The sequence below is a fragment of the Streptomyces corynorhini genome, assembly GCF_003346515.1.
In the GTDB taxonomy this organism is placed as follows: Bacteria; Actinomycetota; Actinomycetes; order Streptomycetales; family Streptomycetaceae; genus Streptomyces; species Streptomyces corynorhini.
This window is the reverse complement of sequence record NZ_QQNA01000070.1, coordinates 1-46,930: the sequence shown is the minus strand read 5'-3', so window position 1 is coordinate 46,930 and position 46,930 is coordinate 1. Positions and strand designations below refer to the sequence as shown.

At 70.6% G+C, this 46,930-nt stretch carries 39 protein-coding genes, 1 pseudogene and 1 riboswitch; of the genes and pseudogenes, 27 read left to right on the top strand and 13 right to left on the bottom strand.

Annotated features, from left to right (window positions below):
• Window positions 1-92 precede the first annotated feature (92 nt).
• Window positions 93-3,524: a S8 family serine peptidase gene (locus tag DVH02_RS10790; RefSeq protein ID WP_114623556.1), complete on the top strand. Its 3,432-nt coding sequence runs from the start codon at window positions 93-95 to the stop codon at window positions 3,522-3,524.
• Between the two features lie 109 nt (window positions 3,525-3,633).
• On the opposite strand, the gene nadA is transcribed toward DVH02_RS10790, so the two are convergent.
• The gene (nadA, locus tag DVH02_RS10785) at window positions 3,634-4,818 is read right to left on the bottom strand and encodes a quinolinate synthase NadA (RefSeq protein ID WP_114623555.1); all 1,185 of its coding nucleotides are present in this window, start codon (window positions 4,816-4,818) and stop codon (window positions 3,634-3,636) included.
• 266 nt (window positions 4,819-5,084) lie between these two features.
• On the opposite strand from nadA, the gene DVH02_RS10775 reads away from it, so the two are divergent.
• Window positions 5,085-5,441, top strand: coding sequence for a HesB/IscA family protein (locus DVH02_RS10775; RefSeq protein ID WP_023542295.1), 357 nt, complete (start codon window positions 5,085-5,087; stop codon window positions 5,439-5,441).
• A 154-nt stretch (window positions 5,442-5,595) separates the two neighbouring features.
• Here DVH02_RS10775 and DVH02_RS10770 read toward each other — a convergent pair whose 3' ends face one another.
• Complete coding sequence (locus DVH02_RS10770; RefSeq protein WP_114623553.1) at window positions 5,596-7,275, bottom strand: hypothetical protein; 1,680 nt, start codon at window positions 7,273-7,275, stop codon at window positions 5,596-5,598.
• Between the two features lie 320 nt (window positions 7,276-7,595).
• On the opposite strand from DVH02_RS10770, the gene DVH02_RS10765 reads away from it, so the two are divergent.
• The gene (locus DVH02_RS10765; protein WP_114623552.1) at window positions 7,596-8,582 is read left to right on the top strand and encodes a carbohydrate kinase family protein; all 987 of its coding nucleotides are present in this window, start codon (window positions 7,596-7,598) and stop codon (window positions 8,580-8,582) included.
• A 27-nt stretch (window positions 8,583-8,609) separates the two neighbouring features.
• Here the strand turns inward: DVH02_RS10765 and DVH02_RS10760 are convergent, their stop codons facing one another.
• Window positions 8,610-10,046, bottom strand: coding sequence for a cysteine desulfurase/sulfurtransferase TusA family protein (locus DVH02_RS10760; protein ID WP_114623551.1), 1,437 nt, complete (start codon window positions 10,044-10,046; stop codon window positions 8,610-8,612).
• Between the two features lie 266 nt (window positions 10,047-10,312).
• Between DVH02_RS10760 and ctaC the strand changes: the two genes are divergently transcribed.
• The 4 genes from ctaC (at window position 10,313) to DVH02_RS10740 (ending at window position 14,776) form a co-directional block, all read left to right on the top strand.
• A complete protein-coding gene (gene ctaC, locus DVH02_RS10755) occupies window positions 10,313-11,275 on the top strand; it encodes an aa3-type cytochrome oxidase subunit II (RefSeq protein WP_114623550.1) in 963 nt (320 codons plus the stop codon).
• The gene (gene ctaD, locus DVH02_RS10750; protein ID WP_114623549.1) at window positions 11,272-13,017 is read left to right on the top strand and encodes an aa3-type cytochrome oxidase subunit I; all 1,746 of its coding nucleotides are present in this window, start codon (window positions 11,272-11,274) and stop codon (window positions 13,015-13,017) included. Before ctaC ends, ctaD begins: the two co-directional genes overlap by 4 nt.
• Window positions 13,014-13,412, top strand: coding sequence for a cytochrome c oxidase subunit 4 (locus tag DVH02_RS10745; RefSeq protein ID WP_114623548.1), 399 nt, complete (start codon window positions 13,014-13,016; stop codon window positions 13,410-13,412). Before ctaD ends, DVH02_RS10745 begins: the two co-directional genes overlap by 4 nt.
• 116 nt (window positions 13,413-13,528) lie before the next feature.
• Window positions 13,529-14,776: a L,D-transpeptidase gene (locus DVH02_RS10740; RefSeq protein WP_114623547.1), complete on the top strand. Its 1,248-nt coding sequence runs from the start codon at window positions 13,529-13,531 to the stop codon at window positions 14,774-14,776.
• Window positions 14,777-14,852: 76 nt separating this feature from the next.
• On the opposite strand, the gene DVH02_RS10735 is transcribed toward DVH02_RS10740, so the two are convergent.
• Window positions 14,853-15,254, bottom strand: a complete 402-nt coding sequence (locus tag DVH02_RS10735; protein ID WP_114623546.1) for a hypothetical protein — start codon at window positions 15,252-15,254, stop codon at window positions 14,853-14,855.
• Window positions 15,255-15,450: 196 nt separating this feature from the next.
• On the opposite strand from DVH02_RS10735, the gene ctaE reads away from it, so the two are divergent.
• The 6 genes from ctaE (at window position 15,451) to DVH02_RS10705 (ending at window position 22,739) form a co-directional block, all read left to right on the top strand.
• Window positions 15,451-16,071 carry an aa3-type cytochrome oxidase subunit III gene (ctaE, locus tag DVH02_RS10730; protein WP_114623545.1) on the top strand — a complete coding sequence of 207 codons (621 nt, stop codon included), beginning with the start codon at window positions 15,451-15,453 and terminating at the stop codon, window positions 16,069-16,071.
• A 71-nt stretch (window positions 16,072-16,142) separates the two neighbouring features.
• Complete coding sequence (gene qcrC / locus DVH02_RS10725; RefSeq protein WP_114623544.1) at window positions 16,143-16,952, top strand: cytochrome bc1 complex diheme cytochrome c subunit; 810 nt, start codon at window positions 16,143-16,145, stop codon at window positions 16,950-16,952.
• Entirely contained in the window at window positions 16,949-18,004 is a 1,056-nt protein-coding gene (gene qcrA, locus DVH02_RS10720) for a cytochrome bc1 complex Rieske iron-sulfur subunit (protein ID WP_114623543.1), read from the top strand. Before qcrC ends, qcrA begins: the two co-directional genes overlap by 4 nt.
• On the top strand, window positions 18,001-19,635 hold the full coding sequence (gene qcrB / locus DVH02_RS10715) for a cytochrome bc1 complex cytochrome b subunit (RefSeq protein WP_114623542.1): 1,635 nt from the start codon (window positions 18,001-18,003) through the stop codon (window positions 19,633-19,635). The genes qcrA and qcrB overlap by 4 nt, the downstream gene beginning before the upstream one ends.
• A gap of 207 nt (window positions 19,636-19,842) precedes the next feature.
• Window positions 19,843-20,907: an anthranilate phosphoribosyltransferase gene (gene trpD, locus DVH02_RS10710; RefSeq protein WP_114623541.1), complete on the top strand. Its 1,065-nt coding sequence runs from the start codon at window positions 19,843-19,845 to the stop codon at window positions 20,905-20,907.
• A 104-nt stretch (window positions 20,908-21,011) separates the two neighbouring features.
• A riboswitch (SAM riboswitch) is annotated at window positions 21,012-21,129 on the top strand.
• Between the two features lie 203 nt (window positions 21,130-21,332).
• Window positions 21,333-22,739, top strand: a complete 1,407-nt coding sequence (locus DVH02_RS10705; RefSeq protein ID WP_114623540.1) for an aminotransferase class V-fold PLP-dependent enzyme — start codon at window positions 21,333-21,335, stop codon at window positions 22,737-22,739.
• Window positions 22,740-22,769: 30 nt separating this feature from the next.
• On the opposite strand, the gene DVH02_RS10700 is transcribed toward DVH02_RS10705, so the two are convergent.
• Both DVH02_RS10700 and DVH02_RS10695 read right to left on the bottom strand, forming a co-directional pair.
• Window positions 22,770-23,051: an Lrp/AsnC family transcriptional regulator gene (locus DVH02_RS10700; RefSeq protein WP_114623539.1), complete on the bottom strand. Its 282-nt coding sequence runs from the start codon at window positions 23,049-23,051 to the stop codon at window positions 22,770-22,772.
• Entirely contained in the window at window positions 23,048-23,770 is a 723-nt protein-coding gene (locus DVH02_RS10695; protein ID WP_114623538.1) for a rhomboid family intramembrane serine protease, read from the bottom strand. Before DVH02_RS10695 ends, DVH02_RS10700 begins: the two co-directional genes overlap by 4 nt.
• 160 nt (window positions 23,771-23,930) lie before the next feature.
• Between DVH02_RS10695 and DVH02_RS10690 the strand changes: the two genes are divergently transcribed.
• From DVH02_RS10690 to DVH02_RS10670, 5 genes are all read left to right on the top strand, one after another.
• Entirely contained in the window at window positions 23,931-24,182 is a 252-nt protein-coding gene (locus DVH02_RS10690) for a hypothetical protein (protein WP_114623537.1), read from the top strand.
• Window positions 24,183-24,218: 36 nt separating this feature from the next.
• On the top strand, window positions 24,219-25,580 hold the full coding sequence (locus tag DVH02_RS10685) for an NYN domain-containing protein (RefSeq protein WP_114623536.1): 1,362 nt from the start codon (window positions 24,219-24,221) through the stop codon (window positions 25,578-25,580).
• A 339-nt stretch (window positions 25,581-25,919) separates the two neighbouring features.
• Entirely contained in the window at window positions 25,920-26,987 is a 1,068-nt protein-coding gene (locus DVH02_RS10680) for a C40 family peptidase (protein WP_114623535.1), read from the top strand.
• Between the two features lie 233 nt (window positions 26,988-27,220).
• Window positions 27,221-28,270 (top strand): C40 family peptidase, encoded by a 1,050-nt coding sequence (locus tag DVH02_RS10675; RefSeq protein ID WP_114623534.1) that lies wholly within the window; start codon window positions 27,221-27,223, stop codon window positions 28,268-28,270.
• Window positions 28,271-28,318: 48 nt separating this feature from the next.
• Window positions 28,319-29,569, top strand: coding sequence for a hypothetical protein (locus DVH02_RS10670; RefSeq protein WP_114623533.1), 1,251 nt, complete (start codon window positions 28,319-28,321; stop codon window positions 29,567-29,569).
• Here DVH02_RS10670 and DVH02_RS10665 read toward each other — a convergent pair.
• Entirely contained in the window at window positions 29,526-30,833 is a 1,308-nt protein-coding gene (locus DVH02_RS10665) for a glycosyltransferase 87 family protein (RefSeq protein WP_407697609.1), read from the bottom strand. The two genes, DVH02_RS10670 and DVH02_RS10665, sit on opposite strands and share 44 nt — an antisense overlap.
• A gap of 67 nt (window positions 30,834-30,900) precedes the next feature.
• Between DVH02_RS10665 and DVH02_RS10660 the strand changes: the two genes are divergently transcribed.
• The gene (locus DVH02_RS10660; RefSeq protein ID WP_114623558.1) at window positions 30,901-32,055 is read left to right on the top strand and encodes a glycosyltransferase family 4 protein; all 1,155 of its coding nucleotides are present in this window, start codon (window positions 30,901-30,903) and stop codon (window positions 32,053-32,055) included.
• 270 nt (window positions 32,056-32,325) lie between these two features.
• On the opposite strand, the gene DVH02_RS10655 is transcribed toward DVH02_RS10660, so the two are convergent.
• The 3 genes from DVH02_RS10655 to DVH02_RS10640 are packed head-to-tail and all read right to left on the bottom strand — an operon-like array spanning window position 32,326 to window position 36,124.
• On the bottom strand, window positions 32,326-33,435 hold the full coding sequence (locus DVH02_RS10655) for a glycosyltransferase family 4 protein (protein WP_114623557.1): 1,110 nt from the start codon (window positions 33,433-33,435) through the stop codon (window positions 32,326-32,328).
• Window positions 33,332-34,816, bottom strand: a complete 1,485-nt coding sequence (locus DVH02_RS34750) for a hypothetical protein (protein ID WP_147286033.1) — start codon at window positions 34,814-34,816, stop codon at window positions 33,332-33,334. The genes DVH02_RS10655 and DVH02_RS34750 overlap by 104 nt, the downstream gene beginning before the upstream one ends.
• Window positions 34,817-34,867: 51 nt before the next feature.
• A complete protein-coding gene (locus tag DVH02_RS10640; protein WP_114623530.1) occupies window positions 34,868-36,124 on the bottom strand; it encodes a nucleotide sugar dehydrogenase in 1,257 nt (418 codons plus the stop codon).
• 31 nt (window positions 36,125-36,155) lie between these two features.
• Here DVH02_RS10640 and DVH02_RS10635 point away from each other — a divergent pair, with 31 nt between their 5' ends.
• Window positions 36,156-36,929 carry a glycosyltransferase family 2 protein gene (locus tag DVH02_RS10635; protein WP_114623529.1) on the top strand — a complete coding sequence of 258 codons (774 nt, stop codon included), beginning with the start codon at window positions 36,156-36,158 and terminating at the stop codon, window positions 36,927-36,929.
• Between the two features lie 54 nt (window positions 36,930-36,983).
• On the opposite strand, the gene DVH02_RS10630 is transcribed toward DVH02_RS10635, so the two are convergent.
• Window positions 36,984-37,886 carry a TauD/TfdA family dioxygenase gene (locus DVH02_RS10630; RefSeq protein WP_114623528.1) on the bottom strand — a complete coding sequence of 301 codons (903 nt, stop codon included), beginning with the start codon at window positions 37,884-37,886 and terminating at the stop codon, window positions 36,984-36,986.
• Window positions 37,887-38,065: 179 nt separating this feature from the next.
• Here DVH02_RS10630 and DVH02_RS10625 point away from each other — a divergent pair, with 179 nt between their 5' ends.
• The gene (locus DVH02_RS10625) at window positions 38,066-38,839 is read left to right on the top strand and encodes a helix-turn-helix domain-containing protein (protein ID WP_114623527.1); all 774 of its coding nucleotides are present in this window, start codon (window positions 38,066-38,068) and stop codon (window positions 38,837-38,839) included.
• A 143-nt stretch (window positions 38,840-38,982) separates the two neighbouring features.
• Here DVH02_RS10625 and DVH02_RS10620 read toward each other — a convergent pair whose 3' ends face one another.
• A complete protein-coding gene (locus DVH02_RS10620) occupies window positions 38,983-40,779 on the bottom strand; it encodes an AMP-dependent synthetase/ligase (RefSeq protein ID WP_114623526.1) in 1,797 nt (598 codons plus the stop codon).
• A 546-nt stretch (window positions 40,780-41,325) separates the two neighbouring features.
• Between DVH02_RS10620 and DVH02_RS10615 the strand changes: the two genes are divergently transcribed.
• The 6 genes from DVH02_RS10615 to DVH02_RS10590 all read left to right on the top strand — a co-directional run bounded on the left by DVH02_RS10615 (window position 41,326) and on the right by DVH02_RS10590 (window position 46,536).
• On the top strand, window positions 41,326-42,093 hold the full coding sequence (locus DVH02_RS10615; RefSeq protein ID WP_114623525.1) for a metallophosphoesterase family protein: 768 nt from the start codon (window positions 41,326-41,328) through the stop codon (window positions 42,091-42,093).
• A 134-nt stretch (window positions 42,094-42,227) separates the two neighbouring features.
• The gene (locus DVH02_RS10610; RefSeq protein ID WP_114623524.1) at window positions 42,228-42,698 is read left to right on the top strand and encodes an SRPBCC family protein; all 471 of its coding nucleotides are present in this window, start codon (window positions 42,228-42,230) and stop codon (window positions 42,696-42,698) included.
• 5 nt (window positions 42,699-42,703) lie between these two features.
• Entirely contained in the window at window positions 42,704-43,864 is a 1,161-nt protein-coding gene (locus tag DVH02_RS10605; protein WP_114623523.1) for an ArsA family ATPase, read from the top strand.
• 89 nt (window positions 43,865-43,953) lie between these two features.
• Window positions 43,954-44,460: a DUF5304 domain-containing protein gene (locus DVH02_RS10600; RefSeq protein ID WP_114623522.1), complete on the top strand. Its 507-nt coding sequence runs from the start codon at window positions 43,954-43,956 to the stop codon at window positions 44,458-44,460.
• A gap of 66 nt (window positions 44,461-44,526) precedes the next feature.
• Window positions 44,527-45,468, top strand: coding sequence for an ROK family glucokinase (locus DVH02_RS10595; protein WP_114623521.1), 942 nt, complete (start codon window positions 44,527-44,529; stop codon window positions 45,466-45,468).
• Window positions 45,469-45,783: 315 nt separating this feature from the next.
• Window positions 45,784-46,536: an endonuclease/exonuclease/phosphatase family protein gene (locus DVH02_RS10590; protein WP_114623520.1), complete on the top strand. Its 753-nt coding sequence runs from the start codon at window positions 45,784-45,786 to the stop codon at window positions 46,534-46,536.
• A 43-nt stretch (window positions 46,537-46,579) separates the two neighbouring features.
• Here DVH02_RS10590 and DVH02_RS10585 read toward each other — a convergent pair.
• Window positions 46,580-46,930 (bottom strand): annotated as a pseudogene (locus DVH02_RS10585) (hypothetical protein); the annotation flags it as partial.

Here is a 46,930-nt window from a genome sequence, read left to right as displayed (position 1 = left end):
ATCAAAGCTGCACCAGCCTTCGCCCCACCCCCAACAAGAAGGCTGGTGCAGCTTTGATGCTGACGCGCAGACCCAGTGGTTACCACGCGAGTGTGATCGCCGTAGCCGTGGCGCTCGCCTCCGGTGCGGTGACCGGCGCGGTGACCGGAGCCGTCGCCGCGCCGCTCGACGGCGCTCGCGGCTCAGAGCAGGGGGCGGGCCAACTGCCCGGCCCGCGCAAGGCCACGGTCACCCTGATCACCGGCGACCGCGTAGACGTGGACGCGAAGGGCCAGGTGACCTCCGTACGGCCCGGCGAGGGCCGCGAGCACATTCCCCTCTCGGTCCAGCGGATGCAGGACCGGACGTACGTGATCCCCACCGACGCCGTGCGGCTCGTCGGGAACGGCACCGTCGACCGGCGGCTGTTCGACGTCACCGGCCTGGTCGGCGACGGGTTCGACGACGACCGGCGCGAGAAGCTGCCGCTGATCGTCGCGCATCCCAAAGGCTCCGCGAAGGCCCGGCTGAAGGCCGAGGCGAAGACGGATGTCGCGGAGGCCGGTGCGACGGTGGAGCGCAACCTCCCCGCGCTGAACGGCGAAGCCGTCTCCGTTCCGAAGAGCGAAGCCTCGGACGTGTGGGACGCGCTGACCACCGGGGCGGAGAAGGCCGGGAAGGCCGGGAAGACCGGGAAGACCGGGAAGACCGGGAAGACCGGGAAGACCGGGAAGACCGGGAAGACCGGTAAGGCCGGGGACGCCGAGAAGTCCGAGATCCGCGCCGCCGCCGCCGGCGTCAGCCGCGTATGGCTGGACGGCCGCCGACAGGTGAACCTGGACAAGAGCGTGCCGCAGATCGGCGCGCCCACCGCCTGGGAGGCCGGTTACGACGGCGACGGCGTGAAGGTCGCCGTCATCGACACCGGCGTGGACCAGACCCACCCGGACCTGGCGGACGCCGAGATCGCGGAGAAGGACTTCACCGACGACGGCGACTCGGTGGACTACATGGGGCACGGCACCCACGTGGCCTCCACCGTCGCGGGCAGCGGCGCCAAGTCCGGCGGCGCCTACAAGGGTGTGGCACCCAAGTCGGCGATCCTCGACGCCAAGGTGTTCGACCACGACGGGTACGCCTCCGACTCGGGCATCGTCGACGCCATGCAGTGGGCCTCCGACCAGGGCGCCAAGGTCGCGAACATGAGCCTGGGCGGCTATGACGACGTGGAGATCGATCCGCTGGAGGAGGCGGTCGACACCCTCTCCGCGAACAGCGGCATCCTGTTCGTCATCTCCGCGGGCAACGACGGCCCCGCTGCCAGGACCATCGGTTCTCCCGGCAGCGCGGCTTCCGCCCTCACGGTCGGCGCGGTGGACCGCGACGACGAGATCGCCGACTTCTCCAGTGTCGGCCCGACCGCCGACGGCTCGCTGAAGCCGGACATCACCGCTCCCGGCGTGGGAATCGTCGCGGCCAAGGCGGCCAAGGGGCAGATCGGCACTCCGGCGGGGGACGGTTACGTCGCCATGGACGGTACGTCGATGGCGGCGCCGCACGTCGCGGGCGCGGCGGCCATCGTCGCGCAGCGGCACCCGGACTGGACCGGTGAGCGGATCAAGCGGGCGCTCACCGCCTCGGCCGTCGGCAACCCCGGGCTCACGGCCTACCAGCAGGGCACCGGCCGGGTCGATGTGGCCAAGGCCATCGAGCAGACGGTCGTCACCGAGCAGACCTCGGTCAACTTCGGGCTCCAGCGCTGGACACCGACCGGATCCGACCCGGTGACGAAGGAGATCGCCTACCGCAACGACGGGACCGATGCGGTCACCCTCGACCTGAAGACGGAGGCGCTCGGACCGGACGGCAAGGCCGTGCCGGACGGACTGTTCACGGTCGACTCCGCGCACATCACCGTGGAGCCCGGTGCCACGAAGCGGATCGCACTGACCGCCGACACCCGCCACAGCACGCTGTACGGAGGCTTCTCCGGCTCCGTGGTGGCGACGGACGCCTCGGGCGGTCAGACCGTACGGACCGCCTTCGGGATCATCCGCGAGGCGGAGTCCTACGACGTCACGGTGGACCTGATCGACGCGAACGGTGATCCGGCCGAGGCGGCGCCCTCCTTCATCAGCCTCGGCTCCCGGGCCGTTTACCGGCAGTGGACCGGCAACGGCCGCCTCGTCGTCCGCGTCCCCAAGGGTGAGTACCTGGTGGACTCTCCGGTCTTCACCCCGGGCGAGCACCTGACCCGGATCGCGATGCTGACCCAGCAGCGGCTCGCCGTCACCGACGACATGCGGATCGTCTTCGACGCGCGGGACGCCAAGCCGTTCGACATCACCGCGCCGGAGGCCACCAAGGAGGACGGCGGGACGGTCGCCTGGTACAACGAGAGGGAGGACGGCGGCGGCGAGTTCAGCCGTTTCATGACGGACTCGCTGGCAATGCTCTCGGCCGCCTCGGTCGGCGACACGACCAACAAGGGGTTCCAGGCACAGGTCAGTGCCGTGCGGAGAGCGGGCGCGGATCAGTACACGCTGCTCTACACCCGTGAAGGCCGGATGTTCGACGGTCTCACGCATCAGGCCGAGAAGAGCGAACTCGCCGTGATCACGGCGGACATGGGAGTCTCGGCGGAGAACAAGGTGGGCGCGATCCACCCGATGTGGTCCAACCACGTCATGGGCATCGGATCCCTCACCGTCGGCCTGTTCCCCCTTCCCCTCAGCTCGAAGCAGTACGTCACCACCCCGCCCGGCTACCGATGGGCCTTCGGCGCGGGACAGGTTCCCGCCGACGAGGAGTACACGGGGGAGAGCGAGGTGCTCTTCGATGCCACGGCGTCGAAGACGTACGAGGCGGGGAAGGCGTACGGGCTCACGCTCAACGTGGGTGTCTTCAGCCCGACCATGCGGAACGGGTTCGCGGCGCGCGCGGCGGATATCGCGCTGATCTGCGCTCCGGTCTACTCCGACCACGAGGGCCGTCCCGGTTACACCCGAGGCGCCGAGAACAGCACCGTGATGACGGCGGACGGCAAGACGGTGTACGAGGGGGACAACCCCGAGTGCACCTTCGTCACGGGTCTGCCCGACGCGTCCGCCGCGTACACGCTGCGCACCGAGTCGTCGCGCGGCACCGACATCGCCGGGGTCAGCACCCGGGTCCAGGCCGCCTGGACGTTCACGTCCGGCTCGCCCGGGAACGAGCAGGTGGATCTGCCGCTCTCCACCCTGACCTTCGCGCCGAAGCTGAACCTGGCCAGCACGGCCGAGGTGGGCGCGAAGCTGACGGTGCCGCTGTCCGTCGACGGTTACGCGGCGGGCGACGGCGTGGGCGTCAAGTCCCTTGAGGTCAAGGCGTCCTACGACGGCGGCAAGACCTGGGTGCAGGCTCCCGTCACCACCGAGGGCGGCGGGCGCGCGGTCACGCTGGACCACCCCGCGTCCGCCACGTCGGTCTCGCTCAAGGGCGCGCTGACGGACACCGAGGGCAACGGTTACGAGGTGACCATCACCGACGCGTACCTGCTGAAGTAGCAGTCCCGAACCGAGTACGCCCCCGGAGCCACAGACCAGGCTCCGGGGGCGTATCACGTACCCACGTACGTACATCACATACCCACGTACCCACGTACGTACGCGTCCGCTACGGCAGCGCCAGCATCCGCTCCAGCGCCAGCTGCGCGAAGTCCGCCGTCTCCTTGTCGACCTGGATGACGTTGACCTCGTTGCCCTCGGCCAGCGACTCCAGCGTCCACACCAGGTGCGGCAGGTCGATGCGGTTCATCGTGGAGCAGAAGCAGACCGTCTTGTCGAGGAAGACGATCTCCTTGCCCTCCGGGGCGAAACGATTCGCCAGTCGCTGTACGAGGTTCAGCTCCGTGCCGATCGCCCACTTCGAGCCGGCCGGGGCCGCCTCCAGGGCCTTGATGATGTACTCCGTCGAGCCGACGTGGTCCGCCGCCGCCACGACCTCGTGCTTGCACTCGGGGTGGACCAGCACGTTGACGCCCGGTATCCGCTCCCGTACGTCACGTACGGAGTCGAGCGAGAAGCGCCCGTGCACCGAGCAGTGGCCGCGCCACAGGATCATCTTCGCCTCGCGCAGCTGCCGCGTGGTCAGCCCGCCGTTCGGCTTGTGCGGGTTGTAGAGGACACAGTCGTCCAGCGACATCCCCAGATCCCGTACCGCCGTGTTCCGTCCCAGGTGCTGGTCCGGGAGGAAGAGCACCTGCTCGCCCTGTTCGAAGGCCCACCTCAGCGCCCGCTCGGCGTTCGAGGAGGTGCAGACCGTGCCGCCGTGCTTGCCGGTGAACGCCTTGATGTCCGCCGAGGAGTTCATGTACGAGACGGGCACCACCCGGTGGGTGATCCCGGCCTCGGCCAGCACGTCCCAGCACTCCGCGACCTGTTCGGCCGTCGCCATGTCGGCCATGGAGCAGCCCGCGGCCAGGTCCGGCAGTACGACCTTCTGGTCGTCGGTGGTGAGGATGTCGGCGGACTCGGCCATGAAGTGCACACCGCAGAAGACGATGTACTCGGCGGCGGGGCGGGCCGCCGCGTCCTTGGCCAGCTTGAAGGAGTCACCCGTGACATCCGCGAACTGGATGACCTCGTCGCGCTGGTAGTGGTGGCCGAGCACGAAGACCTTCTCGCCCAGCTTCTCCTTCGCCGCGCGGGCGCGCTCCACCAGATCCGGGTCCGAGGGGGCGGGCAGGTCGCCGGGGCACTCCACGCCGCGCTCGCTGCGCGGGTCTGCCCCGCGGCCGAGGAGCAGCAGGGCGAGGGGGGTCGGCTGGACATCGAGGTCCACGGACTGGGTGGTGGTCACGGCACGCACCTTTTCTTCTCTACGGACGAACGGACGAGCCTTTTCGTCTAAATGACGCTATCTATCATAGCCGGTTCACGTCACTTTGACGATGGCGATAGCGTCGATGTGACGCATTCCGGTGGGGCGGCCGGTGTGCGAGCATGAACAGGGAAAGACCGTCGGGAATGCACGCGCCGGCCGCTCCGGAATGAATCCGCGGCCGAGCCGGTTGCACTGTCGGCAAGCTGTCCGCAAGCAGTCCGTACAACCCGGGAGAGAAGCAGATGTCCGTATCGGACGAGACCACCACCGTGAGCGACGGCATCCTCCTGTCCGACGCCGCCGCGGGCAAGGTCAAGGCCCTGCTGGACCAGGAAGGACGTGACGACCTCGCGCTGCGCGTCGCCGTTCAGCCCGGCGGCTGCTCCGGCCTGCGCTACCAGCTGTTCTTCGACGAGCGCTCGCTCGACGGCGATGTCGTCAAGGACTTCGGCGGCGTCAAGGTCGTCACCGACCGGATGAGCGCCCCGTACCTGGGCGGCGCCTCCATCGACTTCGTGGACACGATCGAGAAGCAGGGCTTCACGATCGACAACCCGAACGCGTCGGGCTCCTGCGCCTGCGGCGACTCCTTCAGCTAGACCCTGTCCTGGCGATCGGAATGTTCGCCACCGCGCTTCGCCGCGGCAGGACAGACCCCTACGGAAGGCGGCGGCCCCGAGAGGGACCGCCGCCTTCCGTATGCCCGTATGCCCGCATGTCTGTTCGGTCGCGCTCCGCTCAGCCGCGCTCCGCTCAGCCGCGCCGCGCGATCTTCTCGCCCGTCGTCGCGTCCACCACCAGCCGCTTGCCCAGCGGCTGCGCCAGCTCCGCCGTCACGGACTGCTCCTTCGCGATCGCCACGCACATCCGGTCGGGATCCGGGTGGGAGACGACCAGCTTCACCTTTACCGCCGTCCCGCTCTCGTCGACCTGCGGCGTATACGTCGAGCAGACCCCGCCCATGAAGTGGAGCGTCAACTTCCGGCCGTCCGTCGTGTACGACACGATCGCGCTCGACCGGGACGTCCCCGGCGCGGTCTTCTCGCCACCGGTCTCGCCGCCTCCGGCCTTGCCGCTCCCTGACCCGCCGGTCCCGGGCTCCTCGCCCCGCGAGTCGCCGGGGCCCACCGGAGAGGGCCCGCCCGGCAGCTCCCGGTGCGGCGGCTCGGCCTTCGTCAGGAACTCCGGAGCCACCGCCGGATGCGTCACCGTGTACGGCGCGGCGCCGCCGCCCGGCGCCACCTCGAACAGCCAGGACGGTACGAGCGCGCCCTTGCCCTCCACCGACCGCACCGCGAGCCCGAAGACCGCCTTGTCGATCTCCACCGGCTCGGCCGCCGCCACCCCGGCGCCGCCCTTCGCCTCGCACGGAGCGGCCGGCCGCTCGCTCTCCAGCGGTACGGCCGTCGCGCAGCCGCCGATCCGCCCGGGACCCGTACCGGCCGCGCCCCCGGCGGCCTTGTTCAGCTCCTTGAGGGCGGCGTCCGCGCCGATCACCGGATAGGCGTCGCTGCGCTCCGGCGCCGTCAACTGGCCGCTGCCGCCGATGACCTGGCCGTCCGTACCCACCTGGATCCCGGTCGACCAGCCGTACGTGGGCAGCCCGCCGACCACCGGGTCCGCGTTCACCACCCGGGTCGAGCCCATCAGCTGCCCGGCGTCCAGATCCGCGTCGGACTGCCCCAGCGCCTTCAGCACCGGCGCCGCCGCCTTCTTCGCCGCCGCCTCGCTGACCGCCGCGCCCGCTCCCGCACTCGTATCCGTGCCTGTGCCCGTGCCCGCGCCCGTACCCCTACCCGTGCCCGTGCCAGAGGCCGAACTGCCGCCCGACGGGCACGCCTTGCCCTTCAGGCAGTTGTCGCCGCCCGCACGTCCGAACTGGGCGTAGGTCCAGGTCCCCGGCGCCTGCCGGGCAACGCTCAGCAGCGGGCCGGAACCGTCCTTGTCCGTGCCGACCTTCCAGGCCGTCCCGTCCGACCTCGGCGCCCCCGTCAGCCCGAGCGCCTTCGCCAGCCGGGTCACGTCCGCGGCCGTGACCGCGCCGCTCGTACGGTAGACCCGCGCCGTACCGGGGCCCTGCGGCAGCTTCCCCTTGGCGCGGTACGTCACCCCGCCCGGGTCGGGCTCGCCGGGCGCGATGCCGGCCGGCGCGGATTCCCCGGCCGCCGCCCCGCCCGCGGTCGGGCCCGCGGCGCCGACCTGCCCCGGGGCCGGGGCTTCGAGCGCGTCCAGGGCCAGCGGCGGCGGGCCGCCGTCGGCGGTGGGCCCGGCGCCGCCGCCGAAGGCGCTCGTCGCGAAGTACGCGCCGCCGCCTCCGGCGATCAGTACCGCCGCCGCCACCGTGGCGACGGCGAACCGGGGACGGCGGCGGCGCGCGACACCGGCGCCGCCGGATTCGGCTGTGCCCTCCTGGGGCCGCTCCGTACTGGTCACCGCTGCTCCTTCGACTGCGTATCGGGGGTATCGGGGGTATCGGCGTATCCGTATATCGGGTGTGCCCGTGCGTCAATCGGGTGTGCCCGTGCGTCAGGCGGGTCCGCGCGTTCCCGGACCGCACTCTCCGGCAAGCGGAGCGTAACGGACGCGACACGTTCCGTGGCTCCGTCGTATTCCGCGTCCCCTGTAAAGGGGAACGCCCGTTGGACGGAAGCGGCGCGGTCGCGGTTCCCCCCGATCGGTTACCGGCCCCGCGCGGCGTACCGACCCGGTAGCGTGAACTGTCAACCGTTGCCCGCATCAGGAGCGTTCACGCCGTGCGAATCGCAGTCACCGGCTCCATCGCCACCGATCATCTGATGACCTTTCCCGGCCGCTTCGCCGACCAACTGGTCGCCGATCAGCTGCACACGGTCTCCCTCTCCTTCCTGGTCGACAATCTGGAAGTGCGCAGGGGCGGTGTCGGAGCGAACATCTGCTTCGGCATGGGCCAGCTGGGCGCCCGCCCCCTCCTGGTCGGTGCCGCGGGTCAGGACTTCGACGAGTACCGCGCCTGGCTGGACCGGCACGGCGTCGACACCACCTCCGTCCGGATCTCCGAGGTCCTGCACACGGCCCGCTTCGTGTGCACCACCGACGCCGACCACAACCAGATCGGCTCCTTCTACGCGGGCGCGATGAGCGAGGCCCGCCTGATCGAACTCAAGAAGGTCGCCGACCGCGTCGGCGGTCTCGACCTGGTGCTGATCGGCGCGGACGACCCCGAGGGCATGCTGCGCCACACCGAGGAGTGCCGCAGCCGCGAGATCCCCTTCGCGGCCGACTTCTCGCAGCAGATCGCCCGCATGGAGCGCGACGAGATCCGCACCCTGCTCGACGGCGCGACCTACCTCTTCTCCAACGAGTACGAGAAGGGCCTCATCGAGGCCAAGACCGGCTGGGACGACGCGGAGATCCTCTCCCGCGTCGGCCACCGCGTCACCACCCTCGGCAAGAACGGCGTACGGATCGACCGCGTCGGCGACGAGCCGATCATCGTCGGCTGCCCGGACGAGACCGTCAAGGCCGACCCGACCGGCGTCGGCGACGCCTTCCGCGCCGGGTTCCTCTCCGGCCTCTCCTGGGGCGTCGGCCTGCGCCGCGCCGCCCAGGTCGGCTGCATGCTCGCCACCCTGGTCATCGAGACGGTCGGCACCCAGGAGTACACCCTGCGCAGGACCCACTTCATGGAGCGCTTCACCAAGGCGTACGGCCACGACGCCGCGGCCGAGGTCCAGGCCCACCTGCCCGAGACGGTCGCCTGACCCGGCGCGCGGGCCGCTGAGCGACGCTCACGACACCCGGCGGACCACATACGCGACACCGTGGTCCGCCGGGCGCTCGCCCACGTACTCCTGGCCGCGCATCTCGCACCACGCCGGGATGTCCAGCCGCGCCGCCTCGTCGTCCGAGAGCACCGCGACCGTGCCGCCCACCGGCACCTCGCCGAAGACCTTCGCCAGCTCGATCACCGGGATCGGGCAGCGCCGTCCCAGCGCGTCCACCACCCGCTCACCGCCGCCGCCGTCGTCCTCCCGGCCCGCCGCGGGCACGGGCACCGGTACGGGGGAGGGCGCGGTCGCGGGCGCGGACGCCACCGGCGCGCCGAACCGCTCCCGTACCCCGGACACCACCCCCGGCAGCACCTCCAGGAAGCGGTCCACCTCCGCCTCCGGCGTACCGAGGGGCAGCGAGATCCGGACGTTGCCCTCCGAGAGCACCCCCATCGCCCGCAGCACATGACTGGGGGTCAGCGTGGAGCTGGTGCACGACGAGCCGGAGGAGACCGAGAAGTCCGCCCGGTCCAGCTCGTGCAGCAGCGCCTCCCCGTCCACGTAGAGACAGGAGAACGTGACGAGGTGGGGGAGCCGGCGCACCGGATGCCCCACCACCTCCACCTCGGGCACCAGCTCCGGCACCCGCGCCCTGATCCGCTCCACCAGCGCCCGCAGCCGCGCCGCCTCGGCCGCCGCCTCGGCGCGCACCGCCCGCAGCGACGCCGCCGCCGCGACGATCGCCGGAATGTTCTGGAAGCCGGGGGCGCGGCCCGACTCCCGCTCGTCGGCCGGGCCGGGGGCGGCGAACCGTACCCCCTTGCGCACCGCCAGCAGGCCGACGCCCGCCGGGCCGCCCCACTTGTGCGCGCTCGCGGTCAGCAGCGACCAGGCACCCTCCACCGGGCCCCAGCCCAGCGACTGCGCGGCGTCCACCAGCAGCGGGACGCCGCGTCCCCGGCAGATCTCGGCGACGGCGGACACCGGCTGCTCCGTCCCCACCTCGTGGTTGGCCGACTGGAGACAGGCCAGGGCGGTGTCCGCGCGCAGCGCCGCCGCGTAGCCGTCCGGGTCCACCGCCCCGTACCGGTCGACGGGCACCTCGCTCACCGTTCCACCGGCCCCGCTCGCGTGCGCGGACGCCGCGTGGAGCACCGACGAGTGCTCCACCGAGGAGACCACCGCGTGGAGCCCGACACGCCGACGCCCATGGAGCGCCCCCGACATTCCGGAGTGCACCGCGTGGGTCCCCGAAGGAGTGAAAACCAGCTCGTCGGGACGGCAGCCGACGGCCTCGGCCGCCGTCTGCCTGGCCGCGTCGAGCAGCAGCCCGGCCCGCCTGCCCTCGCGGTAGAGCCGGGACGGGTCGGCCCACCCCTCGTCCAGGGACGCCTGGAGGGCCTGGCGGGCGACGGGATGCAGCGGGGCCGAGGAGGCGGCGTCGAAATAGGGCACGCCGCCACGCTAGACGAGTAAGCCCGAAGTAGCGTCAGGAACGTCCCGGGCCACCGGGTCGCGCACCCGGGCACCCCCGCTCGCGCGCGCTCCACCCCTTCGGGGAGTCGGGCGGCGCGTTGGGCACCCTCCCCGCACGACCTCAAATCACGTCCAGTAGGGTTTGGTCCGCATAAACATCCAAACCCCTGCCCGCGTCGGGCCGGCGACCGACCAGGAGACGGCCGCAGCCGGTTGCGCGGGCGAGACTCTCGGGAAGGCGCTACGTGAGTCCCAACGGCTCCGACCGCTCGTCGCGGCGCCCGATGCGGCGGAAGCTGCCGCAGGTGCTGACTGCGGGCCTGATCCTCGCGACCTCCACCGGTTGCACCTACAAGGACTTCCCCCGCCTCGGAATGCCCACCCCGGTGACGGAGGAGGCTCCTCGGATCCTCTCCCTGTGGCAGGGCTCGTGGGCGGCAGCGCTCATCACGGGCGTACTGGTATGGGGTCTGATCCTGTGGAGTGTCATCTTCCACCGGCGCAGCCGCACCAAGGTGGAGGTACCTCCGCAGACCCGGTACAACATGCCCATCGAGGCGTTGTACACCGTGGTCCCGCTCATCATCGTCTCGGTGCTCTTCTACTTCACCGCCCGTGACGAGACGAAGCTCCTCACCCTCTCGGCCAAGCCGACCCACACGATCAACGTGGTCGGCTACCAGTGGAGCTGGGGCTTCAACTACATCGAGAACGTGGACGGGAAGACCACCACCGGCAACAAGGTTCCGAAGGAACTCGACGCCATCCCGGACCGGTTCGTGAAGGCCTTCCCCGCGCACGCCGAGGGCGTCTACGACTACGGCATCCCCGGCACCCGGAACCCGCAGAACAACAACCCGGGTCCGACGCTGTGGCTCCCCAAGGGGGAGAAGGTCCGCTTCATCCTGACCTCGCGTGATGTCATCCACTCCTTCTGGGTGGTGCCGTTCCTGATGAAGCAGGACGTCATCCCGGGGCACACCAACGCCTTCGAGGTGACCCCCAACCAGGAGGGCACCTTCATGGGCAAGTGCGCCGAGCTGTGCGGCGCCGACCACTCGCGGATGCTCTTCAACGTCAAGGTGGTCTCTCCGGAGCGCTACCAGCAGCACCTCGAAGAGCTGGCCAAGAAGGGCCAGAACGGCTACATCCCGTCGGGCATCGCGCAGACGGATCCGGCCAAGAACGCGGAGACGAACAAACTGTGAGCATCCTCAACGAACCCCAGGGTGCCGCCGCAGCAGCTGACGACTCTTACGAGAACGAGCTGCCGGTACGGCGCAAACAGCCGGGCAACATCGTCGTGAAGTGGCTGACCACCACGGACCACAAGACGATCGGCACGATGTACCTGATCACGTCGTTCGCGTTCTTCTGCATCGGCGGCGTCATGGCGCTGCTGATGCGCGCCGAGCTGGCGCGTCCGGGCACGCAGATCATGTCCAACGAGCAGTTCAACCAGGCGTTCACGATGCATGGCACGATCATGCTGCTGATGTTCGCGACGCCGTTGTTCGCCGGGTTCGCGAACTGGATCATGCCGCTGCAGATCGGCGCGCCCGACGTGGCGTTCCCGCGGCTGAACATGTTCGCGTACTGGCTCTACCTCTTCGGTTCGCTGATCGCGGTGAGCGGTTTCATCACGCCCCAGGGCGCGGCGGACTTCGGCTGGTTCGCGTACTCGCCGCTGTCGGACGCGGTGCGTTCGCCGGGCATCGGCGCCGACCTGTGGATCATGGGCCTGGCGTTCTCCGGGTTCGGCACGATCCTCGGCGCGGTCAACTTCATCACCACGATCATCTGCATGCGCGCCCCCGGCATGACGATGTTCCGGATGCCGATCTTCACGTGGAACGTGCTGCTGACCGGTGTGCTGGTGCTGCTGGCCTTCCCGGTGCTCGCCGCCGCGCTGTTCGCCCTGGAGGCGGACCGTAAATTCGGTGCTCATGTGTTCGACGCGGCCAATGGCGGGGCGTTGCTCTGGCAACACCTGTTCTGGTTCTTCGGGCATCCAGAGGTGTACATCATCGCCTTGCCGTTCTTCGGGATCGTCTCCGAAGTGATCCCGGTCTTCTCGCGGAAGCCGATGTTCGGATACATCAGCCTCGTGGCGGCCACGATCTCGATCGCCGGTCTGTCCGTGACGGTGTGGGCGCACCACATGTACGTGACCGGTGGCGTGCTGCTCCCGTTCTTCTCGTTCATGACGTTCCTGATCGCGGTGCCGACCGGCGCGAAGTTCTTCAACTGGATCGGGACGATGTGGAAGGGGTCGCTGTCCTTCGAGACACCGATGCTCTGGACCATCGGCTTCCTGGTGACGTTCCTCTTCGGCGGTCTGACCGGCGTCATCCTGGCATCGCCGCCGCTGGACTTCCACGTCTCGGACTCGTATTTCGTGGTGGCGCACTTCCACTACGTGGTGTTCGGCACCGTCGTCTTCGCGATGTTCGCCGGATTCCATTTCTGGTGGCCGAAGTTCACCGGCAAGATGCTCGACGAGCGGCTCGGGAAGATCACCTTCTGGACGCTGTTCATCGGCTTCCACGGCACCTTCCTCGTCCAGCACTGGCTCGGCGCCGAAGGCATGCCGCGCCGCTACGCGGACTATCTCGCCGCCGACGGATTCACCGCGCTGAACACCATCTCCACGATCAGCTCCTTCGTCCTCGGTCTGTCGATCCTGCCGTTCTTCTACAACGTGTGGAAGACCGCCAAGTACGGCAAGAAGGTCGAGGTGGACGACCCCTGGGGCTATGGACGTTCACTCGAATGGGCGACCTCGTGCCCGCCGCCGCGGCACAACTTCGTCACTCTGCCGCGCATCCGGTCCGAATCACCGGCGTTCGATCTGCACCACCCGGAGATCGCCGCCCTCGACCAGCTTGAGAACTCCGGCCACGGAGCCGGTGCCGGCGTCCTCGTCGGTGGCAAGGAGGACGGAAAGTGAAGATCCAAGGCAGGATGTTCATCTGGCTGAGCCTCTTCATCCTGGTCGTCGCCATCGTCTACGGCGTCTGGTCCAAGGAGCCGGTCGGCACGACGGCGCTCTTCCTGGCCTTCGGCCTGAGCATCATGATCGGGTTCTATCTGGCCTTCACGGCCCGCCGGATGGACTCGCTCGCCCAGGACAACAAGGAAGCCGAGGTCGTGGACGAGGCCGGCGAGGTGGGGTTCTTCTCCCCGCACAGCTGGCAGCCGTTCGCGCTCGCCATCGGCGGCGCCCTGCTCTTCCTCAGCGTCGCGATCGGCTGGTGGCTGGCGTACTTCTCGGCGCCGCTGCTGCTCATCGGCCTGTGGGGCTGGGTCTTCGAGTACTACCGCGGTGAGAGCCGCACCCAGTAGCGGCTGCCGCAGAGCGTCGTTCCGGGGGGCCCGGACACTCCAGCACGGAGGGTCCGGGCCCCCCGTTTGCGTCACTCGTCGCGCTGTCCTCACGGAATCTTCATACCGTGTGATCCATGACCCACACGCCGCGTTTGCGCACCGTCCTCAGCTGCACCCTGGTCGTGTCCCTCGGGGCTGGCGCGACCGCGTGCGGCAGCAGCAACGACCCCCACCCCCTCGCCACCAAGCCCTACAACGCCACCGGGCAGGTCGCCTTCAGCGCGCCCGGGGGCAGCGTCAAGGCCAACCCGGACAAGCCCCTGGAGATCACCGCCAAGAACCGCGACAGCCGGATCACCGACGTCACCGCCGTCGACACCGGCGGCCACTACCTGGCGGGCGAACTCACCGCGGACGGCATGCGCTGGCACTCCACGGCCCCGCTGGCGGCCGGCGCCCGCTACACCGTCAAGGTCTCCACCGAGAACAAGGAGGGCGCCCCCGGCAACCGCGTCCTCACCTTCGACACCGCCGCCCCCAAGAAGAAGCTGACGGTCGAGTTCGGCCCGGAGGAGGGCTCGTACGGGGTGGGGCAGCCGATCACCGCCACCCTCAGCGAGCCCATCAAGTCCAAGGCCGCCAGAGACGTCGTCGAGCGCTCCCTCAAGATCCGCGCGCCCGGCGCCGAGGAGGGCACCTGGCACTGGGTGGACGACACCGAACTCCACTACCGGCCCAAGGAGTACTGGCCCGCGAACAGCACCGTCACCGTCTCCAGCAGCCTCGAAGGGGTGAAGGTGAGCGACAAGCTGTACGGCGGCCCCGTCAAGCCGCTCACCCTCAAGATCGGCAACAAGCTGGAGGCCATCGTCGACGCCTCGGCGCACACGATGACCGTCTACCGCAACGGCGAGTGGGTCAACACCATCCCGGTGACCACCGGCAAACCCGGCTTCTCCACCCGCAACGGCATCAAGGTCGTGCTCGGCAAGGAGAGCTTCGTGCGGATGCGCGGCTCCAGCGTCGGCATCGGCGGCAGCGAGGGGTACGACCTGCCGGTCTACTGGGCGACCCGGGTGACCTGGAGCGGCGAGTACGTGCACGCCGCGCCGTGGTCCGTGGGGCAGCAGGGATCGGCCAACGTCAGCCACGGCTGCACCGGGATGTCCACCGCCAACGCGGCCTGGTTCTACGAGATCGTCGAGGAGGGCGACATCGTCCAGGTCATCAACAGCGCGGGCGACTACATGGAGGACTTCGGCAACGGCTTCGGCGACTGGAACCTGGACTGGAAGGACTGGCGCAAGGGCAGCGTCCTGCAGGCAGGCGTCCGGGACGGCAGCAGCCCGTCCGACTCGGCCCGGCTGCGCCCCCAGGTCTGAGGCCCCAGGGAGCCCCTGGAGGCTCCCGCGCCCGGGAGGGGGCCCGTCCGGCGCCCCTCCCCGGCCGGGGAGGGCCTCAGGCGGCCCCCGCCAGCCGGCCGCGCAACAGCGCGGCCAGGGCGTCCGCGAAGCCCACCGGCTCGACCGGAAGCGTCACCGCGGCATCCGCCCGGCTCCAGGTGGCCAGCCAGGCGTCCTGCGGGCGGCCCATCAGCAGCAGCACGGGCGGGCAGTTGAAGATCTCGTCCTTGATCTGCCGGGAGACGCCCATACCGCCCGCGGGAGCCGTCTCGCCGTCCAGCACGCAGACGTCGACACCGCCCTCGTCGAGCCGCTTCAGCACGGCCGGCAGCGTCGCGCATTCGAGGAACTCGACCTGGGGTACGTCGGCGGCCGGCCGGCGGCCAGCCGCCAGCCGGACCTGCTCGCGGATGTTCGCGTCGTCGCTGTAGACCAGCACCGTGGCGGTCGGCTGCATTGTTCCTCCGTGACATCAGTGTCTGCGAGGGCTCCGGGGCTCCACAGGCCCAGGACCGATGCGCGGATCGTACTCTGTCGGACACCGTGTCAGCACGGGTAAGAACGTCCCTTCACTGGGCCGTTCGAGCTGCGCACACCCCATGGACACACCGAATGGCACCCCGGGAGTCAGCGCGGGATAAGCGACCGACATAATGTCGGTCGTGGCGACAGCAACGACAGTAGAAACCGGGCACGCGCACCCGTCGGTCAATCGGCCGAACCTCACCAGCGTCGGAACCATCATTTGGCTGAGTTCCGAGCTGATGTTCTTCGCGGCCCTCTTCGCGATGTACTTCACCCTGCGGTCGGTGATGGGCGCAGAGCACTGGAAGGAAATGGCTCATGCCCTGAACGTCCCGTTCTCGACGACGAACACCACCATCCTGGTGCTCTCCTCGGTCACCTGCCAGCTCGGGGTGTTCGCCGCGGAGCGGGGCGACGTGAAGAAGCTCCGAACCTGGTTCGTGATCACGTTCGTGATGGGTGCGATCTTCATCGGCGGTCAGGTCTTCGAGTACACCGAACTGGTCAAGAAGGACGGCATCTCGCTCTCCTCCGACCCGTACGGCTCGGTGTTCTACTTGACCACCGGCTTCCACGGTCTGCACGTGACGGGGGGTCTGATCGCGTTCCTGTTCGTCCTGGGCAGGACCTACGCGGCCAAGAGGTTCACCCACGAGCAGGCAACCGCAGCCATCGTCGTGTCCTATTACTGGCACTTCGTCGATGTCGTCTGGATCGGCCTTTTCGCCACGATCTACTTGATCAAGTAACCCGGGCCACCGCGCCCGGCGCACACAGTCCAGAAGCACCGACGCAGAAGATCCTGACACCGGGGTAATCCGTGAAAAAGCTCTCCGCACGACGACGCCATCCGCTGGCGGCGGTCGTCGTCCTACTCTTCGCGCTGGCGGCCACCGGGGGGCTGTACACCGCGTTCGCGCCCGCGGGCAAGGCACAGGCCGACGTGGCCTCGCAGTCCCTCGCCATCGACGAGGGCAAGAAGCTCTACTCCGTCGGCTGTGCCAGCTGCCACGGCACCGGTGGTCAGGGAACCTCCGACGGGCCGAGCCTGGTAGGCGTCGGCTCCGCCGCCGTGGACTTCCAGGTCGGCACCGGCCGGATGCCCGCCCAGCAGCCCGGCCCGCAGATGCCCAAGAAGAAGGTCATCTACAGCCAGAAGCAGATCGACCAGCTCGCCGCGTACGTGGCGTCCCTCGGAGCCGGCCCGATCACGCCGACCGAGGAGCAGTACAGCACCTCCGACGCGAGCGTCGCCTCCGGCGGTGAGCTGTTCCGCACCAACTGTGCCCAGTGCCACAACTTCACCGGTAAGGGTGGCGCGCTGACTCACGGCAAGACCGCACCGAGCCTGGAGGGTGTGGATCCCAAGCACATCTACGAGGCCATGCAGACCGGCCCGCAGAACATGCCGTCCTTCCCCGACACGACGATGCCGGAGCAGCAGAAGAAGGACATCATCGCCTACGTCAAGGCGGTGAACGGGGACGATACCGAGAGCCCTGGCGGTCTCGAACTGGGCGGCCTCGGCCCCGTCAGTGAGGGACTGTTCGCCTGGATCTTCGGTCTCGGTGTTCTGATCGCGGCTGCCGTCTGGGTCGCTGCCCACACCGCTAAGGCCAAGAAGTCATGAGTAGCCAAGAAGAGATCTCAAAAGAGAACCCGCCGAGCGAGCAGGACGCCGCGCACGGCGCCGTGGTGACCGCGGACGACCCGTTCGCCGACCCCGGTCTGCCCGCGCACCAGCCGCGCAAGCAGGACATCGACGAGCGGTCGGCCAAGCGGTCCGAGCGCATGGTCGCGATCCTGTTCATGGTGTCGATGCTCGCGACGGTGGCGTTCATCGCCTCGTTCGTGGCGTTCCCGGTCGACAAGAACGTCTTTGTCTTCCCGCTCGGCCACGTCAGCATCCTGCACCTCTCGCTGGGTGTGACCCTGGCCGTCGCGCTGTTCTGCATCGGCGCCGGCGCGGTCCACTGGGCCCGTACGCTGATGTCCGACGTCGAGGTGGCGGACGAACGCCACCCGATCGAGGCGCCGCCCGAGGTCAAGCAGAAGGTCCTCGCGGACTTCGCGGCGGGCGCGGCCGAGTCCGGCTTCGGCCGGCGCAAGCTGCTCCGCAACACGATGTTCGGCGCGCTCGCGCTGGTGCCGCTCTCCGGCGTGGTGCTCCTGCGCGACCTGGGACCGCTGCCCGAGAAGAAGCTCAGGTCCACGCTGTGGGCCAAGGGCAAGCAGCTCATCAACATGAACACGCATGAGCCGCTGCGTCCCGAGGACGTCGTGGTGGGGTCGCTCACCTTCGCCATGCCCGAGGGCCTCTCGGAGCACGACGAGAACTTCCAGAGCGAGATCGCCAAGGCGGCGCTCATGATCATCCGGATCCAGCCGGACGAGATCAAGGACAAGCGCGAGCTGGAATGGTCCCACCAGGGGATCGTGGCCTTCTCGAAGATCTGCACCCACGTCGGCTGCCCGATCAGCCTGTACGAGCAGCAGACGCACCACGCGCTCTGCCCGTGCCACCAGTCCACCTTCGATCTCTCCGACGGCGCCCGCGTCATCTTCGGCCCGGCCGGTCACGCCCTCCCGCAGCTGCGGATCGGTGTGAACGCGGACGGCAACCTCGAGGCGCTCGGCGACTTCGACGAGCCCGTCGGCCCTGCCTTCTGGGAGCGCGGATGAGTACCACGACCGCTACAGACGAGAAAAGCCGCAAGGCGCCCGCCGGTGAGCGGGTCGCCGACTGGGCGGACGGCCGGCTGGGGATCTACTCCCTCGCCAAGGCCAACATGCGGAAGATCTTCCCGGACCACTGGTCCTTCATGCTCGGCGAGATCTGCCTCTACAGCTTCATCATCATCATCCTCACGGGTGTGTATCTGACGCTGTTCTTCCACCCGTCGATGAACGAGGTGGAGTACCACGGCAGCTACATCCCGATGCAGGGCGTGCTGATGTCGGAGGCGTACGCCTCCACGCTGGACATCAGCTTCGACATCCGCGGTGGCCTGCTGATCCGGCAGATCCACCACTGGGCCGCGCTGATCTTCCTCGCGGCGATGATGGTCCACATGATGCGCGTCTTCTTCACGGGCGCGTTCCGCAAGCCGCGTGAGATCAACTGGCTGTTCGGCTTCCTGCTGTTCGTGCTGGGCATGTTCACCGGGTTCACCGGCTACTCCCTCCCGGACGACCTGCTCTCCGGTACGGGTGTCCGCTTCACCCAGGGCGCGATCCTGTCCGTACCGATCGTCGGCACGTACATCTCGATGTTCCTGTTCGGCGGCGAGTTCCCCGGCGGCGACTTCGTGGCCCGGTTCTACTCGGTCCACATCCTGCTGCTGCCCGGGATCATGCTGGGGCTGGTCGTGGCCCACCTGATCCTGGTCTTCTACCACAAGCACACGCAGTTCGCGGGCCCCGGCCGGACGAACAACAACGTCGTGGGCATGCCGCTGCTGCCGATCTACATGGCGAAGGCCGGCGGGTTCTTCTTCCTGGTCTTCGGCCTGATCACGCTGGTCGCGGCGATCGCCACGATCAACCCGATCTGGGCGCTCGGCCCCTACCGGCCCGACCAGGTGTCCACCGGCGCCCAGCCCGACTGGTACATGGGCATGCCGGAAGGGCTCGTCCGGGCGATGCCCGGCTGGGAGATCAACGTCGCGGGCCACACCCTCGTCCTGGGTGTCTTCATCCCGCTGATGATCCTTCCGCTGGTCCTCGGCGCGATCGCGGTCTATCCGTTCATCGAGTCGTGGGTCACCGGGGACAAGCGCGAGCACCACATCCTGGACCGCCCGCGCAACGTGCCGACGCGTACGGCCTTCGGCGTGGCCTGGCTGGTGTGGTACTTCGTCCTGCTGGCCGGTGGTGGGAACGACATCTGGGCGACCCACTTCCATCTCTCGATCAACACGATCACCTGGTTCGTCCGGATCGCGTTCTTCGTGGCGCCGGTCGTCGCGTTCATCGTCACCAAGCGGATCTGTATCGGTCTGCAGCGGCGCGACGCGGAGAAGGTCCTGCACGGCCGGGAGTCCGGTCTCATCAAGCGGCTGCCGCACGGTGAGTTCATCGAGGTGCACGCGCCGCTCGACCCGGTGGCGCTGCACAAGCTCACCGCGCACGAGCAGTACGCGCCGGCCGAGATCGGCCCGACGGTCGACGAGAACGGCGTGGAGCGCAAGGTCTCGCCCGTCGAGAAGCTCCGCGTCAAGCTCAGCAAGGGCTACTACGGCCCCGGCAACCAGCTGCCGAAGCCCACGGCGGAGGAGTACAAGGAGATCCAGAGCGGCCACGGCCACCACTGATCCACCCGGCCTCCCCGAGGTCGCCACCACCGAGGCCCCGGCCCGGTCTCCCGCCAGGGGGCCGGCCGGGGCCCTCGGCGTTCCCCCGCCCGGCGCGCGGCCTGTCCGCAGTACGGGCGGTCGTCCGGTCGGCCGGGCGTACGCCGATAGGCTGCTCCCGGGCCCTCGGAGGGTCCGCGTACCCGTCCCGGACCCCAGGAGCGAGCGATGAGCGCTGTTACCCCCGTCGGAGGCGACACCGTGGCGGCCCGCACCTGGCCGGGCGTCCTGGACACCCTGCTCAACGGCGCCGACCAGAGCGCCGACGCCACCGCCTGGGCGATGGACAGCATCATGAGCGGCGCGGCCACCGACGCGCAGATCGCCGGATTCGCGGTGGCACTGCGGGCCAAGGGCGAGACCGTCGCGGAGATCAGCGGGCTCGTCCGGGCGATGTACGAGCACGCCAGGGTCATCGAGGTGCCCGGCAGGACCGTCGACATCGTCGGCACCGGCGGCGACGGCGCCAAGACCGTCAACATCTCCACCATGTCCTCGATCGTGGTGGCGGGCACCGGCGCGAAGGTCGTCAAGCACGGCAGCCGCGCCGCGTCTTCGGCGAGCGGCGCCTCCGACGTGCTGGGCAAGCTCGGCGTCAATCTGGAGCTGTCCCCGGAGCGGGTGGTGCGGGTCGCGGAGGAGGCGGGCATCACCTTCTGCTTCGCCGTGAAGTTCCACCCGGCCCTGCGACAGGTGGCCGCGGCGCGCGGTGAGCTGGGGATCCGTACGGTCTTCAACTTCCTGGGGCCGCTCACCAACCCGGCGAAGGTACGGGCGCAGGCGACCGGCGTCGCCGACGCCCGGATGGCGCCGATCATGGCGGGCGTGCTGGCCGAGCGCGGCTCCTCCGCGCTGGTCTTCCGGGGTGACGACGGGCTCGACGAGCTGACCACCACCGCCACCTCCCGGGTCTGGGTCGTCCGGGACGGGAACGTCACCGAGCAGCCCTTCGACCCGCGCGACGTCGGCCTGTCCCTGGTGCCGGTCGAGGCCCTGCGCGGCGCGGACGCCTCGTACAACGCGGAGGTCGCCCGCAGGCTGCTCGCCGGAGAGACCGGCCCCGTACGGGACGCCGTGCTGCTCAACTCGGCGGCTGCGCTGGTGGCGCTCGACCCGACGGACGACCCGCTGGAGCTTCAGCTGGCGGCGGGCATCGCGCGGGCGGCGGAGTCCATCGACTCGGGCGCGGCGGGGCGTTCGCTGGCCCGCTGGGTCGAGGCCAGCAACGCCTGACGGCGAGCGGGTGGGACGGGGCGGGTGCCGGCCGGCACCCGCCCCGTCCCGTATCGCGGACATCTGTTGGGCGGTGCGGCACGCTGTGCCATACTTTCGGCCAAGGTCATGAGTGACAGCGATTTAGGCCCCGGCTCGCTGTCCGGCAACCCTCCGTCCGTGGCGGGGTGCCCCGGGTGAAGACCAGGCCGTAGGCAGCGAGGTCTGCGGCAAGCGCGGACCCCTCGCACCTTTGGGGTCCTGGTCCTCAAGGGAGCAGTCTCGTGAGCAAGCGAATGCGTTAGGGCGCTCAAGCCCCTCTTCAACACCCCCTCCGCACGGTGATCCGTGTGTCGAGGCATTCCCCGCGCCACCTGTCACGGCCCTGCCGTGCCGCGGGTCCTTTGAAGCCGCCATTCCGCCTTGTCCTGCCGGGAGATAACGCCATGTCCGCATACCCGAACGCCACCGCCACCGCCACCGCCGCTACCCCCTCCGACGACCCCGCCTGTGGCGCGCCGCTGCCGGTGCTCGGACGGGACGTGACCGTGCCGCTCGTCACCGGCGGCGAGGTCGGCTACGCCGCCCTGGACTACGCGGCCAGCGCCCCGGCGCTCCAGCGCGTGTGGGACGACGTCGCCGCGTACGCCCCGTACTACGGCAGCGTCCACCGGGGCGCTGGCTACCTCTCGCAGCTCTCCACGGACCTCTTCGAGAACAGCCGCCGCACGGTCGCCGCGTTCCTCGGCTGCCGCCCTGACGACCAGGTGGTCTTCACCCGCTCGACGACGGATTCGCTGAACCTGCTGGCCGCTGCCCTGCCCGCGCGGTGCGAGGTGTTCGTCTTCGAGACGGAGCACCACGCCTCGCTGCTGCCCTGGCGCGACGCCCGGGTCAGCTATCTCGACGCCCCCCGCACCCCGGCCGCGGCCGTCGCCACCCTGGAGCGCGCGCTCGCCTCGCGCGACCCCGAGGCGCCCGCGCTGGTCTGTGTCACGGGGGCGTCCAATGTGACGGGTGAGCTGTGGCCGGTACGGGAGCTGGCCGCCGCCGCGCACCGCCACGGTGCCCGGATCGTGCTGGACGCCGCGCAGCTCGTACCGCACCACGCCGTGGACATCGCCGAACTGGACGTGGACTGGATCGCGTTCTCCGGGCACAAGCTGTACGCGCCGTTCGGCTCCGGGGTGCTGGCGGGCCGGGCCGACTGGCTCCAGGACGCCGAGCCGTACCTCGCGGGCGGCGGCGCCAGCCGTACGGTGGCGCGGCGCGCCGATGGCGGGGTGGAGGTGGAGTGGCACGCCACGGCCGCCCGCCACGAGGCCGGTTCGCCCAACGTGATCGGGGTGTACGCGATCGCCTCGGCCTGCAAGGCGCTGGAGGAGGCCGGTTTCGACGCGCTGGAGGCCCGTGAGCGGAGCCTCGTCGCCCGGCTGCGCGCGGGGCTGGCCGAGGTGCCCGAGGTGAAGGTGCTCTCGCTGTTCGGCGACGACGCGCCGCGGGTCGGTGTGCTGTCGTTCGTGGTCGAGGGGTGGAACAGCTCGCACTTCGCCGCCGCGCTCTCCGCGGAGTACGGCATCGGGGTGCGCGACGGCCTGTTCTGCGCCCACCCGCTGGTACGGACGCTGCTGGACGGCGACCCGCAGGAGCAGGGGGAGTGCGGCGCGCCGGAGGCCGAGCCGGGCGCCCGCTCGCTCAACGCCATCCGGGTGAGCTTCGGGGCGGGGACGCCGGAGGAGCACGTGGAGCGGTTCGTGCGGGCGGTGCGCGAGCTGGTCAGCGACGGCGCGCGGTGGAGCTACCGCACGGAGGACGGCCGCTGCGTGCCGGACCGGGGAGCGGCCGCCGCGTAAGCCGTCCGCGCCCGTTCGCCGGAGGCGGTCCTACGCGTCGAGTCCGATCGCGAAGGCCGCCTCCAGGTCGTGCTGCGAGTACGTACGGAACGCCACGTGGGTGTCGGTGCCCTCGACGCCGGGGATCTTGCTGATCCGGCCGGGGATGACATCGGCGAGGTCGTCGTGTTTCGGCACGCGCACCATGGCGATCAGGTCGTACGTACCCGTCACCGAGAAGACCTCGCTGACGCTGTCCAGGGCGGCGATGGCCTCGGCGATCTCGGGGATCCGGTCGACGCTGGTCTTGATGAGCACGATCGCGGTGATCACGGTTGGCGTTCTCCCTCGGTGGCCCCGGTCTGTGCGCCCACTCTATCGGTACGCCAGTAGCGCCCCCAGGCGTAGAGGAAGCCCGCGCCGAACCCGGCCACATGGGCGAGATAGGCGACTCCCGGCCCCTCTCCGGCGCCGCGGGCGGCCAGCCACTGGAGCACGAACCAGAAGATCAGCACGGACCAGGCGGGGAAGCGCAGCGGCAGGAAGAACAGGAACGGGAAGAGGCTGGTGACGCGGGCCCGGGGGAAGAGGTAGAGGAACGCGCCGAGCACGCCGGAGATCGCCCCGGACGCGCCCACCAGGGTCTGCCGCGACTCCGCGTTGGCCGCCGCGTAGGCGAACAGCGCGAGATATCCGACGCCGAGGTAGAAGAGCAGGAACGGCACCCGGCCCATGCGCTCCTCGGTCATCGCGCCGAAGACGTGCAGGAAGAGCATGTTGCCGAGCAGGTGCAGCCAGCCGCCGTGCACGAACAGCGCGGTGAGCGGGGTGAGCAGGGCGTGCGGGGAGCCTCGCAGCAGGTCGTGGGGGATCACTCCCCACCGTTCGAAGTACGCGTTCTGGGCCGCGAGGAGCGCGTCCCCGCCGCCGTGGCCGGGGACCGCGCCGGAGACCGGGCTGAGCAGGAACGCCAGTGCGCACAGGCCGATCAGCCCGTACGTCACCACGGGGACGCCGGCCGCTCTCCGTGAGGGGGTCACCCGGCAGAGCATGCCGTACCGGGACCCTTCGGGGCAGAGCGCCTCGCCGCTCCGCGTGGTGCCCGCGAGGCCGTAGGGTTGCCGGGTGCGATCCGCGGTTCGACGGTGCGCCGACGGTTCGACGGCTCGCCGCGGGGCACCGCACGAGGGACGACGAAAAGAGGACGACGCGATGGCAACGCTTCCGACGGTTCCACAGCCGACGGCCACCACCCGGTGGCGCTGCACGCTGTGCGGGAATCTCACCCGCTTCGATGTGACCCGGTCGTCGAAGACCGTCGAGTACGTCCATCTGGACCTGGCCGGAGAGCCCACGGTCGAGGAGCGCGAGGTGGTCAGTGAGACCATCGAGTCGGTGCGCTGTCGTTGGTGCAACGCGGTGGATCAGATCGAATTGGTGGACAGGCCGGGAGCCGGTTCCTGAGGGAGCCGCCCGAAAGGGGTAGTGGGGTGACGGATCGTGGAGCAGCCCGCGAGCGGTGCTGAACCGGCCGGTGCGGCCGGTGACGCCGCGGAGACGCTCGACCGCCCGCTTCCCGACGGGGTACGGCGCCGGGTCGTGGCGCTGGTCTCGGACGCCTTCGGGGGGCTGACCGTCACGGAGCTGCCCGCGCAGCTGCGGCAGTACGCGCGCTTCACTCCGAACAGACGTGCGAAATTCGCGGGGAACGCGATGGCCGCCGCGCTGGAGGCCGATCCGCTCTTCCGGCAGCGGATCGCGGACCGGCTCACCCAGGCCCAGCCCGAGCTGGCCGCCGCGCTGGAGGCGGGATCGCCGCCCGCCGCCGCCGACCCCGTCGACGTGGCCGCCGCCGCGTATGTGCTCAGACCACCCGGATGGGTGAAGCTGGTGGCCGCCGCGGGCGAGGAGGCCCAGCGGGCGGACGCCGAGCGCGCCGACGAGGAGGCCCGGCGGGAGCTGGAGCGGCTGCGCGAGGAGCTGGCCGCCGCCAGGGCGCAGACCAGGAACGACACCGAGCGGCTGCGTACGGAGCTGGAGGCGGCCCGCAAGGAGGCCGACGCGCTCCACCGCAAGCTGCGCAGCGCCCAGAGCGATGTGAAGCGCGGTGAGGCGGCTCTGCGCCGTACCCACGCGGAGGCCGAGACGCTCCGGGCGGAGAGCGCCGCCCAGGTGTCGGCGGCCGAGAGCGAGACGCGCCGCGTCAGGGCGCGGCTGGCCGAGGCCGAGGCATCGGTCGAGGCGAGCCGCCGGGCCGCCCGGGAGGGCCGCTCGGTCGAGGACATGCGGCTGCGGCTGCTGCTGGACACGGTGCTGGAGTCGGCGCAGGGGCTGCGGCGCGAGCTGGCGCTGCCGCCCGCCACCAGCCGCCCCGCCGACACGGTCGACGCGGTGGAGCCCGGCCGGATGTCGCCCAAGGACGTGGCGGCGCGGGCGCTGTCCGAGACGGATCCGGCCCTGCTCGACCAACTGCTGGCGCTGCCGCAGGCACATCTGATCGTCGACGGTTACAACGTCACCAAGACCGGTTATCCCACGATGCCGCTGGAGAAGCAGCGGCTGCGGCTGCTCGGCGGCCTCGCCATGCTGGCGGCGCGCACGGGCGCCGAGGTGACCTGTGTGTTCGACGGCGCGGAACTGGCGGCGCCGGTGCTGCTCGCGCCGCCGCGCGGGGTGCGGGTGCTGTTCTCCAAGCCGGGGGTGACGGCGGACGAGCTGATCCGCCAGCTCGTCAGGGCGGAGCCGCCCGGCCGGCCGGTGGTGGTGGTCTCCACCGACCGCGAGGTCGCGGACGGCGTGGCGAAGGCCGGTGCCCGGCCCGTCGCTTCCGCGCTGCTGCTCAGGCGGCTTTCGCGGTCTTAGGTCCGTTCCGGGCAACTCCTGCGGAAAATGACCGAATTAACCGCCGGTCGGGATGACACGCCGCCAAATGTCCATGACTGAGCGTGTGATGCCCGGCCGGATGTGTAAAAACTATGCGTCGCGACCGACTTTTTTCTTGCAAGGATTTGAACTGATCACAAGTAGGTCACTATGGTCATGGCTCGAACCTTCGCGCGGTTGATCACCCATCCGGGGTGGCAGCGAAGGGACCGCCGATTTCACACCGTTCGCTCCTTCCCCTGGGCGCCGGACGCGTGGAGCCGGGGCCGACGTCCCCCACTGGCCCGGTAGGCGGCTGAGGAGAAGGAGCTCGCCTCCGTGGCGTCCCACCGTCGTCCCAAGCCCCCGAGCCGCACCCGGGTGACCGTACTCACCGCGACCGCCGCCGCAGCCGTCGCGCTGACCGCCAACTCCGCCAACGCCGCACCGGCGCCCAGCAAGTCGGAGGTCAAGGAGAAGGTCGACAAGCTCTACGAGGACGCCGAGAAGGCCACCGAGAAGTACAAGGGGGCCAAGGAGTCCCAGGAGAAGCTGGAGAAGGAAGTCAGCGCCCTCCAGGACAAGGTGGCGCGCGGCCAGGAAGAGCTGAACGAGCTGCGCGACGGCCTCGGTTCGATCGCCAGCGCCCAGTACCGCACCGGCGGCATCGACCCCGCCATGCAGCTCTTCCTCTCCTCCGACCCGGACTCCTACCTGGACCAGGCGTCCGCGCTCGACCAGGTCAGCGCCAAGCAGGCCCAGGCGCTCCAGCAGATCCAGTCCAAGCAGCGGTCCCTCGCGCAGGAGCGCAAGGAGGCCCAGTCGAAGGTCACGGACCTGGCCGACACCCGCAAGGAACTCGGCAAGAAGAAGAACGAGGTCCAGGGCAAGCTCGCCGCCGCGCAGAAGCTGCTCAACACCCTCACCGCGCAGGAGCGCGCCGCCCTCGCCAAGGAGGACGAGCAGCGTGCCAGCCGCTCCTCCTCCGCCGCCGGATCGGGCACGGGCTCCGGCGCCGAATCCGGCCGTACCGACCTCGGCAACTCGGTGCCCGCCTCGCAGCGCGCCTCGGCCGCCTTCGCCGCCGCACAGGGCAAGATCGGCTCCCCGTACGTGTACGGCGCCAGCGGCCCCAGCTCCTTCGACTGCTCCGGGCTGACCTCCTGGGCCTACGCCCAGGCCGGTGTCTCCATACCCCGCACCTCCGAGTCCCAGGCCAACGCCGGGGCCCGCCTCGGTATGAGCCAGCTGCAACAGGGCGACCTCGTCATCTTCTACGGCGACCTGCACCACGTCGGCTTCTACGCGGGCAACGGCCAGGTGCTGCACGCCCCCAAGCCCGGCGCCAGCGTGCGCTACGAGGCCATCGGCAACATGCCCTTCCAGTTCGGCGTACGCATCGGCTGACCCGCCGCCGACACCGCCCATTCGGGCGAAATCGCGGGCCCTTCGCTGACGTCGCGCCCCGTCGATGACCTTGTGGTCTTCGGCGGGGCGCCACTTTGTGTGCGCGGGGCGGTCGTTGGCCGCCGCGTGGTCGCCCGGCTACTGTCTGCTGCGCGCGGCCCCCGGCCAGCGCTCCGCCCGCCGGGCGGCAGGGGGCACGTCAGCGCGTACAGCGGAAGGGAGTTCGGCTTCCCGTGGTGTCCCATCGCCGTCCCACCCAGTCAGGACCTGGCCTCGGCGCCCGCGTCGGCGCCGTCACCGCCGTATCCGCGGCGGCGGCCACGGCGGCGGCCACGCTCGGCGCCTCCCCGGCGGGAGCCGAGCCGCAGCGGCGGCCCGAGGTCACCCGTGCCACGGTCGACCGGCTCTTCGCCGACGCCGAGAAGGCCACCGAGCGCTACCACCGCGCGGACGAGCGGGCGCGCAAGCTGCGCGGACTCGTGGACCAGGCCCAGGACCGCGCGGCGCGCGGCCAGGAAGCCGTCAACAAGATGCGCGGAGCGCTCGGTTCGCTCGCCCTCGCCCAGTACCGCTCCGGCGGGATGGACCCCGCGCTCGCCCTGCTGCTCTCCTCGGACCCCGACGGCTACCTCGACCGGGCCGCCGTCCTCGAACGCGTCGGCGTGCGCCAGTCCGCCGCCCTGAGCGAACTGCAGCAGGCGCAGCGGACGCTGGGGCGGGTCCGGTCGGAAGCCGCCCGCGACCTCACCGAGCTGGAACGCAGCAGAGCCGCGGTCGCCCGGCACAAACGCGCCGTCGAGGGCAAGCTCGCCGAGGCACGCCGGGTCCTCGCCACCCTGCCCGGCACCGACCGCGACGCGTACGGGCGCTCCTCGCGCTCGGACCGCGACGCGAGGGGCGGCCAGTTCCTCGGCGGCCCCGGCGGCGCGGCCTCCTCGGCGCGCGCGGCGGCCGCCGTGCGCGCCGCCCGGAACGCGGTGGGCCGGCCCTACGTGTGGGGCGCCAACGGGCCCTCGGGCTTCGACTGTTCCGGCCTCACCCAGTGGTCGTACGCACAGGCGGGCGTCGGCCTGCCGCGCACCTCCCAGGCGCAGCGGTACGCGGGCCGGCAGGTCCCGCTCTCCCAGGCGCTCCCCGGCGACCTCGTCGCCTACCGCGCGGACGCCAGCCACATCGCCATGTACGTGGGCAACGGCCAGGTCATCCACGCCCCCTACCCCGGCGCCCCGGTGCGCTACGACCCGGTCGGCATGATGCCGGTCTCCTCCGTCACCCGCATCTGAGGACCGGCGGGGACCGGCCCGCGCGCGGCGGCCCGTACGATCAGCCGCATGGCGGGCCGGAAGAGACAGAGCGCGGCGGCGCGGCGGCGGCGCGGCGGGCGCCGGGCCGTCGCCGCGGTCCTCGCCCTCCTGCTACTGCCCGCCGTCGGCTGCGCCGCCCCGGCGAAGGGCGCCAGGACCGCGACCGCCGGGATCGGGCAGGTCCTCGACCGCCGGGCGGCGGCGCTGGCCGACCGGGACGAACGGGCCTACCTCGGCGTCCTCGACCCGGCCTCGCACGCCCTGCGCGCCACCGCGCGCACCGAGTTCGAGAACCTCGCCGACGCGCCCCTCGGCTCCTGGGAGTACCGCCTCACCAGCGTCGAACGCGCCGGCGACCGCGCCACCGTACGGGCCGACCTGCGCTACCGGATCACCGGCTACGACAGCGCGCCGGTCGCCACGCCCCGCGCGCTGCGGCTCACCGAGCGGGACGGCCACTGGTACGTCACCGAGGACGAGCCGGCCCCCGGCGGCTCCCGGCAGCTCTGGCAGCAGGGCCCGGTACGCGCCGTACCCGCCCGGCACGGACTGGTCCTCGGCGTCGGCCAGGACGCGCGGCTGCTGCGCCGGATCGCGGCCACCGCCGACCGGGCCGTACCCGCCGTCGACGACGCCTGGCCGGAGCGCTGGGCCCGCCGCGTGGTCCTGCTCGTACCGGGCTCGCTGACGGACATGGCCGCGCTGCTGGGCGAGTCCGCCGACGCCTACCGGTCCATCGCCGCCGTCACCACCGGGGAGAGCGGCGGCTCGGGCGCCGCGCCCGCCGACCGGGTCATCGTGAACCCCGAGGCGTACGCGCGGCTGGGCGACTTCGGGCAGCGCGTCGTCCTCACCCACGAGACCACCCATGTCGCCACCCGCGCCGCGACCTCCGCCGCCACCCCGGTCTGGCTCTCCGAGGGCTTCGCCGACCTCGTCGCCTACCGGGGCACCGGCCGCGGCGCCGGACAGATCGCGCCCGAACTCCAGCGGGCCGTCCGCCGGGGCGAGGCGCCCCGCACGCTGCCGTCCGACGCGGACTTCGCGTTCGCCGGGGACGCCGACCTGCTGGCCAGGGCGTACGAGAGCGGCTGGCTGGCCTGCGAGATGATCGCCGACCGCTGGGGCGAGCGGAAACTCACCGACTTCTACCGCGCGGTGGGCGCGCACGGCCACCGGAAGGGCGCGGTGGCCACGGCCGCCCACGACGTCCTGGGCACCACCGAGAAGGCCCTCACCGAGCGGTGGCGCGCCTACGTACGGCAGCGGTTCGGCTGATCAGCCCCGCCCCGCCGCCCGGCGGCCCCTCCCGGCGCGGGACCGTCGCGCGCCACAGCACCCGGCAGGCGCACACCGCCGAGGCGACCAGCAGCCCGTTGCGTGCGAACAGCAGCGCGACCCCCACCGGGTCGCCCGCCACCACCTGGTCGAACAGCAGCGGGAACTCCAGCTGCGTCACCGCCGTCGCGGCCAGCACCAGCCCGGCGGGCCACGCCATCCGGCTCGCCCGCACCGTCAGACAGACGGCCGCCAGACCGACCAGCCAGAGCAGATACTGCGGGCTGATCACCCGGCTCGTGGTGGTGAACAGCAGCACGGCCGCGAACGCCGCGTCGGGCACCACCGCGGCGGTCAGCTCCCGCGCCCGCAGCCGCCACACCAGCAGCCAGCCGAGCGCCAGCACCGCGAGCGCCAGCGCCGCCCGGCTCACCAGCGGCACATACGGACCCGCGAACTCCACCGAGCCGTAGCTGAACAGCACGCCGCCGTCCCAGCCGAAGTGCCGCGCCACCTGGAAGACCAGCGCCCCCAGCGACTCGACCTCCGTACCCCGGTCGCGCTGGTACGTCAGGAACTCCAGCGCGCCCGGCAGCGCCGCCCAGCACAGCGCCGTCACCGCGAGCCCGGTGACCGCCGCCGCCGTCCACGACCGCCGGGTCGCCGCCCCGCGCGGGGTGCCCACCAGCACCAGCACCGGCCACACCTTCAGCAGCGCCCCGAACCCGGCCAGCGCCCCCAGCAGCCTCGGCCGCGCGGCGCCCGCGAGCAGCGCGCCCACCGCGACCGCCGTCACCATCAGGTCGTAGCGCGCGTACGAGGTCGCGCCGAGCAGCGGCACCCCCACGACCCACACCCACGCGCCCCGCACCGACCGCCCCTCGCCCCGGCCCGCGCGCAGCAGCAGCCCGAGGACGAGCGCGTCGCACAGGCACACCAGCACGAAGAACGCGGACGCGTAGCCGAGGAAGGGCAGCGCGGCGGGGGAGACGATCGCCAGCGCGGCGCCCGGCGGGTACTGCCAGGTCACGTCGGAGAGCGGATAGGTGCCGGTGCGCAGCACCTCGTACCACCCCCGGTAGATCACCGACACGTCGCTGGTCACATCGGGGCCCGGCAGGGTCACCACCTTGAAGACGCACAGCAGCAGCGCGGCCCTGGTCAGCGCCCACAGGGCGACCGCGCCCCCGGTCGCGGCGCGTGTGCTGGGCCCGGATTCCATGATCATCTGTCTCCGCGTCGTCCACTGGTCGGCGCGGGTCATGATGCCGGTCCTGGCTGTGCGAGAGCCATGAGGCAGGGCCGTGAGCCGCCCGGTACTGTCGGCCGGGATGCGCAAGACACTGATCGTCACCAATGACTTCCCGCCCCGCCCGGGGGGCATCCAGGCGTTCCTGCACAACATGGCGCTGCGCCTGGACCCCGACCGGCTCGTCGTCTACGCGTCCACCTGGAAGCGCGGCAGGGAGGGGGCGGAGGCGACCGCCGCGTTCGACGCCGAACAGCCCTTCACCGTCGTGCGCGACCGTACGACGATGCTGCTGCCGACCCCGCGCGTGACCCGGCGGGCCGCCGGGCTGCTGCGGGAACACGGCTGTGAGTCCGTCTGGTTCGGCGCGGCGGCCCCGCTCGGCCTGATGGCGCCCGCGCTGCGCGCGGCGGGCGCGCGGCGCCTCGTCGCCACCACGCACGGCCACGAGGCGGGGTGGGCGCAGCTGCCCGGCGCCCGGCGGCTGCTGCGGCGCATCGGCGAGTCCACCGACACGATCACCTACCTCGGCGAGTACACCCGCTCGCGCGTCGCGTCCGCGCTGACCCCGGCCGCCGCCGCCCGGATGGTCCAACTGCCGCCGGGCGTCGACGAGAAGACCTTCCACCCCGGCTCGGGCGGCGACGCCGTGCGCGCCGCGCTCGGGCTGGCCGACCGGCCCGTTGTCGTGTGCGTCTCCCGGCTCGTCCCGCGCAAGGGCCAGGACACCCTGATCCGCGCCATGCCCGCGATCCTGGCCCGGGTCCCGGACGCGGTGCTGCTCGTCGTGGGCGGCGGCCCGTACGAGGGCGAGCTGCGCAAGCTCGCCGCCGGGACCGGCGTCGCGGGCTCCGTACGGTTCACCGGCGCCGTCCCCTGGTCGGAGCTGCCCGCGCACTTCGGCGCCGGGGACGTCTTCGCGATGCCCTGCCGCACCCGCCGCGGCGGCCTCGACGTCGAGGGCCTCGGCATCGTCTACCTGGAGGCGTCCGCCACCGGCCTGCCGGTCGTGGCCGGTGACTCGGGCGGCGCGCCGGACGCCGTGCTCGACGGCGAGACCGGCTGGGTGGTGCGCGGGGGACCGCCGCACATCGCGGCGGCGGAGTCGGCCGAGCGGATCGTGACGCTGCTCCAGGACGCCGGGCTGCGGAGGCGGCTGGGGGAGCGGGGGCGGGAGTGGGTCGAGGAGAAGTGGCGCTGGGACCTGCTGGCGCGGCGGCTGCGGGAGCTGCTGTGACGGGCGCGGCTGGATGCCTCTATCGCTGGAGTGGTTAGGCCCTGTCTTCAAAGCCCCGCCTGTCCCTCGGCGTCTGGCACGCACGCTCGCGGCATTGTCGGGATCACCCCGGTACACGCCAGTTCGGGGGCGACCCTCCGCCTTGCGGGAGCGCTCGGCATCCGAAGGACGTGTCAAGTGCCGAGGCGGAGGGAGCGTAGCGAGCGCAGCGCACCTGACACCTCCCCGCCCGCCCCAAGGGGCGGACGACGCTACTTCGGACTTACTCGTCTAGGAGTCGACACGGAGTGTTAGTTCGCGAAGCTGTCGGCCGGTGGCGGTGATGTCGTATCGGCGCGCGTTATCGAGAGCCGCTTTGGTCAGGGTCTTGCGCTGGTGGAAGTCCCGGCCCATCGTGTCCAGGGCCACGGCCAGCGAGCGCGGGTCGCCAGGGGTGTAGGGAACGCCGCCGCCCTCAAGGATTTCCCTCACATCGGGAAGATCGGAGTAGACAACCGGAAGTCCGTGGGCTTGGGCCTCAACGAGGACGAGCCCGAAAGCCTCCAGACCCCTGGTCGTGAAGACGAAGGCGTCGAAGTTCGGCAGGCGGCGCCACAGTTCCGCGCGGGGAAGGAACGGATCAAACTGAACTCGGTCCCGCAGTCCGAGTTCGACAGCCCGCTGTTCCAGATACTCCCGCTGGATTCCTTCGCCGATCACGGTTAAGTGGTGTGGATAATCGGTTAAAGCGAGGGCTTCGACTGCGGTGATCGTGGATTTGTTGTCGTCCAGACGACCGGCGTGCACCAACGATAATGGTCCTGTTCCGATAAGTGGTTGATCGCGGCCCCGGGCATCACTCAAAGGGATACCCCACGGGATGACGGTGAGTCGATCGGTGACTCGGTATCTGGTGAGACGGTCGATGCGGTCGGCGAGGGCGGAGGTCGGGGTGACGATTGCGGCGCTTGCGGCAGCGACTTCATTCAGGCCCTCGCGTTCCGATGCGCTGCGCTCGGCCACCATCACGTCGGGGCCGTGGGCGATGGCGATGATCGGGATGTTGCCAGCAGTTCGGGTGAGCGCCAGGCTGAGAGCGAACCCGAGATACTGGGCGTGAATGGCATTCGGCTGGATCTTCTCGATGAGCGCACCGACCTCACGCGTCAACTCGTCAACGTAAGGGACAAATCCCGGGCCACGAGGGCGCTTCGTCGTGGAGAGGATGATCAGCTGATCAAACGCGCCCTTCCAATCCTGATCGACCGGTTCCCTACCCAGGAAGGTCGTATGAATGTCAGACATCGCGCCGTAGATATCGTTGACGAGGATCATGCTCCCGGACGAAGGAACGGAGGTGCGATTGATTCCGGTCAGAATGTTCAGGAGCTTGGTGGTCATGTGGAAATCCATTCATCGATAATTGTCGAGAGATCGAGTATCGGGCTCCCGTAGCCGGCTCGAAATCGTGGATCATCGGCGGCGTTCCGCATCTCGCACCGACGGGTGGCGTCCACCACGAAGCCAGGTGCGGGGTCAAGACGGCCATGACCTCTTCGGCAGGATGTAAAAATCCCTTGCCGTCCATTTTTGCTGTCCATGTTCTGACTGGCGATCGAGGGTAGAGGGGATTTATTCCAATCTCTCCCTTGGGGAGGACTCCGTTGAAAGGAGTGGGAATTCCCTCATTGTTCCAGTAGTCCCATACCTCCAGCGCCTTGGATTTCTCGAAGCAGTGGTACAGCTGTCGATAGCGGGCCATGTGCCGGATCTCACGGAAGACCATCTGGCCGATCAGTCCAGGCGCGGCTTTTTGGATCGTGCTGAGATCGGCGCCCTGGAAGGTGACCGATGCCGCGTCCTGGGATGGGTGCAGCGCGGTCCGGGCGAACAGGTGGGACAGCCGTCGCCGGACGTACTCGGCGACTCCCCGGCCGAGATCCGGTTCTATGTTGTCGATGAGTTGGACGAGCCGGTGATGGCGTGGATTGAAACGGGTCAGGTCGAACAACTGGTACATGCCGTCCACGGCAGCGAAGGCGAGTCGTTTGTAGAGCCAGTTATTCAGCTCTCCCGCCTGGGCGCAGGTCTTGGTCTCCGGAGTGACGGAGTGGAGCATCAGGTATTCGGACAGAACCTCGAAGTAGAGGTAGCCGAGAAACGGCACGTGGGCAACAGTGTCGGACAGCTGGTCGATGAACTCGGGCGCCGGAGTGGCGTGACCGGTGGCATTGCGCAGGGCAACGTCGAGGAATACGGCCGCGCCGTGCAGCCCGGCCAGCACGGCGCGGTCGAGCTGTTCGCTCTCGGCTGGGTTGAGGAAGCTCTGGTAACGCTGGTAGGTGCGCAGGTGGATGGCGCCGAGATGTAGGTAGTCGAGCCCCTTGGGCCGGATCGGAGCATCCGGGGTGATCTCGAAGACCATGGGCGTGGTGGAGGGTTTCGTCCGCATCAGGTAGGCGCCGAGGTTGTGTGGGCGCAGTCCCTCGCGCTGGCTGGTGAGAGGCGAGCAGTACAGTGCTCCGACCAGGCAACCGGTGGAGACGTGCACCTGTCGGCTGGTGCGGATGGCGTCGATGTCCTTGGTGACGTGGAGTAGGTACATCGGCTGTCCGCTGACGAGCGCTTCGGTCATGGCGTTGTTCCGTATCAGCCAGCCGTTGGGGGTTGAGCGTTCCAGGTGGTGGCGCCAGTCGCTCTCGCTTTCGGCCAGCGAGGCAGGAATGCGGCGCTGCGCGGGCAAGGTGTAATCCGTGTGGGCGTGTTCCCATTCGTCGCGCAAGAGGATTCCCAGAGATGGATGATTGGCGGCGGGTCGGGAGAGTGTGAGGAGCTAAAGGGTCTCGATGTTCGGTCCGGAAAGGCGGTTTCTGCAGTCGAGAACATAGACCGCGTGCTTTTCGATCATCGGCAGGTCGAATTGTGTGTGGTCCATGAGGAGCACCACGGCATCAGCGGCCGTGATCTCCTCGGCGCTCGCATCGACCCGGGGAATGTCCAGCTTGGTGTCGTCGCCGGCCGGGATGTTGGGTTCGGCGCCTAGGACTTCGGCGCCGAGGTTGACGAGAAGTTCGGCGACGCGGGCCGAAGGTGAATTGCGAAGATCGGTGGCGTTGTATTTGTAGGTCAGGCCGAGCAGTAGGATCCGGGATCCTTTGATGGTCATGTGGCGTTTTTCAAGGGATTCTGCGAGGCGCCGGACGACGTAGTCGGGCATGTGGCGGTTCACGTCGTCGGCGAGTTCCACGAATCGGAAGGGGGCGCCGATTTCCTGCTGGACCTTCCAGGAGAGGAATAACGGGTCGACGGGCAGGCAGTGCCCGCCGACTCCAGGCCCGGGGGTGAACCGCGTGAATCCGAAGGGCTTGGTCGCGGCGGCGTCGATGGCTTCCCAGATGTTCACGCCGAGGGGAGCCGCCAGCGTCGCCATCTCGTTGACCAGGGAGATGTTGACGAACCGGAAGATATTTTCGATCAGCTTGGCCAGTTCGGCGACCCGGGTCTCGGATACCGGCACCGTGGTCAGAAAGATACCGTCGTAGAATTTTTTTATCACATCGAGTGATGTGGCATCGATTCCGGACACTAATTTCGGCGTCCCGTCGAATGACCACCGTTTGTTTCCCGGAGCGATGCGTTCGGGGCTGAATCCGGCCAGAAAGTCCGCCCCGCTTTTGAGGCCCGACGCCTGTTCCAAGATCGGCAGCAGTAGTTCCTCGGTGGTGCCGGGATAGGTCGTGGACTCCAGGACCACCGTCGCGCCGGGGCGAAGACGCTCGCCCAGGGTTCGGGCGCAGGACTCGACGCAGGTCAGGTCGGGCACGCCGTCCCGCAGCGGGGTCGGCACGGTGATCACCGCGATGTCGAAGCCTTCCAACGCGGCGGCGTCGGCGGTCGCGAAGTAGGCTCCGGTGTCCAGCACCGCACGGAGCCGCGAGGAGGCCACGTCCTCCACGTACGAATTGCCGGTGGTGAGCCGCCTGATGCGGTGTGGGTCCACGTCGTAGCCGACGACGCGATGGCCCACTTCGGCGGCGCGGACGGCGAGCGGCAGTCCCACGTAGCCTTGGCCGGCGACGACAACATCCATGACGACTCCGATCTGGGTAAGGAGCACTGCTGTGCCCCTGGTTTCTGTGGTGATGCCGGTACACAATTCGGCGGCCACACTCGGGCCCGCGGTTCGGTCGGTGCTGGCGCAGACCCACACCGATCTCGAACTGCTGATCACCGACGACGCGTCCTCGGACGACTCGATGGATCTGCTGGAAGAGCTGGCTCGCCAGGACGAGCGGGTCCTGCCGGAGGCAGCGGCTCGGCAAGGGGGTGCGGCCCGGGCCCGCAACCTGGCCATCGCGCGGGCCCGGGGTGACTACATCGCCTTCCTCGACAGTGACGACCTGTGGCTCCCGGCGAAGTTGGAGAAGCAGATCGCCTTCGCCGCGACGGCCGGGACGCCCCTCACGTTCACCTCCTACTACAAGATGGACGCCCTGTACGAGGGAGAGGCCGCCGACTTCGTCCCGAACGGCCGCGTCGTGTGGGCGCCGGAGCGAGTGGACTACAGCGCGATGCTGGTCCATGACCACATCGGCGCCTTGACCGCCATGTACAACCGCAGGGTGGTCGGGGCGAAGCCGATGCCGGACATGCCGAAGAGGCAGGACTACGCGCTCTGGTTGTCGATCATGCGGGATGGCACGCCCGCGCGGGCGCTGCGGGAGCCCTTGGCCGTATACCGGTCTCAACGGGCCGGGTCGCTCTCGTCGAACAAGCTGTCGCTCGTCTCATACAACTGGAACCTCTACCGCAGACACGAACACCTCTCGATGCTCCGGTCGACGCGGGCTCTGACCGGGGCGGCATGGCACTCGGTGCGGAAGTCGCGCATCTGATCCTGTGTACGGGGGAGAGCCTGGTACGTGCCCGGCACCGGTGCCATCGGCCGGCTACACCGCCGAGTCGGCGTCGGCCCTCGCGCGCAGGAACAATTGGAGGAGCAGCCGCCTGTCGGCGACCGGGACGGTCTCCTGACCGCTGCGGAGCGCCTCCCGGCCGTGCAGGAATCGGCGCTGATTCACGATGAGGTAGTCCCCGGGCTGAAGGATGAGGGAGACCTGGCCCCGGACGAGTTCCTCGGCGAGTTCCCGGGCGGCGTCGGCATGAGCCTGGCCGAGGTCGGACCTCTCCGGCATCTTGCCGGTGAACCGGACGAAGCCCGCACCTGGGTCGGAGCCGTCCAGGACCGGAAACGGCTTGCACTCCTCGCCCACGCCGAACAGGTCGAAGAAGGTCCCGTAGTGATAGACCGACTCGGCCAGCAGGGCGCGGCTGTCCTTCGCCAGCCGCGCCACCGCCGCGTGGGCGTCGGAGAGGATGCTGGTGCCGCCGCCGAGCGGGTCGGGGCGAACGCACAGGAGTGTGGTGTAGTCCGGGGGCAGGGTCCCGTTCACCAGGTCCATATGGAACGCGTTGTACCCGATGCCGCTGGACTTGCCGGGGTCCTTGTCGACCTTGACCCCGATGTCCTTCCAGAGAGGCCACCGGGGGAAGGGCGAGAAGGGGACGGCCACCTCGGCCGCGAACCCCGTCACCAGCCGCAGGAACCGGTCGTCGTCCGGCCCCAGTGCCTTGGCGAGGTTTCCCAGGCGCAGCACGGCGTATCCGCCGCCCTCTCCGGTCAGTGCGCGGCGCAGCGTCGCGGCGGTCTCCTCGAACCTCGGAGTGGCCTTCAGCTCGGTCCGGTACCACTCCATGGTGGACTCCGCCAGGAACGAACCTTCCAGTTTCCACGTCGGGAGAGGAAGGTCGATCAGAGCGGCTTCGAGTCCACTCGGGATGTCGATGAACACGCGGAACTTCCTTCTCTCTCGGCGCGTAAGCGCTGATACGGATGGACATGGCGACCATGTTCCGGATCTGGCGCGACCATCGCGGCGACGTTCAGGACGTCCCTCGGGCGTTGCGTCGGTGTCACTCCGAAGGCGTCAAACCGGTGTCATTGGAGGCGCGACGTGGCTAACCTCGGACCATGACGACCACGGCCGAGCGCGAACGAATCCCCAACGACGTGCTGACCTCGGTACGCAAGTCGATGAACCTCAGCCAGGATGAGTTCGCCCAGGGCCTGCGCGGCGCGGGTGAGGAACTGGGTGAACCGAACGACGCTTCCAAGCGACTCGTGCAACGCTGGGAATCCGGAGAAACCAGGACATGCCGTCCGCTGTACGCGCGGGCGCTGAAGCGGTTCACTGGGCGCGTCCCCGAGTCGCTGGGGTTCGCGATCCCCATGAGCCGCGTCCACTCGGACGGCGCGGGAGGTCACGACATGGAAGCTGGTGAAGTCGGCGCGGCCGCCACGGTCGCAAGCCCGGAGCCGGAGGTGCCGGGCGAGTACGCGGGCATTTGGCTGTCCCGGTACGAGTTCTACTCGTCCAGCCGTGATGAGACGTACGACTGCAAGCATCACGTCGTGATCGTCCAGCACGGCAACCGGCTCACAGCCCAGAGCCTGCCCGGAGCGTCCACCAATCCGCTCAGCCCGTTGTCCCTGGACCTGACCGTGGACCGGAACGTCATCACGGGTACGTGGACGGAGCAGACGGCGGCCGACGGGTACTACCAAGGTGCTCGGTATCACGGCGCGATCCAGATGCTGATCGAGCCGACCGGCCGACGCATGGTGGGGAAGTGGGTCGGGTTCGGGAAGGACTTCGACGTGAACACAGGGCCGTGGGAGCTGCGTCTGCTTGATCGATCGAGCGCTCGCGCCGGCATCGAGCGGTACTCGGCTACGCCGGACTGACCGCCGCGCGGTGGGGCACGGCGGCCGTGGCGGCGGCGAGCGAATGACCGGATCGCCAGGTCGCGTCCGGGAGGTGGCCGATGGGCGGTGACGACAGGGCAATGAACACCGGCCCCGGGCACGTGCCCCGGCCCGGTACGGCCTCAGCGCCGGTAGAGCGCCTCGATCTCCTCGGCGAACTCCGTCGTCACCACGCTCCGCTTCAGCTTCAGCGACGGCGTGATGTGCCCCGCCTCCTGCGTGAACTGCCCCGGCAGTACCCGGAACTTCCGTACCGACTCGGCCTTGGACACCGCCGCGTTGCCCTCGTCCACCGCCCGCTGGACCTCCGCGAGCAGCTCCGGATCGTCCCGCAGCGTCGCCGCCGTGGAGTCGGGGCCCTTGCCGTGGCCGGTGGCCCAGCGGGCCAGGAACTCTTCGTCCAGGGTGATCAGCGCGGCCACGAAGGGGCGGCCGTCGCCGACGACCATGCACTCCGCCACCAGCGCGTGCGCCCTGACGCGGTCCTCGATGACGGCGGGGGCGACGTTCTTGCCGCCCGCCGTGACGAGGATCTCCTTCTTGCGGCCGGTGATGGAGAGATAGCCGTCCTCGTCCAGCGTGCCGATGTCCCCGGTGTGGAACCAGCCGTCCGCCAGCGCCTCCGCCGTGGCCTCCGGGTTGTTCCAGTAGCCCGTGAACAGGTGCTCGCCGTGCAGCAGCACCTCGCCGTCGTCGGCGATCCGTACGACCGAGCCGGGCAGCGGCTGGCCGACCGTGCCGATCTTCTGCCGGTCCCACGGGTTGAAGGCGCTGGCCGAGCAGGTCTCGGTCAGTCCGTACCCCTCCAGCACCGTGAAGCCGATGCCCCGGTAGAAGTGGCCCAGCCGCTCGCCGAGCGCGGCCCCGCCGGAGATGGCGTACTCGCTGCGGCCGCCGAGCACCGCGCGCAGCTTGCCGTACACCAGCTTGTCGAAGACCTTGTGGCGGATCCGCAGGCCCAGGGAGGGGCCGCGCGGGGTGGACAGGGCCCGGCTGTACGCGATCGCCGTGTGCGCGGCCCGGTCGAAGACCGCTCCCTTGCCGTCGGCCTGGGCCTTGGCCCGCGCCCCGTTGTAGACCTTCTCGAAGACGCGCGGCACACCGAGGATCAGCGTCGGCCGGAACGCGGCCAGCTCCTCGGTCAGGTTCGAGATGTCCGGTACGCAGCCCAGCTTGACGGGCGCCATCACCGCCGCCACCTCGATCTGCCGCCCGAAGACGTGCGCGGCCGGGAGGAAGAGCAGGATGGAGCTGTCGCCGGTGCGGAAGAGGGGCTTGAGCCGCTCGACCGCGTTGCCGACCTCCGCGAAGAAGTTGCGGTGCGTCAGCACGCAGCCCTTGGGGCGGCCGGTGGTACCCGAGGTGTAGACGATGGTCGCGGGATCGTCGGCCCGCACGGCGGTGGCACGCGCGTCGACCGTCTCCTCGGAGATGTCCGCGCCGGCCGAGACCAGCTCGTCGACGCCGTCCTTGTCGATCTGCCAGACGTCGCGCAGACCGGACGCGCTGTCCCGTACGGACTCCACGAGGGCGGCGTGGTCGGCGTTCTCCACGATCGCCGCGACCGCGCCCGAGTCGCCGAGGATCCAGCGCACCTGTTCGGCCGAGCTGGTCTCGTACACCGGGACGGTCACGCCGCCCGCGCTCCAGATCGCGAAGTCGAGCAGCACCCACTCGAAGCGGGTGCGCGACATCAGCGCGACCCGGTCGCCCGGCTCCACGCCCGCCGCGATCAGCCCCTTGGCCGCCGCTCGTACCTCGGCGAGGAACTGGGTGGCGGTGACGTCCGTCCAGACGCCGTCCACCTTGCGGGCCAGCACCGCCACCTCGGGGTGCTGAGTGGCGTTGCGCCGGATGAGATCGGTCAGATTGCCGTCCGAGGGGACCTCGTACAGTGCCGGAAGGCTGAACTCGCGCAAGACTGCTGCTCCTCATCGGGCGCCGGCGCCACGGCTCTGTGTGTGCCGGCTGCGGTCCAAGACGGGCAGGTGCTCGACGGGGCGAGCACGACTGGACTGCCCGGACGTTACCCATCGGTACTCACCCACCGATAGAGGGTCCCGGCCGATGTTCCCTGCGTCACACGAAATTGACGGTACTTCGCGCACAGTAGTCCACGTCCGTGAACCCCGGCACGGAAGCGCAGGTCCAGCCCCCACTGCCCGCGGTGTCGGCGGGGTTCTGGGCCCCGTCTTCACGGTCCCGCCTGTCCCGCGGCGTCTGGCAGGCACGCTCGCCGCCTTGTAGGGGTCACCCCGGTACATGCCGGTTCGGGGGCGACCCTCCGCCGTGCGGGAGCGCTCGGCATCCGAAGGACGCGTCAAACGCCGAGGCGGAGGGACGAGGCGGAGGGACGAGGCGGAGGGACACGGACGGAGCGCAGCGAGCGCGGCGCACCGGACGCCGTCGACCCCGCCCTCTGGGCGGACGGCGCTGCTCCGAGGGCAGGGCCTAGGGTGAATACCATGCGAGTCAATGTGGTCAGCGATGTGCATGGGAACGCGCGGGATCTCGCCACGGCCGGGGACGGCGCCGACGCCCTGATCTGTCTCGGTGATCTCGTGCTCTTCCTCGACTACGCGGACCACTCGCGGGGCATCTTCCCCGACCTCTTCGGCGCGGCCAACGCCGACCGGCTCGTCGAACTGCGCACCGCCCGCCGCTTCGAGGAGGCCCACGCGTTCGGGCGCGAACTGTGGGCCGGGCTCGACGTCGAACCTGCCACCGCCATCGAGGGCGCCGTGCGACGCCAGTACGCCGAACTCTTCGCCGCCCTGCCCACTCCGACGTACGCGACCTACGGCAATGTCGATATCCCCCGACTCTGGCCCGAGTACGCCGGGCCCGGCACCACCGTGCTCGACGGGGACCGCGTCGAGCTGGGCGGCCGGGTCTTCGGCTTCGTCGGCGGCGGGCTCACCACGCCCATGCGCACGCCCTACGAGATCTCCGACGAGGAGTACGCCGCCAAGGTCGAGGCGCTCGGCGAGGTGGACGTGCTGTGCTCGCACATACCGCCGGACGTGCCCGAGCTGACGTACGACACCGTCGCGCGCCGCTTCGAGCGCGGCAGCCGCGCCCTGCTGGCCGCCGTGCGCCGCACGAAGCCGCGGTACGCGCTGTTCGGCCATGTCCACCAGCCGCTCGCCCGCCGGATGCGCGTCGGCGCCACGGAGTGCGTGAACGTCGGGCACTTCGCCGCCACCGGGCGGCCCTGGACCCTGGAGTGGTGAGGCGCCCGCGCGCCCGGCCGGATCCGGCCGCGGGGCCACGGACCGCGAACGAAAGGCCCAGGACCGGGCGGAGCGGACCGGCGCACTCGCGATAGCCTGCACACCGCGCACCCAGGCACCCGAAAGGCACGGCGATGGCGGAACACACCAGTTCGAGCATCACGATCGAGGCGGCACCGGCCGACGTCATGGGCGTGATCGCCGACTTCGCCCGCTACCCGGACTGGACCGGTGAGGTGAAGGAGGCCGAGGTGCTGGCCACCGACGACCGGGGCCGCGCCGAGCAGGTCAGGCTGGTCCTGGACGCCGGAGCGATCAAGGACGACCACACCCTCGCCTACACCTGGACCGGCGACAACGAGGTCAGCTGGACGCTGGTCAAGTCCCAGATGCTGCGCGCCCTGGACGGTACGTACCTCCTCGCGCCCGTCGCCGGCGGCACCGAGGTCACCTACCGGCTCACCGTCGACGTCAAGATCCCCATGCTCGGCATGATCAAGCGCAAGGCCGAGAAGGTCATCATCGACCGGGCCCTCGCCGGTCTCAAGAAGCGCGTCGAGTCCGGCGGCCCCGAGCGGCCCGCCGAAGCCGGTCCTGGAGCCTGATCCCCGTGCGTACGGTCCTCGTCACCGGCCCCGGCGGCTCGGGCCGTACCACCGTCGCCGCCGCCACCGCGCTGGCCGCCGCCCGGGACGGCGGCGGGCGCGTCCTGCTGCTCTCCGGCGACCGTCTCGACGGCCCCCTCGGCGTCTCCCCGGGCCCGGACCCCGTCGAGGCCGAGCCCGGTCTGTGGGTCGCGGGCATCGACCCTGCGGAGCACTTCCGCGCCGAGACCCTCGCCCTGCAGGAGCGCCTCGCCACCGGACTCGACCTGCTCGGCGCCCGCCCGCTCGCCGCCGAGGAGATCACCGAACTCCCCGGCGCCCGGCAGTCCGCCCTGCTGCACGCGGTGCGCCGGGCCGCCGAGGGCCACTGGGACACGGTCGTCGTCGACCTGCCCGCGCTGCCGGAGGCCCTCGCCCTGCTCGCCCTGCCCGAACAGCTGCGCCGCTACCTGCGCCGACTGCTGCCCCGGGAACGCCAGGCCGCCCGCGCGCTGCGCCCGATGATGGCCCAGCTCGCCGGGATACCCATGCCCGCGCAGTGGCTGTACGAGGCCGCCGCCCGCTGGGACGAGGGGCTCGCCGCCGTACAGGCGCTGATCGAGGACCCCGGGACGACCGTACGGCTGGTCGCCGAGCCCGGCCCCGCAGCGGCCGAGGCGCTGCGCTCCGCCCGCGGCGCGCTCGCGCTGTACGGCCTGCGCGCCGACACCGTCGTCGCCAACCGGGTGCTGCCGCCCGACGCCGGTGCCTGGCTGACCACGCTCGCCGCCCAGCAGCGCAAATGCCTGGACGAGTGGTCCGAGGAGTGGCCCGCCACGCACGAGACCCGCCACCTGGGCCGCGACCCCCGGGGCGCCGACGATCTCGCGCTCCTCGGCGCCGCCGCCGTCGGCGCGGGCGCCGACCGGGCCCCGTGGCCGGTCGAGGACCGGCTCGCCGAGGAGAACCTCCTCGTCTGGTGCGTACCGCTGCCCGGCGCCGTCAAGAGCGAGCTGAGCCTGGTCCGCCGGGACGACGAACTCCTTCTCGGCGTCGGCCCGTTCCACCGCGCCGTACCCCTGCCGTCGGCGCTGCGCCGCTGCACGGTCACCGGCGCGGCCCTCACGGACGGCGTGCTGCGGGTCCGCTTCACACCCGATCCAGGGCTGTGGCCGCGCACCGCCTGAACGACCGCGCGCCGTTCGGGTACCGTCGAAGGTGAGCACCCTTCCGCTGCCCTTGGTGGAAGGACCGGCACCCGACGCGGGAGTACCCCATGAGCGAAGCCACCGAGCGTCCCGCCGCCGATCCCGACCCCGACGCCTGGGCCACGGCGTGCGCCGAGGACCTGGAGGCGGAGAAGGCGCGCCGCCGCGCCGCCTACGGGCCGCCGCCCGGCTCCGCGGCCGAGGAGCTGCGCAAGCTGGTCGACGCCGTCGCGGACAAGGTCTCCTCCCTGCAGAACCCGCTGTTCGGGATGGCCGCGCAGGGCGCCGTCCAGCAGTTCGTCCAGCAGGCCAAGGCGGTCGTCGAGCCCGTCATCGAGCGCAACCCCGACGTCTTCGACCATCTCGCCGCCGCCGGTGGGGAGCTTCTCGCCGCGTACCGCTCCGCCGTCGAGGGCCAGGAGGCCCGCTGGACGCGGGGCGACGCCCCGGAGCCCGCGGCGGGGACCCGCGCGTCCGACGATCCCTCGGATCCCCGGGGCGATTCCGCCGGCCGTCCCGGACCCGAGGGCAACGGCGAAGGCCCCGCTTCCGACGGCCACATCGACCTGGACTGACCGGTCGGGCGCCCGCCCTCGGGTACGGTTGGCCCCAGCGGGGCTCGACCGAAAACTGAGGGACACATGGGACTCACCATCGGCGTCGACATCGGCGGCACGAAGATCGCGGCGGGCGTGGTCGACGAAGAGGGCACCATCCTGGAGACGCACAAGGTGCCCACTCCGTCGACCGCCGAAGGCATCGTCGACGCGATCTGCACCGCCGTCTCCGGCGCGGGCGAGGGGCACCGGATCGAGGCCGTCGGCATCGGCGCCGCCGGCTATGTGGACGACAAGCGCGCCACCGTCCTCTTCGCTCCCAACATCAACTGGCGTCACGAGCCGCTCAAGGACAAGGTCGAGCAGCGGGTCGGACTGCCGGTCGTCGTGGAGAACGACGCGAACGCGGCGGCCTGGGGCGAGTACAAGTTCGGCGCGGGCCAGGGCCACGAGGACGTCATCTGCATCACGCTGGGCACCGGGCTCGGCGGCGGCATCATCATCGGCAACAAGCTGCGGCGCGGACGCTTCGGCGTGGCCGCCGAGTTCGGCCACATCCGGGTCGTGCCGGACGGGCTGCTGTGCGGCTGCGGCAGCCAGGGCTGCTGGGAGCAGTACGCGTCGGGGCGCGCCCTCGTCCGGTACGCGAAGCAGCGCGCCAACGCGACGCCGGAGAACGCGGAGATACTGCTCGGCCTCGGCGACGGCACACCGGAGGGCATCGAGGGGCGGCACATCAGCGGCGCCGCCCGCGCGGGCGACCCGGTGGCCATCGACTCCTTCCGGGAGCTGGCCCGTTGGGCGGGCGCCGGACTGGCCGACCTGGCCTCGCTCTTCGACCCGTCCGCGTTCATCGTGGGCGGCGGCGTCTCGGACGAGGGCGAGCTGGTCCTCGACCCGATCCGCAAGTCGTTCCGCCGCTGGCTCATCGGCGGCGAGTGGCGTCCGCACGCCCAGGTGCTCGCGGCCCAACTGGGCGGCGAGGCGGGGCTGGTCGGCGCCGCCGACCTCGCCCGGCAGGGCTGAGCGGCGGCACTCGGGATACCTGGCCCGCCGTATCCGTCAGGGGATACGGCGGGCGTTTTCGTGCGGGGCGTCTTCGTGCGGGACTTCTTCGTGCGGGTGTGTTCGCGCCGGACCCCTTCGCGCCGGATTTCTTCGTGCGGGGCGTCTTCGTGTGGGTGTGTTCGTGCCGGACGTTTTCGTGCCGGACTCCCTCGTACCGGGCGCCCTCGTGCCCGGCGTGTCCGTGCGGGACCTCCGTGTACCGGGCGCCGCGGGCTTCCGGCGGTCCGCCGGTGTCGGCGCGTACCGCCCGCTCCGTACCGCTACGTTGGTCCCATGGCGATGCCCACGCTGCCCGACTCCGGCACCGGACCGGATGGTTCGGCCCTGATCCGGGTGCTCAGCTACAACATCCGCTCGATGCGCGACGACCGGGCCGCGCTGGCGCGGGTGATCAGCGCCTGCGCCCCCGATGTGGTCCTCGTCCAGGAAGCGCCGCGGTTCTTCCGCTGGCGCAAGCGCGCCGCCTGGCTGGCCGCGCACACCGGCCTCGTCGTCCTCGGCGGCGGCGCCCCCGCCACCGGGCCGCTGCTGCTCTGCTCGCTGCGCGTCACGGTCGAGCGGACCGAGGACATCCTGCTGCCCCGCACCCCCGGGCTGCACCGGCGCGGCTTCGCGACGGCCGTCGTACGGATCGGCGGCGCCCGCTTCGGGCTGCTCAGCTGCCATCTGAGCCTGCGGGCCGCGGAGCGCCACACCCAGGCCGGGGCGCTGCTCGAGCGGCTGGCCGCGCTGGACGTGCCGTACGCCATCGCGGCCGGTGACCTCAACGACCGGCCCACCGGCCGGAGTTTCCGGCTGCTCGCCGGGGCGCTGCGGGACTGCTGGGCCGTCAGCCCCTGGGGGGACGAGTACACCTCGACGCCCGCCGATCCCCGGCAGCGCATCGACGCGGTGTTCGTCACGGAGGGGATCGAGGTCCTCGGCTGCGGCGTGCCGCGCGGGCTGCCCGGCGTCACCGGGGCCGATCTGCGGGCGGCCACCGATCACCTTCCGGTGCTGGCCGCCCTGCGCGTACCCGCGTCCTGACCGCGCCCGGGGCCGCCGGGCGGCGGGCCGCACCGGGCAGGCGTCAGACGACCGCGCCGCGCCCCGGGTCGTCGCTCTCGTCGTCCTCCGCGTTCATCCTGGCCACCAGGGTGGCGAAGCCGCCCAGGAAGCCGCCGATACAGACCGTCGTCAGCCACCAGGTCATCTCCCACTGGAGCAGCACGGCGACCAGCATCAGCACCGGGCCGCCGACCACGGCGAGCCAGGCGAACCTGGAGGTCACATCGCTCTCCGGCAGCGGCGGCGGCTCCGGCGGGACGAAATGGCCCTCGTCGCCTTCGTCGAAGTCCTCGTCGCTCGGCTCGGCCAGCCGGTAGTCGCGCGGACCGCCGACACCGGGCGCGAAGACCACGGAGCCGCCGCCGCTGCCGGA

What these genes read in the sequence shown, in the direction of transcription:
- DVH02_RS10705 (WP_114623540.1), top strand. Translation starts at nt 21,333, where the DNA reads ATGTCCGCATACCCGAACGCCACCGCCACCGCCACCGCCGCTACCCCC.
- qcrB (WP_114623542.1), top strand. Translation starts at nt 18,001, where the DNA reads ATGAGTACCACGACCGCTACAGACGAGAAAAGCCGCAAGGCGCCCGCC.
- DVH02_RS10695 (WP_114623538.1), bottom strand. Translation starts at nt 23,770, where the DNA reads ATGCTCTGCCGGGTGACCCCCTCACGGAGAGCGGCCGGCGTCCCCGTG.
- DVH02_RS10615 (WP_114623525.1), top strand. Translation starts at nt 41,326, where the DNA reads ATGCGAGTCAATGTGGTCAGCGATGTGCATGGGAACGCGCGGGATCTC.
- DVH02_RS10660 (WP_114623558.1), top strand. Translation starts at nt 30,901, where the DNA reads ATGCGCAAGACACTGATCGTCACCAATGACTTCCCGCCCCGCCCGGGG.
- DVH02_RS10595 (WP_114623521.1), top strand. Translation starts at nt 44,527, where the DNA reads ATGGGACTCACCATCGGCGTCGACATCGGCGGCACGAAGATCGCGGCG.
- DVH02_RS10775 (WP_023542295.1), top strand. Translation starts at nt 5,085, where the DNA reads ATGTCCGTATCGGACGAGACCACCACCGTGAGCGACGGCATCCTCCTG.
- DVH02_RS10625 (WP_114623527.1), top strand. Translation starts at nt 38,066, where the DNA reads ATGACGACCACGGCCGAGCGCGAACGAATCCCCAACGACGTGCTGACC.
- DVH02_RS10600 (WP_114623522.1), top strand. Translation starts at nt 43,954, where the DNA reads ATGAGCGAAGCCACCGAGCGTCCCGCCGCCGATCCCGACCCCGACGCC.
- DVH02_RS10610 (WP_114623524.1), top strand. Translation starts at nt 42,228, where the DNA reads ATGGCGGAACACACCAGTTCGAGCATCACGATCGAGGCGGCACCGGCC.
- DVH02_RS10665 (WP_407697609.1), bottom strand. Translation starts at nt 30,833, where the DNA reads ATGACCCGCGCCGACCAGTGGACGACGCGGAGACAGATGATCATGGAA.
- trpD (WP_114623541.1), top strand. Translation starts at nt 19,843, where the DNA reads ATGAGCGCTGTTACCCCCGTCGGAGGCGACACCGTGGCGGCCCGCACC.
- DVH02_RS10670 (WP_114623533.1), top strand. Translation starts at nt 28,319, where the DNA reads ATGGCGGGCCGGAAGAGACAGAGCGCGGCGGCGCGGCGGCGGCGCGGC.
- qcrA (WP_114623543.1), top strand. Translation starts at nt 16,949, where the DNA reads ATGAGTAGCCAAGAAGAGATCTCAAAAGAGAACCCGCCGAGCGAGCAG.
- DVH02_RS10735 (WP_114623546.1), bottom strand. Translation starts at nt 15,254, where the DNA reads ATGCAGCCGACCGCCACGGTGCTGGTCTACAGCGACGACGCGAACATC.
- DVH02_RS10640 (WP_114623530.1), bottom strand. Translation starts at nt 36,124, where the DNA reads ATGGATGTTGTCGTCGCCGGCCAAGGCTACGTGGGACTGCCGCTCGCC.
- DVH02_RS10740 (WP_114623547.1), top strand. Translation starts at nt 13,529, where the DNA reads ATGACCCACACGCCGCGTTTGCGCACCGTCCTCAGCTGCACCCTGGTC.
- DVH02_RS10590 (WP_114623520.1), top strand. Translation starts at nt 45,784, where the DNA reads ATGGCGATGCCCACGCTGCCCGACTCCGGCACCGGACCGGATGGTTCG.
- DVH02_RS10655 (WP_114623557.1), bottom strand. Translation starts at nt 33,435, where the DNA reads ATGACCACCAAGCTCCTGAACATTCTGACCGGAATCAATCGCACCTCC.
- DVH02_RS10690 (WP_114623537.1), top strand. Translation starts at nt 23,931, where the DNA reads ATGGCAACGCTTCCGACGGTTCCACAGCCGACGGCCACCACCCGGTGG.
- ctaE (WP_114623545.1), top strand. Translation starts at nt 15,451, where the DNA reads ATGTCGGTCGTGGCGACAGCAACGACAGTAGAAACCGGGCACGCGCAC.